This window comes from Stenotrophomonas sp. BR163 (genome assembly GCF_047520985.2).
In the GTDB taxonomy this organism is placed as follows: Bacteria; Pseudomonadota; Gammaproteobacteria; order Xanthomonadales; family Xanthomonadaceae; genus Stenotrophomonas; species Stenotrophomonas sepilia.
In genome coordinates this window covers 24231-77742 of sequence record NZ_JAXBRE020000019.1, presented here as the reverse complement: position 1 = coordinate 77742, position 53512 = coordinate 24231, and the positions used below count along the sequence as shown (strand labels likewise).

At 67.0% G+C, this 53512-nt stretch carries 42 protein-coding genes, 1 other RNA gene and 1 pseudogene; 26 read left to right on the top strand and 18 right to left on the bottom strand.

Features of this window, described 5'->3' with window-relative positions:
• Window positions 1-147: 147 nt before the first annotated feature.
• Entirely contained in the window at window positions 148-1110 is a 963-nt protein-coding gene (gene thiL / locus ACM0PY_RS15490; protein WP_180885345.1) for a thiamine-phosphate kinase, read from the top strand.
• A 192-nt stretch (window positions 1111-1302) separates the two neighbouring features.
• On the opposite strand, the gene ACM0PY_RS15485 is transcribed toward thiL, so the two are convergent.
• From ACM0PY_RS15485 to ACM0PY_RS15470, 4 genes are all read right to left on the bottom strand, one after another.
• Window positions 1303-1674: a DUF805 domain-containing protein gene (locus tag ACM0PY_RS15485; protein WP_180885343.1), complete on the bottom strand. Its 372-nt coding sequence runs from the start codon at window positions 1672-1674 to the stop codon at window positions 1303-1305.
• A gap of 128 nt (window positions 1675-1802) precedes the next feature.
• Complete coding sequence (locus ACM0PY_RS15480) at window positions 1803-2213, bottom strand: hypothetical protein (protein WP_134972013.1); 411 nt, start codon at window positions 2211-2213, stop codon at window positions 1803-1805.
• Between the two features lie 482 nt (window positions 2214-2695).
• Window positions 2696-4651 (bottom strand): autotransporter outer membrane beta-barrel domain-containing protein, encoded by a 1956-nt coding sequence (locus ACM0PY_RS15475; RefSeq protein ID WP_495493274.1) that lies wholly within the window; start codon window positions 4649-4651, stop codon window positions 2696-2698.
• 856 nt (window positions 4652-5507) lie between these two features.
• Complete coding sequence (locus tag ACM0PY_RS15470) at window positions 5508-7892, bottom strand: autotransporter outer membrane beta-barrel domain-containing protein (RefSeq protein WP_495493273.1); 2385 nt, start codon at window positions 7890-7892, stop codon at window positions 5508-5510.
• A gap of 350 nt (window positions 7893-8242) precedes the next feature.
• Between ACM0PY_RS15470 and ACM0PY_RS15465 the strand changes: the two genes are divergently transcribed.
• Together ACM0PY_RS15465 and ACM0PY_RS15460 are read left to right on the top strand one after the other, a co-directional pair.
• Entirely contained in the window at window positions 8243-11479 is a 3237-nt protein-coding gene (locus ACM0PY_RS15465) for an autotransporter family protein (protein ID WP_414609455.1), read from the top strand.
• Window positions 11480-11673: 194 nt separating this feature from the next.
• Complete coding sequence (locus ACM0PY_RS15460; RefSeq protein WP_180885335.1) at window positions 11674-13695, top strand: acyltransferase family protein; 2022 nt, start codon at window positions 11674-11676, stop codon at window positions 13693-13695.
• A 227-nt stretch (window positions 13696-13922) separates the two neighbouring features.
• On the opposite strand, the gene ACM0PY_RS15455 is transcribed toward ACM0PY_RS15460, so the two are convergent.
• The 4 genes from ACM0PY_RS15455 to ACM0PY_RS15440 form a co-directional block, all read right to left on the bottom strand.
• On the bottom strand, window positions 13923-15308 hold the full coding sequence (locus ACM0PY_RS15455; protein ID WP_180885333.1) for an FAD-binding oxidoreductase: 1386 nt from the start codon (window positions 15306-15308) through the stop codon (window positions 13923-13925).
• Window positions 15305-15886: a metal-dependent hydrolase gene (locus tag ACM0PY_RS15450; protein ID WP_180885331.1), complete on the bottom strand. Its 582-nt coding sequence runs from the start codon at window positions 15884-15886 to the stop codon at window positions 15305-15307. The genes ACM0PY_RS15455 and ACM0PY_RS15450 overlap by 4 nt, the downstream gene beginning before the upstream one ends.
• A gap of 85 nt (window positions 15887-15971) precedes the next feature.
• Window positions 15972-16340 carry a YraN family protein gene (locus tag ACM0PY_RS15445; RefSeq protein ID WP_180885329.1) on the bottom strand — a complete coding sequence of 123 codons (369 nt, stop codon included), beginning with the start codon at window positions 16338-16340 and terminating at the stop codon, window positions 15972-15974.
• A complete protein-coding gene (locus tag ACM0PY_RS15440; protein ID WP_180885327.1) occupies window positions 16330-18051 on the bottom strand; it encodes a penicillin-binding protein activator in 1722 nt (573 codons plus the stop codon). Before ACM0PY_RS15440 ends, ACM0PY_RS15445 begins: the two co-directional genes overlap by 11 nt.
• 81 nt (window positions 18052-18132) lie before the next feature.
• Here ACM0PY_RS15440 and rsmI point away from each other — a divergent pair, with 81 nt between their 5' ends.
• The 4 genes from rsmI to rnpB all read left to right on the top strand — a co-directional run bounded on the left by rsmI (window position 18133) and on the right by rnpB (window position 21345).
• Window positions 18133-18951: a 16S rRNA (cytidine(1402)-2'-O)-methyltransferase gene (gene rsmI, locus ACM0PY_RS15435; protein WP_414609456.1), complete on the top strand. Its 819-nt coding sequence runs from the start codon at window positions 18133-18135 to the stop codon at window positions 18949-18951.
• A 393-nt stretch (window positions 18952-19344) separates the two neighbouring features.
• Entirely contained in the window at window positions 19345-19980 is a 636-nt protein-coding gene (locus tag ACM0PY_RS15430; protein ID WP_180885325.1) for a DUF6058 family natural product biosynthesis protein, read from the top strand.
• Window positions 19981-20097: 117 nt separating this feature from the next.
• Window positions 20098-20913: a PDZ domain-containing protein gene (locus tag ACM0PY_RS15425; RefSeq protein ID WP_180885324.1), complete on the top strand. Its 816-nt coding sequence runs from the start codon at window positions 20098-20100 to the stop codon at window positions 20911-20913.
• A gap of 80 nt (window positions 20914-20993) precedes the next feature.
• An RNA gene (gene rnpB / locus ACM0PY_RS15420) (RNase P RNA component class A) lies at window positions 20994-21345 on the top strand.
• Between the two features lie 88 nt (window positions 21346-21433).
• Here rnpB and ACM0PY_RS15415 read toward each other — a convergent pair.
• Window positions 21434-21913 (bottom strand): DM13 domain-containing protein, encoded by a 480-nt coding sequence (locus ACM0PY_RS15415; RefSeq protein WP_134972848.1) that lies wholly within the window; start codon window positions 21911-21913, stop codon window positions 21434-21436.
• 354 nt (window positions 21914-22267) lie between these two features.
• Window positions 22268-23056 (bottom strand): NRDE family protein, encoded by a 789-nt coding sequence (locus tag ACM0PY_RS15410; RefSeq protein ID WP_180885320.1) that lies wholly within the window; start codon window positions 23054-23056, stop codon window positions 22268-22270.
• 324 nt (window positions 23057-23380) lie between these two features.
• Between ACM0PY_RS15410 and mraZ the strand changes: the two genes are divergently transcribed.
• From mraZ to lpxC, 15 genes and pseudogenes are all read left to right on the top strand, one after another.
• A complete protein-coding gene (gene mraZ, locus ACM0PY_RS15405) occupies window positions 23381-23827 on the top strand; it encodes a division/cell wall cluster transcriptional repressor MraZ (RefSeq protein WP_004143635.1) in 447 nt (148 codons plus the stop codon).
• 14 nt (window positions 23828-23841) lie between these two features.
• On the top strand, window positions 23842-24810 hold the full coding sequence (gene rsmH, locus ACM0PY_RS15400; protein ID WP_049468237.1) for a 16S rRNA (cytosine(1402)-N(4))-methyltransferase RsmH: 969 nt from the start codon (window positions 23842-23844) through the stop codon (window positions 24808-24810).
• On the top strand, window positions 24807-25070 hold the full coding sequence (gene ftsL, locus ACM0PY_RS15395; RefSeq protein WP_005415286.1) for a cell division protein FtsL: 264 nt from the start codon (window positions 24807-24809) through the stop codon (window positions 25068-25070). Before rsmH ends, ftsL begins: the two co-directional genes overlap by 4 nt.
• Complete coding sequence (locus ACM0PY_RS15390) at window positions 25067-26911, top strand: peptidoglycan D,D-transpeptidase FtsI family protein (RefSeq protein ID WP_069139504.1); 1845 nt, start codon at window positions 25067-25069, stop codon at window positions 26909-26911. Before ftsL ends, ACM0PY_RS15390 begins: the two co-directional genes overlap by 4 nt.
• A complete protein-coding gene (locus ACM0PY_RS15385) occupies window positions 26908-28416 on the top strand; it encodes a UDP-N-acetylmuramoyl-L-alanyl-D-glutamate--2,6-diaminopimelate ligase (RefSeq protein ID WP_180885318.1) in 1509 nt (502 codons plus the stop codon). Before ACM0PY_RS15390 ends, ACM0PY_RS15385 begins: the two co-directional genes overlap by 4 nt.
• On the top strand, window positions 28413-29807 hold the full coding sequence (locus ACM0PY_RS15380; RefSeq protein ID WP_180885316.1) for a UDP-N-acetylmuramoyl-tripeptide--D-alanyl-D-alanine ligase: 1395 nt from the start codon (window positions 28413-28415) through the stop codon (window positions 29805-29807). The genes ACM0PY_RS15385 and ACM0PY_RS15380 overlap by 4 nt, the downstream gene beginning before the upstream one ends.
• A complete protein-coding gene (gene mraY / locus ACM0PY_RS15375) occupies window positions 29797-30882 on the top strand; it encodes a phospho-N-acetylmuramoyl-pentapeptide-transferase (RefSeq protein WP_061478394.1) in 1086 nt (361 codons plus the stop codon). The genes ACM0PY_RS15380 and mraY overlap by 11 nt, the downstream gene beginning before the upstream one ends.
• 1 nt (window position 30883) lies before the next feature.
• Window positions 30884-32203 (top strand): putative lipid II flippase FtsW, encoded by a 1320-nt coding sequence (ftsW, locus tag ACM0PY_RS15370; protein ID WP_188218676.1) that lies wholly within the window; start codon window positions 30884-30886, stop codon window positions 32201-32203.
• Window positions 32200-33288, top strand: coding sequence for an undecaprenyldiphospho-muramoylpentapeptide beta-N-acetylglucosaminyltransferase (gene murG, locus ACM0PY_RS15365; protein ID WP_005415293.1), 1089 nt, complete (start codon window positions 32200-32202; stop codon window positions 33286-33288). Before ftsW ends, murG begins: the two co-directional genes overlap by 4 nt.
• Window positions 33289-33328: 40 nt before the next feature.
• Window positions 33329-34765, top strand: coding sequence for a UDP-N-acetylmuramate--L-alanine ligase (gene murC, locus ACM0PY_RS15360; protein ID WP_061478391.1), 1437 nt, complete (start codon window positions 33329-33331; stop codon window positions 34763-34765).
• Window positions 34762-35724: a D-alanine--D-alanine ligase gene (locus tag ACM0PY_RS15355; protein ID WP_134971288.1), complete on the top strand. Its 963-nt coding sequence runs from the start codon at window positions 34762-34764 to the stop codon at window positions 35722-35724. The genes murC and ACM0PY_RS15355 overlap by 4 nt, the downstream gene beginning before the upstream one ends.
• Window positions 35721-36398, top strand: a pseudogene (locus tag ACM0PY_RS15350) (cell division protein FtsQ/DivIB); the annotation flags it as partial. The gene ACM0PY_RS15355 and the pseudogene ACM0PY_RS15350, both read left to right, overlap by 4 nt.
• 68 nt (window positions 36399-36466) lie before the next feature.
• Window positions 36467-37702, top strand: a complete 1236-nt coding sequence (gene ftsA / locus ACM0PY_RS15345) for a cell division protein FtsA (protein WP_005408083.1) — start codon at window positions 36467-36469, stop codon at window positions 37700-37702.
• A gap of 169 nt (window positions 37703-37871) precedes the next feature.
• On the top strand, window positions 37872-39107 hold the full coding sequence (gene ftsZ / locus ACM0PY_RS15340; RefSeq protein ID WP_088497852.1) for a cell division protein FtsZ: 1236 nt from the start codon (window positions 37872-37874) through the stop codon (window positions 39105-39107).
• 205 nt (window positions 39108-39312) lie between these two features.
• Entirely contained in the window at window positions 39313-40224 is a 912-nt protein-coding gene (gene lpxC / locus ACM0PY_RS15335; RefSeq protein WP_008267619.1) for a UDP-3-O-acyl-N-acetylglucosamine deacetylase, read from the top strand.
• A 281-nt stretch (window positions 40225-40505) separates the two neighbouring features.
• Here lpxC and ACM0PY_RS15330 read toward each other — a convergent pair whose 3' ends face one another.
• Window positions 40506-40955, bottom strand: a complete 450-nt coding sequence (locus tag ACM0PY_RS15330; RefSeq protein ID WP_049413132.1) for a DciA family protein — start codon at window positions 40953-40955, stop codon at window positions 40506-40508.
• Window positions 40956-40967: 12 nt separating this feature from the next.
• Here ACM0PY_RS15330 and ACM0PY_RS15325 point away from each other — a divergent pair, with 12 nt between their 5' ends.
• The 3 genes from ACM0PY_RS15325 (at window position 40968) to ACM0PY_RS15315 (ending at window position 46059) form a co-directional block, all read left to right on the top strand.
• On the top strand, window positions 40968-41924 hold the full coding sequence (locus tag ACM0PY_RS15325) for a M23 family metallopeptidase (protein ID WP_235646838.1): 957 nt from the start codon (window positions 40968-40970) through the stop codon (window positions 41922-41924).
• A gap of 347 nt (window positions 41925-42271) precedes the next feature.
• Window positions 42272-45004 carry a preprotein translocase subunit SecA gene (gene secA / locus ACM0PY_RS15320; protein WP_072167854.1) on the top strand — a complete coding sequence of 911 codons (2733 nt, stop codon included), beginning with the start codon at window positions 42272-42274 and terminating at the stop codon, window positions 45002-45004.
• A gap of 101 nt (window positions 45005-45105) precedes the next feature.
• Window positions 45106-46059 (top strand): Nudix family hydrolase, encoded by a 954-nt coding sequence (locus ACM0PY_RS15315; RefSeq protein ID WP_134971294.1) that lies wholly within the window; start codon window positions 45106-45108, stop codon window positions 46057-46059.
• 102 nt (window positions 46060-46161) lie between these two features.
• On the opposite strand, the gene ACM0PY_RS15310 is transcribed toward ACM0PY_RS15315, so the two are convergent.
• The 3 genes from ACM0PY_RS15310 to ACM0PY_RS15300 all read right to left on the bottom strand — a co-directional run bounded on the left by ACM0PY_RS15310 (window position 46162) and on the right by ACM0PY_RS15300 (window position 49232).
• A complete protein-coding gene (locus ACM0PY_RS15310; protein ID WP_180885311.1) occupies window positions 46162-46746 on the bottom strand; it encodes a DUF4124 domain-containing protein in 585 nt (194 codons plus the stop codon).
• Between the two features lie 40 nt (window positions 46747-46786).
• The gene (gene metF, locus ACM0PY_RS15305) at window positions 46787-47614 is read right to left on the bottom strand and encodes a methylenetetrahydrofolate reductase [NAD(P)H] (protein ID WP_180885310.1); all 828 of its coding nucleotides are present in this window, start codon (window positions 47612-47614) and stop codon (window positions 46787-46789) included.
• A gap of 109 nt (window positions 47615-47723) precedes the next feature.
• The gene (locus ACM0PY_RS15300; protein ID WP_180885308.1) at window positions 47724-49232 is read right to left on the bottom strand and encodes an amidohydrolase family protein; all 1509 of its coding nucleotides are present in this window, start codon (window positions 49230-49232) and stop codon (window positions 47724-47726) included.
• Window positions 49233-49368: 136 nt separating this feature from the next.
• Here ACM0PY_RS15300 and ACM0PY_RS15295 point away from each other — a divergent pair, with 136 nt between their 5' ends.
• The gene (locus ACM0PY_RS15295) at window positions 49369-49926 is read left to right on the top strand and encodes a DUF3228 family protein (RefSeq protein WP_053498826.1); all 558 of its coding nucleotides are present in this window, start codon (window positions 49369-49371) and stop codon (window positions 49924-49926) included.
• Window positions 49927-50001: 75 nt separating this feature from the next.
• Here ACM0PY_RS15295 and ACM0PY_RS15290 read toward each other — a convergent pair whose 3' ends face one another.
• From ACM0PY_RS15290 to ACM0PY_RS15275, 4 genes are all read right to left on the bottom strand, one after another.
• A complete protein-coding gene (locus ACM0PY_RS15290) occupies window positions 50002-50487 on the bottom strand; it encodes a hypothetical protein (protein WP_005415307.1) in 486 nt (161 codons plus the stop codon).
• Window positions 50487-50960, bottom strand: a complete 474-nt coding sequence (gene ybaK, locus ACM0PY_RS15285; protein WP_180885307.1) for a Cys-tRNA(Pro) deacylase — start codon at window positions 50958-50960, stop codon at window positions 50487-50489. The genes ACM0PY_RS15290 and ybaK overlap by 1 nt, the downstream gene beginning before the upstream one ends.
• 110 nt (window positions 50961-51070) lie before the next feature.
• Window positions 51071-52411 carry a peptidoglycan-binding protein gene (locus ACM0PY_RS15280; RefSeq protein ID WP_414609341.1) on the bottom strand — a complete coding sequence of 447 codons (1341 nt, stop codon included), beginning with the start codon at window positions 52409-52411 and terminating at the stop codon, window positions 51071-51073.
• Between the two features lie 49 nt (window positions 52412-52460).
• Window positions 52461-53216 carry a lysozyme inhibitor LprI family protein gene (locus tag ACM0PY_RS15275; RefSeq protein WP_235646836.1) on the bottom strand — a complete coding sequence of 252 codons (756 nt, stop codon included), beginning with the start codon at window positions 53214-53216 and terminating at the stop codon, window positions 52461-52463.
• Window positions 53217-53512 lie beyond the last annotated feature (296 nt).

Sequence of the window (53512 nt, the reverse complement as noted above, 5' to 3'; positions counted from 1 at the left end):
GCGGCGTCATCGCCGATGCCGAGCAGGATGTCGTCGCGCTCGAGGGTGCGGGCGCGGATGCGGTCGATGAGGGCGAATTCGGCCAGGGACATGGGGCACTACCGCCCACCGCGCCCTGCGCGGCACGTACAACAGCGGGAACGCCCCATGTCCCTGGCCGAATTCGCCCTCATCGACCGCATCCGCGCCCGCACCCTCGAGCGCGACGACATCCTGCTCGGCATCGGCGATGACGCCGCGCTGCTGCAGCCGCGTGCCAATGAACAACTGGTGGTTACCGCCGACACGCTCAACAGCGGCGTGCACTTCCCGGTGGAAACCCCGGCCTTCGACATCGGCTGGAAGACCCTGGCGGTCAACCTGTCGGACCTGGCCGCGATGGGCGCGCGCCCGGCGTGGTGCACGCTGGCGTTGTCGCTGCCGCAAGCGTCGGAAGACTGGATCGAGGCTTTTGCCGATGGCTTCTTCGCTCTGGCCGACCAGCACGACATCGCGCTGATCGGTGGCGACACCACGCGCGGCCCGCTGTCGCTGTCGGTCACCGCGATGGGCCAGGTCGGCCGCGGCCAGGCGCTGCGCCGCGACCGCGCGCAGGTGGGTGATGATATCTGGGTGAGCGGCACGCTGGGCGATGCCGCCGGTGCGCTGCGGCTGTGGCAGCAGGGTGCACTGAGCGTGGCCACGGCTACCCTGCTGGCTGACTACGAATACCTGCGCCTGCGCCTGCTGCGGCCGACGCCGCGCGTGACCCTGGGCCTGCGCCTGCGGGCCTTCGCGCACGCGGCGGTGGATGTGTCCGACGGCCTGCTGGCCGACCTCGGTCATATCGCCACGCGCAGCAACCTGGCCGCGCACGTGGATGCCGATTTGCTGCCGATCTCGCACGCACTGCGGGAACTGCTCGGCCGCGACGGTGCACGCGATTGCGCACTGCGCGGTGGCGACGACTACGAACTGTGCTTCACCGCCGCCGCCGACCAGCGCGACGCGCTGCACTACCTGGCCGAATCGCTGGACATGCCGCTCACCCGCATCGGCCGTATTGCCGAAGGGCAGGGCGTACACGTGGACGGCGAAGCCGCCGACGGCGGGTACCAGCACTTCGCGTAGCAGCAGCGGTACTGCCCTGCTGGGTCAACCTTCGGGGTGGGGTCAGATCCCTTTGCGCCGCAAAGGGATCTGACCCCAAGTGAAGCACATCGATGTTGCTCTGGTAGGTGCCAACCTGGGTTGGCACGGATGTGTCAGCAGCCGGTGGCAACACCGTGCCGACCAAGGTCGACACCTACCAACGCGGGCTGGTTACACGTGCGGTACCGGCGTACCGAAGCGGTTGCCACCCGGCGTGCCGGGCAGCAGCAGAAACACCAGCAGCACCAGGCTGACGAACGGCACGAACCCCAGCAACAACCACCAGCCCGAACGATCGGTATCGTGCAGGCGGCGGATGGTGGCGGCAATGCACGGCAAGGCGAACACCAGCCACATCACCACGCTCAGTCCAGTCGATGCCATGGCCAGGCCCCGCGAACCGCTGTAGCCGGCATAGAAGCTCAGCAGATACAGCGGGATCGAAACGATCATGATGAACAACTGGAACCACCAGAATTCGCTGCGGCTTGCGCGGCCAGTGAACTGCGCATAGCGGGTGAGCGGAACCATCATCTTGTGCATCGAAACACTCCCTGAAAAGAAGTGCGCACTATTGGTGCTCCTGTGATGATGAGCCATCGGAATCGTTGCAATTGCGCGCAGCGTGCAACTGAACTGAGCGCTCCTCCGCAGTTCAGGACGCGCGCTGCTTACGCTGCCCGCAACTGCACATCCACATACTCGGCCAGCCCACGACACGCCAGCAGCAGGCCCTCGCGCGCGCCATCACCCATCTGCTGATCGATATCACCGTCCACGCGTACGCGTTCGGTGGCGTGCAGCAGTTCCAGCAGGAAACTCAGCCCCGCATTGGCGCGGTCGATGCGCGCCAGGGCCAGACGTTGCCCGGGCGTGCGGTTGTTGCTGGGCCATGGTTGGCCATCGGCGGCATCGCCCTGGCGGATGCGCTGCAGGCAGGCCTGCAGGGTAATGGCCCCGGCACTGTTGCCGGTCTGCAGCGCAACGAAGGTATCTTCCAGCGTGCGGGCCAGGTCATCGGGCAGGCGCGTGGCGGCCTCGCCCAGGGTGGCGAACAGGTGCGGGTAGGGGGAAGCGGTCATGGCGGCGTCCTTGTGCAAGCGGCAAGGGACCACCCTGCTTAACAGCGAGGGTGGCGGACGGTGCGTGGTTGCAATACCGGTGGCTAACGTCGTCAAACGCCGGCGGGCGCGAGGCCCCCACGCACCGCCCGCCATGTAAGCGCGGACAGAATGCCTGCCGACGCCACCCAACAAGGAAAGGGCGACGCCGGCAGGCAAGCGTAAACGACATTAACCAAACGGGATTGCAAGCCCGTGCCACCCGTTGTTGGTGGCGCTACATGATTTGCATGAAGCGCCAATGCTGCCAATGAGAATTGTTGGAAAGTTCGAAAACGTTGCAATCGTGCGGCGCACGCCACAGCGTGGCAATCGCGACATTCCTGTAGAGCCGAGCCTACGCTCGGCTCACCGCGTTCTGAGCGAAGAGCAGCCGAGCATGGCTCGGCTCTACAGAGCGCAGAGCGGCGCCGGAATCATCCGGCGCCGCGCGTGTTTCTACATCACCACTTGTACGACATGCTCAGGTTGGCAGTGGCTTCGCGGTATCCGTGGTCGCCGCGCATCACGCCGAAGCCACCCCACGCACTCAGCCCGGAACGGAAGTCCACGCGCGCACCGGCATTGAGCTCATAGCGGTTGCGCGGCACGCCGGCCTTCAGCGCTTCATCGTCGAACGCCATGCCGTTGCTCGCACCATCGCGGTACCAGTTGGCCACCACATACGGGCTGACCGAGGCACCCGCTGCCGAGCGAGATTCGCCCTGCAGACGCAGGCCCACGCGGCCGGACAGGCCGCTGTCGCCCAGGCTGCGCACCACCGTGCCGTTCGCTTCCTGGTGGCGATCGGTGTTGGCATCGGTATAGACCAGCTGCAGTTCCGGTTGCAGGCTCAGCGCGGTGCTGCCGATCTGGCCGATGCCGAATCGATAGCCCGCTTCCAGCGACGACTGCCAGATGTCCGAGTCGTAGCGTTCCTCGGCCAGGCCTTCGCCCTGCACGCGGTTACGGAACTGGCCGCGCTGCACGCTGGCATCCACATACAGTGCATCGTTGCTCCAGTTGCCGTATACGCCCAGCGCACCGCCGTCGACCTTGCCGCGTGCACTGTAGCCGGTCAGCTGCGAACGCGAGGTGGCATCGGACTTGGCCAGCGTGCCCATCAGGCCTACGCGGCCCTGCCCGTTGTCGAACACGCCGACGTCCGCACCCAACTGCAGGCGCGAGCGGTCCACGCGCAGGTCCAGCTGGTCTTCCACCGCCGACAGCTTGCTCTGCGTGGCATCGACACGGGCCCAGCCACGCACGCCATCAACGGCGGAGGTGGTGCCGCCCTGGCGGTCGCGCCAGCCATGGCGCAGCAGCTGGTCCATCGCGAACTGGTTGGCCAGGTACGCGCCGGCTTCCGGGCGCAGTACGGGCGTCGGGTCGACTGGGTCAATGGGATCGACCGGATCGACCGGCTTGCATTCCGGCAGCGTCGGGTCGGTCACACACGGATCCGGCGCACCGGCAAGCTCCGAGCGCAGGTACCAGCCGCCATTGGTGGCATCCTTGAACAGGAAGTACTCGTACTGCCCACCCACCGCGCGGCCCTGCAGGTCGAACTGTGCATTGGACGCACCGCCCACGCGGATCAGCTCGATGCCCTTGTCGGTCTTCGCACCGGCACCGCCAGCGTTAAGCACGCGCACGTTGGCCTGACCGTTCGAGTCGCCCTTGATGATCAGCTTGTCGGTGGCCGAGTTGTCGTCACCCAGCTGGGTGTTGAACAGCAGGGTGCCGCCGGCGCCATCGAAGGTATCCACGGTCAGCGTGTTGAAGGTGCTGCCATTGCCCAGCGCCACGGTGCCGGTGTTGCCCAAGGCGAGATGGCCGACATTGCTGTCGCCGGTCATCAGCCAGGTGCTGTCGCTGTCGATGCTGGCGGAGGTGACGTTGATGAAGCGGCCGTCGATCTGTGCCTTGTTGCGCAGGAAGACGTCGAGGGTGCCGTCGACAGTGGCTGCGTCGAAGCTGACATTGCCGGCAAGCCGCGCATCATCCACGTTGAAAGCTACGTGGCTGGCACCTGGCGTAGGAGTGCCGGAGCGGGAATCGACCTGCAGCAGATTGCCGTTGCCGCCATGCAGCTGAGCGCCATTACTGACGTTGATGACGAAGTCTGCAGGCTGTGCGGTGGCTACCCGAATCGCGGCACCACGCCGGGACGAGATCGTGGACCCATCGACGTCGAGCTGGGGCATGTCGGGCGTGTACAGCGATCCATGCATCAGCACGCCCACATTGTCCGCATCGATGTGCGATCCGTTGACGATGCTGACCTTACCATTCTCCATGCGCACGCCCAGGCCGCTGGAGATATCGTTTCCTGCGGCCGTGTCTTCCACGCGGATGTAGGTGGAATCGATGATGGCCCATGCACCGGGTTGAGCTGCTTCGTCAGGCGTGGTACCCATCGAAAGTCCGATGCTGAGGGTGGCGGTTGGTGACAGTCCTTCGGTGCTGGTCACTAGAATGCGGCTGCGAGACAGATGGGCGTATGAGTTGCCGCCCACGTGAATACCACCGCCACGCAACGTGCTGGTTCCGAAACTCAGGGTTGAGTCTCCATTCAACCTGATCGCATACTGATGGTCACCGGTGCGGTTGATGGTGGATTCAAACGCGGCGAGATACGAGCTATCTGACCTGATGGCATTGGCTTCCGCACCCTGAAAAGTAAGCCATGCGTCGTTGCGAATCGTCCATTCTTCAACCGGGGCACCGGCTTCGATCGTGGCCTCTGTGCCGTCTAGAACACCGGCAAATGCATTGGATACAGGCAGCAGGGCCAGCGTTGCCAGGAGGCAACGTGCCAGCAGTTGTATCGGTAGAGGCGACAGTTGGGAACGGTCTTGCATGATCATCTCCATGAACCAGAATGCGTTCAGCTCGGCAACGATCGCAGCCCTGAACATTGGTTTGCCTAGGGAGGCAGTGGGTAGTCAATGGCCGGTGAAGAAAAGGCAATTCCGGGGCATTGACGTCAGCGCATGCCGCTACGGGGCCTAGTTTCTCTACCGGATTGCCCAGCGGCCATGCAACTAGTTGTAAAGAGCACTAGCCCGCACTGGCCTCGGTCTTGGGGTTCAGACAACTCGTCTTCGCTGCTGTGTGATTGATGGCGCTCAGTCATTGGAAGCTTGTGACCAACCCCTGTCACTCGCGTAGCACAGCATCACTGCGACTTGGTCGAGAATCAGCCGAGCATGGCTCGGCTCTACAGAACGCAGAACGGCGCCGGAATCATCCGGCGCCGTGCGTGTTTCTACATTACCAGCGGTACGACATGCTCAGGTTGGCAGTGGCCTCGCGGTACCCATGGTCACCACGCATCACGCCGAAGCCACCCCACGCACTCAGCCCGGAACGGAAGTCCACGCGCGCACCGGCATTGAGCTCATAGCGGTTGCGCGGCACGCCGGCCTTCAGCGCTTCATCGTCGAACGCCATGCCGTTGCTGGCGCCATCGCGGTACCAATTGGTCACCACATATGGGCTGACCGAGGCACCCGCTGCCGAGCGAGATTCGCCCTGCAGACGCAGGCCCACGCGGCCGGACAGGCCGCTGTCGCCCAGGCTGCGCACCACCGTGCCGTTCGCTTCCTGGTGGCGATCGGTGTTGGCATCGGTATAGACCAGCTGCAGTTCCGGTTGCAGGCTCAGCGCGGTGCTGCCGATCTGGCCGATGCCGAATCGATAGCCCGCTTCCAGCGACGACTGCCAGATGTCCGAGTCGTAGCGTTCCTCGGCCAGGCCTTCGCCCTGCACGCGGTTACGGAACTGGCCGCGCTGCACGCTGGCATCCACATACAGTGCATCGTTGCTCCAGTTGCCGTATACGCCCAGCGCACCGCCGTCGACCTTGCCGCGTGCACTGTAGCCGGTCAGCTGCGAACGCGAGGTGGCATCGGACTTGGCCAGCGTGCCCATCAGGCCTACGCGGCCCTGCCCGTTGTCGAACACGCCGACGTCCGCACCCAACTGCAGGCGCGAGCGGTCCACGCGCAGGTCCAGCTGGTCTTCCACCGCCGACAGCTTGCTCTGCGTGGCATCGACACGGGCCCAGCCACGCACGCCATCAACGGCGGAGGTGGTGCCGCCCTGGCGGTCGCGCCAGCCATGGCGCAGCAGCTGGTCCATCGCGAACTGGTTGGCCAGGTACGCGCCGGCTTCCGGGCGCAGTACGGGCGTCGGGTCGACTGGGTCAATGGGATCGACCGGATCGACCGGCTTGCATTCCGGCAACGTGGGATCCGCCACGCACGGATCTGGCACACCGGCAAGCTCCGAGCGCAGGTACCAGCCGCCGTTGGTTGCATCCTTGAACAGGAAATACTCGTACTGGCCACCCACCGCGCGGCCCTGCAGGTCGAACTGTGCATTGGACGCACCGCCCACGCGGATCAGCTCGATGCCCTTGTCGGTCTTCGCACCGGCACCGCCAGCGTTAAGCACGCGCACGTTGGCCTGACCGTTCGAGTCGCCCTTGATGATCAGCTTGTCGGTGGCCGAGTTGTCGTCACCCAGCTGGGTGTTGAACAGCAGGGTGCCGCCGGCGCCATCGAAGGTATCCACGGTCAGCGTGTTGAAGGTGCTGCCATTGCCCAGTGCCACGGTGCCGGTGCTGCCCAGCGCCAGATGGCCGACATTGCTGTCGCCGGTCATCAGCCAGGTGCTGTCGCTGTCGATGCTGGCCGAGGTGACGTTGAGGAAGCGGCCGTCGATCTGTGCCTTGTTGCGCAGGGAGACGTTCAGTGCCCCGAGCGTGGTGGCGGTATCGAAGTTGACGTTGCCGATCAACCGCGCGTCATCCACGGTAAAGTTGACCGTGCCTTGGCCCGGACCCACAGCAGGTTGGTCGGTGCGGAACAACAGCAGGTTGCCATCACCAGAAATCAGCTGCGCGCCGTTGGCCACGGTGATATCGAACTGAGTACTCGGAAGCAGCGCGAACGGAGCTACGCGTATGGCTGCTCCGCTATCGGACTTCAGCACCGAGTTGTCGACCCGGAACGAAAGAACGCCGGTGGAACCGGGCAGATCGCTTCGACCTGTAAGGTAGGCCGCCGTGTTGCCACCCTCGATGCGGGATCCGTTCTGGATGGTCATGTCGCCGAAGAACATGCGCACGCCATGACCATTGTTCAGTTCAGAGGCGCCAGCGGACAGCTCGGCGCGGACGAAGCTGGAATCGATGACGGCCGACGGGTTGAAGCTGCTGCTGAAAGGGGCGTGGGTCAGATCGACGCCGATGAAGCTTGAACTGTTGATCCTGCTGCCCACGATGTGCGCGGAGGAGTTGTCGTAGACGTGGACCGTACCATCGCGGACGATCGAGCCGGTCATGTTCAGTGTCGAGTTCCCGTGCAGTGTTACATGCGCGCGGCTGCCAGCTGTCGCTGACGCGATGGTTGCTTTGCTCAGGAAAACGCTGGAGTCGGTGCTGGTGATCGAATCGGTCTGCGCACCGGTGACAGTCAGCTTCGAGCCATTTTCCAGGGTCCAGGCTTCCACCGCATCGCCTGCAACAACCTCGGCAGTCTGCCCATCCAGATCGCCGGCCAATGCGGCACTGGCAGACATTGCGGAAAGTGCCAGCAGCAGGCCACGTGCGAGTGGCCGAAGCGACGGGGCGTGGGCAGGTTGAAGGTTCATGATGTGGTCCTTTGCATGGAGAGGTGAGCGGGACACTGCATGACAGCCGGAAACCCCTGTTCAGCGAGGTGACGTATACGCCTTCGACTTGTGAAGGTTTTGTGAGGTGATCCGGAGGATGCGAACAAGCGTGTCGGGAACGGCTGCCAGTGTCCGATCGCGCCGGCGTCGATCCCATGCAATTTGTTGCAAAGGCGGCTTGCCATATCAGCCCGGGATAGGGGGCGTTAAGGCGGCTGTGCCGACATCGCGGTCAGGTGCGACATTCTGACGCAATCGCCATTGCAAGCTTTTCGATGGAAGTGGAGGGGGCATGACGGGAGGCTGTGCGCCCGTCTGGAGATACCCCCATGCCTATCGCGCTCCCTCTTCGCCATCCCTTGGCCGCTGCCCTGGCTGCTGCACTTGTCCTCGCTCCCCCGGCCCGTGCCCAGCAGGTCGTGGCCGACGGTGATCTGCAAGAACCTCCGGCGGGCGAATACCACACCACCGAGCCGGTGCTGCCCGGTGACCCCGCAGGTTACGTGTTCTACGCGCTTAACGGCGGCCGCATTGAAACCACGGGTGGGATTGTGTTGCGCTCAGCAGGTGCGGGCGCGGCTGCTGTCCGGCTGGAGGGCAGCGGCACCACCATCGATCTGACGAAAGATACGGAGATCGCGACGTCGGGCGACGGTGCTGCCGGCATGTCGGTGCAGGATCGCGCACAACTGCGTGCCGAAAACGTGCGCATCGATACGCAAGGCGTGAACAGTCATGGCATCGAAGTGGACGCCGCCTCGGCAGGCGTGAGTGTGGGCCAGATCACCACCCGTGGTCAGGGGGCGCATGGATTGGTCGCCAGTGCAGGTGGCTTCATCAACTTCCTGGGAGGAAGCGTGGTTGCCGAAGGATCCAATGCCTATGCAGTCCTGGCGAGTGGGGCGGGCAGCACAGTGCATCTGGAGACGGCAAACCTGATCAGCCGCGCTGCCGGCACCTATGTCGCCTTGGCCAATACGGGCGCATCCCTGCGTCTGCAGGACGCACAAGTTACCCATGAGGGCGCGACCGGGTTTGGCGTCGCCATCCACACGGGAAGTACTGGTGATTTGCGCAATGTGCACATAAGGATGCAGGGAATGGGAACCGGGCTGGCCGGTGGTGGTGACGTCGTGATGCTGGGCGGTTCCGTTGTTGCAGATGCAGCAGGGAGCATGGCGATCGTTGCCCGCGGTGGGAGCATGCAGCTGGAATCAGTGGACGTTCGCGGCGACTCCGGCATCAGCGCAAATGGCGGTGCACGTTTGGAGCTGGTTGACAGTCGCGTGCGTTCGGTGAACGAGGCGCTACAGATCTCAGGAATGGGAACGACTGCATATATCCGGGAATCCGAACTGCTGGGTGATGGAGGAGCGGCCACGATTGCTGTCCACGACTCGGCGGTACTGGAACTCCTGCGCAGTGTTGTCCGCAGCGAAGGTGACAATCGCGTTGGCATGGACAATCGTGGCGGTGCGGTGACGCTGGAGGATGTGCAGGTCCATACCACCGGCGTTTCCAGCCATGCGCTGTACGCGGAAGCCAGTGGTCTTGTGCGCCCTCGCATTGATGCCAATGAAACGTTGCTCAGCACGACCGGCGACAGCGCCATTGGCGCCGTTGCACGGAAGGGTGGCAGCATCCATCTGGCGGACAGTGCCGTGTTGACCACCGGAGATGGCGCCCACGGCGTGCTGTCCGGGGCTGTTGGCGAGATGGCCCTGACCAATACCCATGTACGCACCGAAGGCGAGGGCGCATGGGCGGCAGTGATCAACGACAACGGTCGGATGCGCATCGACGGCGGCTCGCTGGTGAGTGCGCGGCACGGCGGCGTGTGGCTGCGCAGCAGCCGCGACCCGGGCCTGACGTTGTCCAACGGTGCCTTGGTGTCGGGTAGCAACGGCATCGGGTTGGCGTTGGACGCCGCTGTGGCCGGGCGCTTCGATCTGGTGCTGGACGGTCGCTCGCAGCTGGTGGGTGACATCGTCATCACCCCCGAAGATGAAGACGCCGGGCTGGTGCCGCAATCCGAAGTGCATGTGCGCCTGGCCGACGGTTCGCTGTGGCAGGGTTCATCCGATCTGGTGCAGACGCTGGCGATCGAGGGTGGCAGCCAGTGGACGCTCACCGGCGATGCCACGGTTGGTGGACTGCAGGTGCTTGGCAGCGGGCTGGCGTTGTCTGATGGCACCGGTCGCTTCAACACGCTCACCGTGGACGGCGACCTGCACAGCGAGAACGCCATCTTCCTGTTCCAGGGCGCGCTGGCAGGCGATGACAGCGCGATCGACCGCCTGCATGTGCGCGGCGACAGCTCGGGCGATGCAAGCATCCTGGTGAAGAACATGGGCGGTGTGGGGGCGCCCACGGTGGATGGCATCCGGTTGATCGAGATCGACGGTGCTTCCCTGGCGAGCTACACGCTGGCCGGGCGTGCGGTCGGTGGGTCGTACGAGTACTTCCTGTTCAAGGGTGGTGTGGCCGATCCTTCCGATGGCAACTGGTACCTGCGTTCGCAGTGGTTTGATGCCTGCAAGGACAATCCGGCCGGGCCAGGATGCGTGGTCGATCCGGGCCCGGATCCGATCGATCCGACCGACCCTGTGGACCCGGTGGATCCAGTCGATCCGATCCTGCCGCCGCCGGTACTGCGCCCGGAGGCCGGTGCCTACCTGGCCAACCAGTCTGCAGCGATCAACCTGTTTGCACACCGCATGCATGAGCGCAGCGGCACCCGTTCGCGGGGCACTGAGCGCCAGGCCTGGGCACGGGTGGGCCGGCAGCAGGCCGATTTCAGCGCGGTCGGCAGTCAGCTGTCGGTGGACGGCACCACCTCGGTGCTGCAGATCGGCAGCGATCTGCTGCAGCGGGGCAATGCCGCGTTCGGCGTCATGCTCGGCAGCGGCCGCGCCGACAATCGTGCCGTCTCGCGGCTGACCGGCTACAGCGCCACCGGCCGGGTGCGTGGCAACGCAGTGGGTGTGTACGGCACCTGGCTGCAGGATACCGGAGGCGCGCAAGGTGCCTACGTGGACGCAGCGCTGCAGTACGGCCGCTTCGACAATCGGGTGCAGGGCATCAGCCTGGAACCGGAGCGCTACGACTCACGCATGGCCAGTGCGTCGCTGGAGACCGGCTACACCTTCACCGTGTGGCAGGGCCCCACCAGCGCGCTGTACGTGCAGCCGCAGCTGCAACTGAGCCATGTCGACTTCCGCGCTGATCGGCACGTGGAGCGCAATGGCACGGTGGTCGACCGTGCCGATGCCGGTGGCCTGAGCGGGCGCGTGGGCGTGCGCGTGTTCGGTCACGGCACTGCCGCCGGCAACACGGTGCAGCCGTACCTGGGCGTCAACTGGCTGCGTGGCAGCGGTACCAGCACGTTGCAGTTCAACGGCGACACGCTGGGCGCAGACGTGCCGCGCAACCGCTACGAGGTGCAGGCCGGTGCCGAGCTGAAGCTGGGCCAGCGCTGGGGCGCGTGGGGCGGCGTGAGCGTGCAGCGTGGTGATTATGGCTACCGCAATGTGGGTGGCCAGCTGGGCCTGCGCATGGCCTGGTAAGCGGGCGTGCAGCGGGGTCGGATCCCATTGCCACGGCAATGGACTCTGACCCCTGGCTGCTGCCGTAGAGCCGAGCCTATGCTCGGCTCATCGCGATCTGAACGAAGAGCAGCCGAGCATGGCTCGGCTCTACAATCGCGTCACTCCGGGACCGGACCTGAACGATGTCCATGTCTGTCGCGATCGTCCATTGAATGACTGCGCAAACGGTGGCGATGCTGCCGGATCGCTCGCTGCCGGTCACCCGCATGTCTGCTCCCGAACGTTCCCACAACGCTGCCATCGACGGCCTGCGTGCATTGGCGGTGCTGGCCGTCATCCTGTTCCACACCAATGCGGCATGGTTGCCCGGTGGCTTCACCGGCGTGGACCTGTTCTTCGTGGTGTCCGGCTTCGTGATCAGCCAGTCGTTGGCCTCGCGCACTCATGCGTCGCTGGGCGCGCTGTTACTCGATTTCTACCGGCGTCGCGTGCTGCGCCTGCTTCCCGCGCTGCTGGTGATGTTGATGGCCACCTTCGTGCTGTCGGCGCTGTTCATTCCCCGCGCGTGGCGCAATGAACAGTTCGACCAGACCGGCTGGGCCGCGCTGGTCGGCTTCAGCAACATCGTGCTGGCTGGCCAGCAGGACGATTACTTCTCACCCGGCGCGGAACTGAACCCGTTCCTGCACACGTGGACGCTGGGGGTGGAGGAGCAGTTCTACCTGGTCTTCCCGCTGCTGTTCTTCGTCTGGCTGCGCGGGCGTGAGCGCTGGCCGTGGTCGCGTTGGCTGTTGCCGGGGCTCACCGTGCTGTCGCTGGCGTGGGCGGGCTGGCAGGCGCAGACGGCACCAGCGGCAGCGTTCTATCTGCTGCCGGCGCGGTTCTGGGAGCTGGCTGCGGGCGCGCTGCTGTACCAGTGGATGCGTACTCGTACGCCGGGCCAGAACGGTGGTGCGGTTGCAGCGGCCGGCCTGACGCTGCTGGCCGCAGGCGTGGTGATCGCCCCGCAGCTGGCGATGCCGGTGCCGGGTGTGCTGGCCACCGTGGCCGGTACCCTGCTGCTGTTGGCAAGCGTGTCGGCGCCGGGGACATCGCGCCTCGCCCGCGCGCTGGGCTGCGCACCGCTGGCCTACCTGGGCCGGTTGTCCTATTCGCTGTACCTGTGGCATTGGCCGCTGCTGGTGCTGCTGCGCTGGACCTACGGCCTGCACGGTGCCGCGCTGTGGCTGTACCCGGTGTTGCTGCTGGCGGTATCAGCTGCGTCGTATCACTTCATCGAGCGTCCGCTGCGCAGTGCGGCGCCGCTGCTGCGCCTGGCACCGGCCAAGGTGCTGGCGATGGCGTTGCCGGTGGTGGCGCTGTGTGGTGCGGGTGCCTGGGCCACCGTGGAGTACCACGAGCAGGTCTCGCTGAGCGTTACCCGTGACGGCTATGCATGGCAGGCGCGTCGCTACCCCGCGTGGCGCCCATTGGAGCCGGTGAGTGCGCCGGCGCTTGAAGGACGGCGCCTGTTCGTGGCCGGCGACTCGCATGCAGCGGCGTATCGCACCATGACCAGCATGGTCGCGCGGCAGACCGGCATGGAGGTGCGCCAGCAGGATCGCGGCGGCTGCAGCTTCGTCAATCTGCTGCGGGCCAGTCCAGCCGATTGCCGGGACTTCATTGAGCACACGCTGTCGACCATCGAACGCGAGGCGCGCCCGGGTGACATCGTGCTGCTGGCGGCCTTGCGCATGCCGGAGCTGCGCGGATTCGACTGGCGGCGGCAGGATGCACAGGAAATCTATCGTCAACTGCTGGCCGAGCGCACGCCCGCGCATGCACAAGCTGCACGCGATGAAGCCGATCGAGTGCTGGGGCGTTTGCAGAAGCTGGGTGTGCACGTGGTTGTGGATGCGCCGCTGCCGTTGTTCAAGGCCGGTGCGTACCGCTGTTCGGACTGGTTCAACCGCCGCAACCCGGCCTGTGCCGGTGGCCTGAGCATGCCGCGCGCCGACCTGGAAAGGCTGCGCGCGCCGCAGATGGCGTTGCTGTCCGAACTGGCGGTGCGCTATCCATCGCTGACGGTGTGGGATCCGCTGCCGCTGCTGTGCGGGCCAACGACCTGTTCGGCGGTGAAAGACGGGGAGCCGCTGTTCTTCGACAACGATCACCTGAGCGGGCATGGCAACCGCGTGCTGTTGCCCAGCTTCCGGCAGACCCTGATCGATATTGCAGGCGACACGCCGGTGTAGAGCCGAGCCCACGCTCGGCTTGCACGCGGTGCGGGCTTCATCGCGATGTGGCCGAAGCGGGGCCGAGCATGGCTCGGCTCCACAGGAGTGTGAAGGTGAACGACACGTGGTTGTAGAGCCGAGCCCACGCTCGGCTTGCGCGCGCAGCGCGGGCTTCATCGCAATCTGGTCGAAGAGCCGCCGAGCATGGGCTCGGCTCTACAGGAGTGCGAAGGAATGTGCGCGGTCTATGCCGGCGGCAGCACCTTGCCCGGGTTGAGGATGCCGTCCGGGTCCAGCGCGGCCTTGATCGCGCGCATCGTCGCCAGCGTGGCCGGGCTGAACGCCTGCGCCATGAAATCGCGCTTGGCCAACCCAATGCCATGCTCGCCGGACAGCGTGCCGCCCAGTGACAGCGTCAGTTCGAAGATCTTCGGCAGTGCGGCATGCGCGCGTGCGTTTTCGTCGGCGTCGTCCGGGTGGTAAAGAATGTTGACGTGCAGGTTGCCGTTGCCGGCATGACCGAAGGTGACGATGGTCAGCGTGTAGTCGCGTGCCAATGCCTGCACGCCAGCCACCAGCTCTGGAATGCGCGACACCGGCACCACCACGTCTTCATTGATCTTGCCGGGCGCGACGGTGCGCAGTGCCGGCGACAGTGCCTTGCGCGCGGCCCACAGCTGGTCGCGCGCGCGGCCCTCCATCGCCACGTCCAGCTCGATCATGCCGTCGCCTTCGGCGGCACTGGCCAGTGCCTGCAGCAGATAAGGCAGGGTGTCGTGGTCACCATCGGCCTCGACCAGCAGCATCGCGCCTGCCTCCGGCACATCGGCACCATTCATCCGCAGCAGCTCCAGGCTGCGCGCGTCCATGAATTCCAGGCGGGTGGGTACCACCGGCTGCGACATCAACCGCGATACGGCGGCCGCAGCAGCATCGGCATCGCGGTACAACACGCGCAGCCCGGCCTGGCTGACCGGCAGCGGGGTCAGTTTCAGCGTGGCTTCCACGATCAATGCCAGCGTACCTTCGCTGCCCACCAGCAGATGGGTCAGATCGTAGCCAGTGGCGTCTTTGGTGTAGGCGCCACCGCAGCGGATCACCTCGCCGGTGCCGGTCACCGCCACCAGGCCCAGCACGTTGTCGCGGCTGGTGCCGTACTTCACCGCGCGCGGGCCACCGGCGTTGCAGGCCAGGTTGCCCCCCACGCTGCAGATCTCCGCGCTGGATGGGTCCGGCGCCCAGAACAGGCCATGTGGCGCCAGCGCCTGCTGCAGCGTGCCGTTCAACACGCCCGGCTGCACGACCGCGCAGCGATCACCGGCGCGGATCTCCACGATGCGGTCCATGCGGGTGAACGAGAGTACGATGCTGCCCGGCTGCGGGACCGCGGCACCGGTGGTACCGGTGCCGGCACCGCGCGCGACCAGCGCCACGCCATGCGCGCGGCATGCACGCACCAGCGCCTGCACCTGCTCGATGTCCGCCGGAAACGCCACTGCAGCCGGCCGCTGATGGCGCCATGAGTTGTCCTGCGCATTCGCCTCCAGCGCGCCGTCATCCATGCGCCAGCCCTCCGTGCCCAGCAGGGTGGACAGTTCGGCAACCAGGGCAGCAGGCAGGGCAGGACTCATGACGGATCTCGTGGGGCAGCAGGAGCGGGTTGGATCAGTTTCCAGGCGACAACGGCGCCGGCCAGTGGCAGCCACACCAAGCGCAGTTCGGAGAGCAGGGTAGCCACGCCGCGTGCGCTGAAGAACTGTGGCGCGAACGGTGACACGCGGATGGGGCGCCACGGCGCGAAGAAGCGCTGTTCGCTCCACGGCCAGGCCAGCGCGACGCCCAGACCACCGGAGGTCATCGCATCGAGCAGCGGATGGCTGGCGGCGCAGGCGAAGACGAATACAGCGGCTTGTACGGTAGATGCCAACCTTGGTTGGCACACATCCGCCGACCAAGGTCGGCGACTGCCCAAGAACGCCAACGCCGCGGCCAATGCTGCCAGCACGCCGGCGAACAGCAGTGAGTGGCTGGCGCCGCGATGGCCGAAGGCATCGGCATAGGGAATGTGCAGGGCAAAGGCCAGTACATCGGCATCGGGCAGCATGGCGGCGATCACGCCGGCGGCCAGCAGGCGCGGCGGGATGCGGCCACGATCAGCGGCGCACCACAGCGCCAGCGGCACAGCGGCATGGGTGATGATCGACGGCATCAGTCACGCACCATGGTCGTACCGGCCGCGGGCCGGCTGCAGGTCCGACGGGTAGTGCCGGCCGCTGGCCGGCAAAGAGTAGCCATCAGCAGTCATCCAATCGGAACGCATCCCGCAGCCAATGCAGCTGCGGCGGTTCGCCGGTGGCTTCGACCACATCGAAACGGCAGGGCGCATTGGCCAGCGCCGGGTGGTCCTGCAGGTACAGCTGCGCGGCGTGGGCCAGGCGCCGGCATTTGCGCGCATCCACCGAGGCGGCGCCGCCACCGAAATCGGATCGCGCGCGGTAGCGCACTTCGACGAACACCACGGTGCCGGCATCGTCCATCACCAGGTCCAGTTCACCGCCGCGATATCGGACGTTGCGCGCACGCGGCCGCAGTCCGGCCTGTTGCAGGTGCTGCTCGGCGGCGGCTTCCACCGCCGAGCCACGTTGGCTGCGCTCAGCGACCACCGATGATCGGCATCGGCCGGCCGCCGTTGAAGGTCGACCAGGCCGGCTGGCGCAGGATGTTGCCGTTGCTGTCCAGGAACAGGGTGCCGGTGGCGCCGTCCAGGCCGCCTTCGTTAGACAGCTTGTCCAGGTAGGCGGTGATCTTCCAGGCGTCGGCACCGAAGGCGAACAGGCGGCCGGCCGCACCGCGTGCGCTCGGCAGGGTGCTGGCCACCTGGCTGGCCGACGGCAGGCCGGACACACTGCGCACGTTCCAGGCTTCGTTCGGATAGACGATGCCGTCCAGCGCCACGTCTTCTTCCACCTTGCCGCTGCCAACGGTCAGCTGCGACGTGCCAACGCGGGTCGCGCCGCCTGCACCGGCCAGCGCCAGCTGCGGCGCCAGCAGGCGCGCCTGCGGCGCACGCACGGCGAGGAACACGGCATCGACCTGGCCGGCGTTGCGCACCTGCGCGCCGACATCGCCGACGGCATCGGTGACGCCGATCGTGGCCACCACCTGGCCACCGCGCTGCGCGAAGCGCTGGGCAAAGGCGGCGGCGGCACGGCGGCCGGTGTCGTCAGCGCTGTTGATCACCAGCGCCTTGCCGCGCTCGCGGCCACGCAGGTACTCGGCGGCGACGATGCCGTCGTCTTCCGGTGCCAGCGAGAAGCCGGCACTGCCGGCCGGCGGTGCGTCCTTGCCGCGGTTCAGGGCCAGCACCGGCACCTGCAGCTGCTGCCGGCCGTACACGGCGTCCACTTCGTCGCGGCCCAGCGGACCGACCACGAAGTCGGCGCCGGAGGCGACGGCCTTGTCATAGGCGGCCAGGGCACCGGCCGGGGTGCCGGCGGTGTCGAAGAAGTTGATGTCCGGGCGGCGCCGGCTTTCACCGTAGTAGGCGCTCAACAGGCCATCGCGCACCGGCTGTGCGGCGGTGGCCAGGCGGCCGCTGAGCGGCAGCAGCACGGCCAGCTTGGCCGGCGGGCGGTAACCGTCGCTCATCGCCGGCGGGCGCTTGCTGGTGTCGAACTGGGCCGCGCCATCGCGGTCGAACGGGCGCGGCAGCGGCAGGCCGCGCGCGATCAGTGCACGGCCGGCGAAGTTGTAGAGCGGGTCGTTGGCCGGCAGGGCGGCGGCACGGCTGCGCAGGGTGGCGTCGTCGAGGGTGCCGAGCAGGCCGGCAATGGCGGCCTGGTTCTCGCTGCGCGCGCTGCCGGTCAGGCTGGAATGGGCGCGGGCCCGTTCGGTGGCGGCACCGAAGGCATCGCCGGTGCCCTGCAGGGCACTGGCACGGGCCAGGTACCAGCGTGTGCGCAGGGCCGGCAGCACGTTGTCGCCGTGGTCCTTCAGCAGGGCCAGCGCCTGCGCCGGCTGCTTGTCGGCCAGGGCGAGCTCGGCACTGGTCAGCTGGTAGCGCTGCAGGCTGGCGCCGGACAGCTGGCGTGCGGTGAGCTGGCCGAGCAGGCTGCGCGCGCGGGCACTGTCGCCTGCGAGGTGCCAGGCCCAGGCCGCATCGGCCAGTGCGTTGCTGCGGGCGCCGCCGCGCAGGGTGGAGGCCAGGCCTTCCAGCTGCAGCGCGGCATCGCGCGGCTTGCCCTGTTCGATCAGCGCCAGCGCCTGGCTCTGGGCCGGCGAATCGGGCGTGCTGGTCAGGCTGGTGGTGGCACAACCGGCCAGCAGCATCAGCGACAACGACAGGGCGGAGATCCGTGCGGCGGGCTTGTTCATGATCGGGTCCATGCGATGGGGGCAGCGGCCTTGGCCGGGTACACGCTACGATTCTACCCTTGCCCCGTGAGTACCGCTGAAATGAGTGTGCCAACCCTGTACGTCGTCGCCACGCCGATCGGCAACCTGGCCGATCTGAGCCCGCGCGCGCAGGAGGTGCTGCGTTCGGTGGCGGCCATCTGTGCCGAGGACACCCGCCGCAGCGGCCAGCTGCTGTCCCATTTCGGCATCCAGCAACCGCTGGTGGCCCTGCACGAACACAATGAAGAGGCCCTGGCGCAGCGCCTGGTTTCGCGATTGCAGGCCGGCGAGTCGCTGGCGCTGGTCAGCGATGCCGGTACCCCGCTGGTCAGTGACCCCGGTTTCCGCCTGGTGCGTGCCGCGCGCGCGGCGGGTATCAAGGTCAGCCCGGTGCCCGGTGCCTGCGCCGCCATCGCCGCGCTGAGCGTGGCCGGCCTGCCCAGCGACCGTTTCAGCTTCGAGGGTTTCCTGCCGGCCAGGGCCAGCGGCCGCCGCGACCGCCTGCAGGCGCTGGCCGGCGAAGTGCGCACGATGGTGTTCTACGAATCCTCGCACCGTATCGCCGAGTCGCTGGCCGACATGGCGGCGATCTTCGGCGGCGAGCGCCCGGCGGTGCTGGCCCGCGAGCTGACCAAGCTGTTCGAGACCGTGCTTGATGGCGACCTGGCGGGGCTGCTGGCCCAAGTCGAGGCCGACGACAACCAGCGCAAGGGCGAGTTCGTGGTGATGGTGCAGGGTGCCGGTGACGACGAGGAAGCGCAGCTGGCGCATGGTCGCCGCGTCTACGCGAAGCTGAGCGAGCACCTGCCGCCGTCGACCGCCGCCAAGCTGGCCGCGGAACTGACCGGTGCGCCGCGCAAGGCGCTGTACGGCAGTTGATCGCTCGCTCCGGGCCATGTCGGGGCAGCGCGCGGCGCGAAATGCGAAACGGTTCGGATCCGCCGGAGGGACGCCAACCTCTGCGGCGTGAACGTGCTCACGTGCGCGGCTGAGGGACGAATCCGGGGACAGGCGATGTCGTGATGAGCAGCAATGACCGACCCACTGATGATCGTACGAAGCCTGCAGCCTTGGGTATTGCGGGACGTCCTGCAGAGCGGCATTGAGATCAGTCGAGCCCGTGCGGATACTCCCGATGCGGAAGGGTGTCCGTAGTGTGACCCCATTTCCGAGGCGTCTGAGGCGTGAGGACCGGTGCTCGGGATGTCTGTCCTGGACGAAGACGCCCCTGCACACGCCTCTTCATCCCCCACTTGGGAGTAATTGTTCGAGATGGCATTGACAGCCTACCTTCAAGCTCATTTCCTGCCAAAGGATGCGTTCGCCGCATTCTGCAATGTGTCAGAAGAAAGACTCAGTCGCCTGATTGCAGTGGGCGCGGTGCCGCAGCCCACCTACACCTGCGAGGGTGGCGCCATCCGATCTGCAGTGTTCGGCTCCATTCCCATCAGCGAAGACCTTGTGGAGGAGTACTTCCGTACCGATTGCGCACGCTGGATACGCATTGCCGATCATGCACCACCGGGCAGTGAGCGGGCGGCTGTGGTCGACGTTCTGCTGCAGGAGCTCGAGGGCTACATGACAGCCGTGCTTGGGGATGCCAACGCTGCGCACGACAAGGCGCAACTGCTGCTCCCGCACTTCTTCAACGGGACCTTCGGTCTGTGTATCGCAGATCCGTCCACCGGCGCCGGCATCGCAAGAAAGGAGCTGCTCCAGGAACAACTGGTCGCACTCGCCAGTGACACCCACACTCCTCTCGACGCGCGTGTCGACAGGCAGGCGCTGCTGGCACTGATCGACGATTATGCGCGTGCGTCGATGCCGTTCTCGCCGGCCGAGTATGACCGTAGCAGCAGAAAGCGATGGGTCGACGATCTTCGCCGGGAGCTGGACGAAAAGTCCTGAAAAGCGTGCAGGCTGCATGGGTCATTCACAGCCTGGGACGCTGGAATGCGAATGAGCGGCGGAATTCTGGGGGTGAAGGAATGAAGCTCTCAAATTTACTTGAGGGAGGGAAGACAGATGCTGGAAAAGGGACTGTTCCTGCTGTTCGCTCTGGCCGACGTGCCAGCTCCTGCAGCTGAAGGGCCGCCACCTGCGGCCATTACCGAAGCCGATCTGGGCCCGGACTATGTTGGCTACCTGCTGTTCGATCCGGGGTTGGTCGAATTCAATCGGCTGCAGTCGGTCCGCGATTACAGCAATTACCTGACCTATCGCGCGGCACGTGACGCGTTGGAGAACTACGAGGGATGTCTGCAGGTGGGGGCCGGCAACCACGCACAGATCGAGGCGGCCTACCAGCAATTGGTGAACAGCCAGCAGCGGTACGTCAGCGCGGCGCAATGGCGCGACCTGCGGCAGGCCCTGCGTGCGGGGCGCGAGCCGGTACCCGAGCGCGCGTCGTGGCAATGCGCCGCATTCGTGGACAACGCGCCGTATTTCGATGCGGGGTTGGACGATGCACTGCTGGGCGCCACCGAATTGGCGCGCGAACAGGCCGGGGAAGGGGATTCGCGTAGCGATGCGCTGCGCCCGGTCCTCGGCGTTCAGATGGGGGGTGCGACCGTGATCGAATCCGAGCCTGACGAGGGTCCGGCCCATCGCGCCGGCCTGCGCAAGGGGGATGAGGTGCTGGCCGTGGCGGGTACCCGAGTGAAGACCGTCTTCGGTATCGGCCAAGCGTTGAAAGCCCACGCGCCGGGCGATCGCGTGGACGTGCGCGTCCGCCGCATTGAATGGGACGGTTCGCGACCGCAGGTGCGGGAATTGATCGTCGGGGTGGTGCTGGAGTCGCGGGCGGCGGTGATGGCGAGGGCGAAGGCGAAGGGCCGCTAGAGCCACACCACGCGTGGATGAACCGGACGCCGCGATCGGCACGGCAGGAAAGGCGTGCGTACGCTAGAATGCGCGCTGGCGGAGTCGGCCAGACAGTCGCGTCATCCCTTCGGGGGTGCCGAGGAAAGTCCGGGCTCCATAGGGCAAGGTGCCAGGTAACGCCTGGGCGGCGCAAGCCGACGGAAAGTGCAACAGAAAGATACCGCCTACGTCTTCTTCGGAAGGCCGGTAAGGGTGAAATGGTGCGGTAAGAGCGCACCGCGAGTCTGGCAACAGACCGGCACGGCAAACCCCACCTGGAGCAAGACCAAATAGGGATCCTTTGGCGCGGCCCGCGTTGGATCCGGGTAGGTTGCTTGAGCGTTGCGGTGACGTAACGCCTAGAGGAATGACTGTCCACGACAGAACCCGGCTTATCGGCCGGCTCCGCCTCTTTCTTCTTCCACGCATGGCGTGGATCTACCGTGATTCCGGGGTCGGATCCCTTTCCAGAGGAAAGGGATCCGACCCCATGCCCTGATCAGCCCGGCATGCGGTACTGCCCGGCGGAAATGAACTGCGAGAAGCGTTCGCACCACACCACGACGGTGGTGTAGTCGTTCACATCCACGTTCGCGGGCACCTCCACCAGGAAGCGGTTGAAGGTCTTTACCTCGCCGATGCGCTGGGCCTGCGCCTTGATCTTCAGGAAGTCGGCCTTGTTGTCGACGAAATCGCGAACCAGGTACACCTTGTAATCCGGGCCCGGTCCCATCTTCCCGTCGAAGGCGACCTGGGTGGCACTGACGCTGACCTTGCCTTCGGCCCAGTGCACCGCGTCGCTGCCTTTCAGGTCGCGGCGGAAAGTGGTGCGGTAGGTGGCGTCCTTCATCGCGGCCTGTACCTGGGCGGCCGGCGGGTCATCGGGGGCGATCAGGATCGGCAGGAAGTAGACGCCCAGGCCGAAGCCCAGGCCGAGGGTGAGCAGGTGGGTGGCGAGCAGGATGAGGATGCGGCGCATGGGGCCTCCTTGTGGTTGCGGTCGATCGCGCGGCGTGGTGCCGGGCGCGACCACCCTGGGAGGTCAGGGCCGACATTTATAGACACAGTGCCGAATGCGAAAAGGACACAGTGGGTGGGCTGGAATGCCGGAACCCCTGTGGTACGGGCACATTGCGGTCGCGGCTGAAAGCTGAATGACGTTTCAAGCCCGCTGCGATGGCGACCGCCGTCACGTGGATCGCGACAGCAAGCTGCGGGTAGTGCCGGCCGCTGGCCGGCAGCTTCATGGCGAATCCGAGCATCCAAAGGCTGCCGGCCAGCGGCCGGCACTACCCCCACCAGGAGCATCTGGCCAAGGGCGGTCATGACCAGGTCAGAAAATGACGTGGCTTTGTCCGCTCGGTACACCCTGCGGGCCGAAGCGGCGTTCGTGGATCTCGCCGTGGCCGTCGGCGTCGATCAGCAGCACGGTGCTGGCGCGGGTGCCGTAGTCGTCGCCGCGGATGAAGGCCGGGCTCAACCAGCGCTCGCGTTCCAGGCCGATGCCGGTGTCGGGCAGGTCGCTGTCGGCGGGGCGGTGTTCATCGGCCAAGGCATTCCAGAGCGGGGTCAGGTCCGGGGTCAGATCCCTTTCGCGTTGCGAAAGGGATCTGACCCCGTCTGCTTCCAGCCATGCCGACAGCGCGGCCATCAGCCGTCGGGTCTTCGGCCAGGGCGCGTCCAGCGTGCCGTTGGACATGCCGTGGACGCCCGGGCCAAGCGTCTGCCGTTCGGCGGGATGGTTGCCCAGGTACTCCAGGCTGTCGCCATCGGCCAGCAACAGATTGAATGGGGCGTAGGCACCCGCCACGGTTGCCAACCGCTCGATATGCACGGCGGCCGGGTCGCGGCCGCGCAGGAAGTCGGCCATCAGCGCGCCCCGCGACGGTCCGGTCTGGGCCGCCAGCGGGTCGCGGACGTTGGTGACCACCGCCATCCGGCCCGAGGCGCCGACTCCGGCCCAGCCACCGCCGGAGCGCAGGTCGCGTCCCCCGATGACGGAGGTCTCATCCTGCCAGGGGGCCAGCGCCGCGGTGGGGCGGGCGTGGAACTCATCACGGTTGCCGGTCATCACCAGCCGCCAGCGCGGGTGGTGCATCCAGCCAAGAGCAAGCAGGCACATGGCCTCATTGTGCACCGTTTGCGCAGTCTGGCGCCGTTTCCGGCCCGGCTCGGATGAATGCGCGGCCGATGTTTCACGCCCCGTCCACGCCCCTGAACTTCCGTTCAATCTCAAAAATTGAGACGGATCAGCAACTTGTGGATAAGCCTTGAACAATTCTCTAAAGGTTGTTGCAAGCCATTGATGCGGCTGGCGATTTCCCTGCCGAAAAGTTGTTGACAACCCTCGGCCCGCTGCTAAGGTGGGCATCAGAGGGAAATCCGGGTGTTTTGTGGGTTTTCGTGGTTCAATGTTTCACCGGGCGAAGGACAAGGTGCAGGCGTCGTGTTCCAGGGCGAGACGGCCATCACAGTTGACGACAAGGGGCGCATGGCGGTTCCCACCGCTTACCGCGACCTCGTCGCGCGCGCCAGCAACAACCGTCTCGTGCTGACCTACAACCCGTTCGAAGCCGGCTGCCTGTGGCTGTACGCAGAGTCGGAATGGGAACGGGTCCGCGACGATGTGATGTCCAAGCCCAACACCCAGCGCGTCGTGCGCCTGTTGCAGCAGAAGCTGGTCGGCTCGGCCGCCCATCTGGAGCTGGACGGCAACGGTCGCATCAGCATCCCCGCCAGCCACCGCGGTGCGGTGGGCATTGAGAAGAAGGCGGTATTGCTCGGCATGGGCGACAAGTTCGAATTGTGGAGCGAGCAGGCGCATCGGGCCCTGATCCAGCAGACGTTGTCTGACGAGGATCTGGGTGATGGGTTGCTCGACCTGAAGTTGTGAGCCGGGGTGCCCGGATGCGCCCAGAAGCGCAGGCCGGTCACCTTCCGGTGTCGCAGTCGCCGGCGGTGCACCTGCCGGTCCTGTACACCCAGGTCCTTGAAGGCCTGAGGGTGATCGAAAACGGACGTTATCTGGATGGCACGTTCGGTCGTGGCGGTCATGCACGTGGCGTGCTCACCCAGCTCGGTCCCGAGGGGCGCCTGCTGGTCATGGACAAGGATCCGGAAGCCATCGCCGTTGCCGAGCGCGATTTCGCGCCGGACCCGCGCGTGTCCATCTTCCGTGGCAGCTTCGCCCAGCTGCTGCAGTGGGATGCGACGGCCGAAGGCCTGGACGGCGTGCTGTTCGACCTGGGCGTGTCGTCGCCGCAGCTGGATGTGGCCGAACGTGGCTTCAGCTTCGGCAAGGACGGCCCGCTGGACATGCGCATGGACCCGGACAGCGGTGAAAGCGCTGCGCAGTGGATCAACCGCGTGGAAGAGCGCGAGATCGCCGATGTGCTGTGGACCTACGGCGAAGAGCGCCAGAGCCGGCGCATCGCTCGCGCCATCGTGGCCCGCCGCGAGAAGCAGCCGTTCTCCCGCACCGCAGAACTGGCCGAGCTTATCGCCTCGGTGATGCCGCGTGGCAAGGACAAGATCCACCCGGCCACGCGCAGCTTCCAGGCCATCCGCATCCACATCAACCGCGAGCTGGCAGACCTGGAAGCGGGGCTCGATGCGGCGGTGGAACGGCTCAAGCCCGGTGGCCGTCTGGCGGTGATCAGCTTCCACTCGCTGGAAGACCGCATCGTCAAGCAGTACATGAACCGCCTGGCCAAGGCGCCGCCGGCCAACCGCCGCCTGCCCGAGGCCGTTGCGTTCGTGCCGACGCTGGACCTGATCGGCGGGGCCATCAAGGCCACCGACGAAGAGCTGGCCGCCAACCCGCGCGCCCGCAGCGCCGTGCTGCGCGTGGCCCAGAAGCGGGAGGCCGACGCATGAGCCGGCTGCTGCTGATCATCCTGTTGGCCTGCACCGTGGCCTCGGCGATCGGCGTCGTGTTCGTGCGTCACCGTCATCGGCAGACGTTCATCGAGCTGTCGCGCGCCGAGCGCAAGCGCGATGACATCAACCTGGAATTCGGCCGCCTGCAGCTGGAGCAGGCCACGCTGGCCGAAGCCAACCGTGTCGATCGCATCGCCCGCGAAAAGCTCGGCATGAAGTTCCCCGAGGCCGCCGACATCGTGGTGGTGCGCCCATGAGCAAGGCCGGTCGCAACCGTCCACGCAATGCCTTCAACCTGCGCCAGCGCCTGCGCTGGGTCGCGCTGGCGCTCGGCCTGTGCTCGGTGTCGCTGGTCGGCCGCGCGGCCTACGTACAGATCATCAACAGCGACTTCTACCAGCGCCAGGGTGAGGCCCGCTACCTGCGCGAGCTGCCGATCAAGACTTCGCGCGGCATGATCACCGACCGCAACGGCGAGCCGCTAGCGGTGTCCACGCCGGTTGCCTCGATCTGGGTCAACCCGCAGGACCTGCTGCGTTCGCCCGAACGCATCCCCGAGCTGGCCCAGGCGGTCGGCATGTCGGTGGATGAGCTGAGCAGCCGCCTGTCGCAGAAGTCGGACAAGGAATTCATGTACCTGCGTCGCCGGATCAATCCGGACGAGGCAGAGAAGGTGGTCGCGCTGAAGATTCCGGGCGTGGCCGCGCAGCGCGAGTTCCGCCGCTTCTACCCGCAGGGTGAGGCGATGGCGCACGTGCTGGGCTTCACCAACATCGATGATCGCGGCCAGGAAGGCCTGGAACTGGCCTTCGACGAATGGCTGCGCGGCAAGCCCGGTGCGAAGCGGGTGATCCGCAACCGCAAGGGCGAGACCGTCGAAAGCGATCTGCTGCGTGCCGCTGAGCCGGGCAAGGACCTGACCCTCAGCATCGACCGCCGCATCCAGTACCTGGCCTTCAAGGAACTGCGCAACGCGCTTGTGGCCAACAAGGCGGCCGGCGGTTCAATGGTGATCATGGACGTGACCACCGGCGAGATCCTGGCCATGGTCAACCTGCCGACCTACAACCCGAATTCGTTGACCGGCGCGATCCCTGATACGCGCCGCAACCGCGCGGTGACCGACCTGGTCGAGCCGGGTTCGACGATGAAGCCGCTGACCATCGCCACCGCGCTGCAGGCCGGTGTGGTGACCAAGGACACCATCATCGACACCAACCCGGGCTACATGACGCTGGGTCGCTTCACCATCCGCGACGTGCCACGCAACAACGGCGTGCTGAACGTGACCGGCGTGATCACCCGCAGTTCGAACGTGGGTGCAGCCAAGGTTGCGGCGAAGATGCCGGACCAGACCTTCTACGACGGCGTGCGCCGCTTCGGCTATGGCTCGGCGCCGCACAGCGGGTTCCCGGGTGAATCGGCCGGTGTGGTAATGCGTCCGGCGCGCTGGTCGGGGACCACCAAGACCACCATGTCCTACGGCTACGGCCTGTCGGTCACGCCGCTGCAGATTGCCACCGCCTACTCGGCGCTGGCCAACGGCGGGCGCCTGATCGCGCCGACCTTCGTCAAGGGCCAGCGCAACGAAGGCCAGCAGATCATCGACGAGAACGTCGCCAGGCAGGTGGTGGCGATGATGGAGACGGTGGTCACCCAGGGCGGCGCCAAGCAGGCGGCGGTGCTGGGCTACCGCGTGGCCGGCAAGACCGGCACCGCGCGCAAGGCCGGTCCGGGTGGTTACGAGCGCGGCCATTACAACGCGCTGTTTGCCGGCGTGGTGCCGGCCACCAACCCGCGCTTCGCCACCGTCATCGTCATCAACGATCCGCAGGCCGGCAAGTTCTACGGCGGCCTGGTGTCGGCGCCGGTCTATCACAACGTGATGGAAGGCACCCTGCGCCTGATGGACGTGCCGCTGGACGACCTGCAGTCGTGGCTGGCCGCACAGCAGTCGGGCAAGGTCGGCCATTCGGCCTCGATCCTGCCCGCACCGCCGGCCGAGACCGCGCTGCCGGTCGATGCCGCCGCTGAATTCGATGCTGCGCTGCCGAGCGCGCAAGCCCAGACGCCGCCCGCTACGGGAGGCACGCAATGAGTCCTTCGATGTTGCTTTCGCAGTTGCTTCCGGACGTGGCCCTGGCGGGCCATGATCCCGTTCTGACCGGCCTGGTGCTGGACAGCCGCGCCGTGCGCCCCGGCAATGCCTTCGTCGCCATCGCCGGTTTCGGCGCGCATGGGCTGGGTTTTGTCGAGCAGGCCCGTGCGGCCGGTGCCAGCGCCATCCTGTTCGAGCCACCGGCACCGGCCGAGCTGCCGGCGCCGGCCGATGCGATCGCCGTGCCGGGCCTGCGGGCGCGCATGGGGGCGATGGCCGACCAGTTCCACGGCGCGCCGTCGCGGGCGATGGCGATGGTCGGCGTGACCGGTACCAACGGCAAGACCTCCACCGTGCAGCTGCTGGCCCAGGCCTGGCACCTGCTCGGAACGCCCAGTGGCAGTATCGGCACGTTGGGCGCCGGACTTTATGGTGCGGTCGAGCCGACCGGATTCACCACGCCGCTGGTACTGCAGATGCATGCGCTGCTGGCACAGCTGCGCGACGCCGGTGCGCGCGCGGTGGCGATGGAAGTCAGCTCGCACGCGCTGGACCAGGGCCGCGTGGATGCCGTGCACTACGACGTGGCGGTGTTCACCAACCTCACCCGCGACCATCTGGACTACCACGGTGACATGGCCAGCTACGGCGCGGCCAAGGCGCGGCTGTTCCATCGCCCGGGCCTGAAGGCGGCGGTGGTCAACCTGGACGACGCCTTCGGTCGCCAGCTGTTCGCTGGCCTGCCTGCCGGCGTGCAACCGATCGGCCTGAGCTCGCGCGATGCCGCTGACGCCAGCGTGCGCGCTGAAGCGCTGCAGCTGGATGGGCGCGGTATTGCCTTCGAGCTGGTCATCGACGGCCAGCGCGCCGCGGTGCAGTCGCCGCTGCTGGGCCGCTTCAACGTGGACAACCTGCTGGCCGTGGCCGGCACCCTGCAGGCGCAGGGCCAGCCGCTGCCGCGCATCGCCGAGGTGCTGTCGGCGCTGCAGCCGATCCGTGGCCGCATGAACCGCCTCGGCGGCGAAGACGGCCTGCCGACCGTGGTGGTCGACTACGCACATACCCCGGACGCGCTGGAGCAGGCGCTGGACAGCCTGCACGGCCATCTGCAGGGCACGCTGTTCTGCGTGTTCGGCTGCGGTGGCGAGCGCGATACCGGCAAGCGTCCGCAGATGGCGGCGATTGCCGAGCGCCTGGCCAACCAGGTCATTGTCACCGACGACAACCCGCGTGGCGAGAATGGCGACGTGATCGTGGCCGACATCCTGGCCGGCTTCCAGCACGCCGATGCCGTGACCGTGCAGCGCAACCGCGCGCGTGCGATCGGCCTGGCGGTGAAGCGTGCCGGTGCCGGCGACATCATCCTGATTGCCGGCAAGGGCCATGAGCCGTACCAGGAAGTGAATGGCGTGCGTCATGACTTCGACGACACCGAAGTGGCTGCGGCTGCACTGGCGGCCAAGGCCGGTGTTCTGCAGGCACAGGCCGGGGAGGGCGCCGCATGAAGCGCACCCTGCTTTCGCTGATCGCACACTGGGCCGGTGGCGAGATCCACGGCGACGACGTGGCCATCGATGCAGTCAGCAATGACACCCGCAACCTGGGCCCGGGCAGCCTGTATGTGGCGCTGCGCGGTGAGCGTTTCGACGGGCATGACTTCGCTGCCGACGCGCAGGCGCGCGGTGCCAGTGCGCTGCTGGTCGAGCGGCTGCTGCCGATCGAGCTGCCGCAGGTACTGGTGGCCGACAGCGAGCTGGCACTGGCGAAGATCGCCACCGGCATGCAGCGTGACCGTGGCACCGAGGTGTTCGCGATCACCGGCAGCAATGGCAAGACCAGCGTGAAGAGCCTGCTGCTGTCGATCCTGCAGCAGGTGGCCCAGCACGCGCACAAGGTGGTCTACGCCAACCCGGGCAACCGCAACAACGAGATCGGCCTGCCGCTGGCGGTGATCGATGCACCGGAAGATGCCGACTACGCTGTCTACGAGATGGGCGCCGGCAAGCCGGGCGATATCGCCTACCTGACCGATATCGCCCGCCCGCGCTATGCGCTGGTCAACAACATTGCCCCGGCACACCTGGAACGCATGGGCAGCCTGCTCGGCGTGGCGGTGACCAAGGGCGCGATCTATGCCGCGCTGCCGGCCGATGGCGTGGCAGTGATCAACGCCGACGATGCCTACGGCCGCTGGTTCGAGCAGCACTTCATCAGCACCCCGGCGCGTTGCCGCGTGCTGCGCTACGGCCTCGAACACTCGGCGGACGTGACCGCGCGCGACATCCGCGCCGGTGCACAGGGCAGCCAGTTCACCCTGGTCGCACCGACCGGCGAAGCCCGCGTGGTGCTGGGCCTGCCGGGTCGCCACAACGTCAGCAATGCGCTGGCCGCCGCCAGCCTGGCGCTGGCGGCCGGTGTCGATCTGGCGCTGATTGCGGCCGGGCTGGCCGAGGCGCAGCCGGTACCGGGACGCCAGATCGCCCATCAGCTGCGCAACGGCGCGGTGCTGGTGGACGACAGCTACAACGCCAATCCCGGCTCGCTCGCTGCGGCCATCGATGCCCTGGCCACTGCCCCGGAAGAGGGCTGGCTGGTGCTGGGTGACATGCGCGAGCTGGGCCCGGATGCCGAAGCGCTGCATGCGCAGGCCGGCATCCGCGCACGCGCCGCCGGCCTCAAGCGCCTGTATGCGCTGGGCCCGCTCAGTGCCGCCGCCGCCACCGCCTTCGGCGACGGCGGCCGTCATTTCGCCACCCATGACGCGCTGTCGCAGGCGCTGAAGGACGAGCTGCACGCCGGCGTGCGCTGCCTGGTCAAGGGTTCCCGTGGCAGCGCCATGGACACGATTGTCAAAGCGCTGCTGGCGCAAGGAGAGGAATCCCCGCATGTTGTATGAACTGGCTCGATGGTTGCAGCAGTTGGAGAGCCTGTTCGGGCTGTTCAACTACCAGACGTTCCGCGCCATCCTTGCCGCGCTGACGGCCCTGTTCCTGTCGCTGTGGTTCGGCCCGGCGATGATCCGCAAGCTCGCCCAGTTCAAGGGCGGCCAGCCGATCCGCCAGGACGGTCCGCAAACCCATTTCTCCAAGGCCGGCACGCCGACCATGGGCGGTTCGCTGATCCTGCTCACCATCACCCTGTCGGTGCTGATGTGGGCGGACCTGCGCAACCGCTACGTGTGGCTGGTGCTGGCGGTGATGCTGTGCTTCGGCGCCATCGGCTGGTATGACGACTGGATCAAGATCGTCCGCCGTGACCCGAACGGCCTGAAGTCGCGCTGGAAGTATCTGCTGCAGTCGATCTTCGGCCTTGCCGCGGGCCTGTTCCTGTTCTACACGGCCGACGTGCCGGCAGCGCTGACCTTCTACATCCCGATGTTCAAGTCGGTCGCGCTGCCGCTGGCCGGCATCGGCTTCGTGGCCATCGCCTACTTCTGGATCGTCGGCTTCTCCAACGCGGTGAACCTGACCGACGGCCTGGACGGTCTGGCAATCATGCCGACCGTGCTGGTGGCCTGCGCGCTGGGCGTGTTCGCCTATGCCTCGGGCAACGTGGTGTTCGCCAACTACCTGCAGATCCCGCAGATCCCGGGCGCGGGCGAGCTGGTCATCATCTGCGCGGCCATCGCCGGTGCCGGCCTGGGCTTCCTGTGGTTCAACACCTATCCGGCCATGGTCTTCATGGGCGACATCGGCGCGCTGGCGCTGGGTGCGGTGCTGGGCACGATCGCGGTGATCACCCGCCAGGAACTGGTGCTGGTGATCATGGGCGGCGTGTTCGTCATCGAAACGCTGTCGGTGATGATCCAGGTCGCCTCGTTCAAGCTGACCGGCAAGCGCGTGTTCCGCATGGCGCCAATCCACCACCATTTCGAACTGAAGGGCTGGCCGGAGCCGCGCGTGATCGTGCGCTTCTGGATCATCTCCGTCGTGCTCGTGCTGATCGGCCTGGCCACGTTGAAGGTGCGCTGAGATGAACGACCTGTCCCGCCAGGCAACACGCCTTGAAGCCATCGAAGGCAGCTACGACAAGTGGCTGCTGGGCGCGATCATCGCGCTCACCGGCGTGGGCGTGGTGATGGTGGCGTCCAGCTCGATCGCCTTGATGAGCAGCCCGTTCTACTACCTCAACCGCCACCTGATCTTCCTGGCGGTGGGTATCGTGCTGGCGGTCATCGCCGCCCGCACCGAGCTGAAATCCATCGAGCAGTACAACCAGATGCTGCTGCTGGGCTGCTTCGTGCTGCTGCTGGCGGTGTTCGCGCCGGGCCTGGGCAGCACGGTCAACGGCGCACGCCGCTGGATCAACCTGGGCATCTCCAAGTTCCAGACGGTCGAGGCGGTGAAGGTGCTGTACATCGTCTGGCTGTCCAGCTACCTGGTGCGCTTCCGCGACGAGGTCAATGCGACCTGGCCGGCGATGCTCAAGCCGCTGGGCGTGGCCGGTGCGCTGGTGGTGCTGCTGCTGCTGCAGCCGGACTTCGGTTCTTCGACCCTGCTGCTGGCGATCACCGCCGGCATGCTGGTGCTGGGCGGGGTGAACATGCCGCGCATGTCGATGCCGGTGGTCATCGGCCTGGTCGGCATGAGCGCGCTGGCGATCATCGAGCCGTACCGCATGCGCCGCATCACCTCGTTCCTGGACCCGTGGGCCGACCAGCAGGGCGACGGCTACCAGCTGTCCAACGCGCTGATGGCGGTGGGCCGTGGCGAGTGGACCGGCGTCGGCCTGGGCAATTCGGTGCAGAAGCTGTACTACCTGCCGGAAGCGCATACCGACTTCATCTTCTCGGTCACCGCCGAGGAATTCGGTTTCCTCGGTACCTGCGTGATCGTGGCCCTGTACGCGCTGCTGGTCGGCCGTACCTTCTGGCTGGGCATGCGCTGCGTGGAAATGAAGCGCCACTTCTCCGGCTACATCGCCTTCGGCATCGGCCTGTGGATCAGCATGCAGACCTTCGTTTCGATCGGCGTGAACCTGGGCATCCTGCCGACCAAGGGCCTGACTCTGCCGCTGATCTCCTCCGGCGGCTCGTCGGTGCTGATGACCTGCGTGGCGATGGGCCTGCTGCTGCGCGTGTCCTACGAGCTCAAGCGCGCCGAGCGTCGCCAGGCCGTGCGCATCGGTGGCGCCGAAGAAACCGCTGCCGAGTCGATGGAACCCGCCGCCACGCCGGCGGCCGCCAGCGTGCCGGTGAGCGCCGAGCCGACGGCTGCCGCTGCGGCGAACGCCGCGCGCGGCACCAGCCGCCTGCAGTCGCGCATCGAACCGACCTTCGGGAGGCTGTCATGAGTGCAGCCAACGAGAAGGTGCGCCCGGTGATGATCCTGGCCGGTGGTACCGGCGGTCACATCTTCCCCGGCCTGGCCGTGGCCCGCGTGCTGCGCGAGCGTGGCGTGCCGGTCACCTGGATGGGCGCCGAAGGCGCGATGGAAACCCGCCTGGTGCCGCAGCACGACATCGCCATCGACACGCTGGCGATCACCGGCCTGCGCGGCAAGGGCAAGCTGGCGCTGCTGGCGGCGCCATGGCGGCTGATGCGTGCGCTGCGCGCGGCCGGCATGATCATCCGCAAACGCCAGCCGCGTGCGGTGGTGGCCTTCGGTGGCTTCGCCTCCGGCCCGGGTGGCATGGCCACGCGCCTGCATGGCCTGCCGCTGATCGTGCATGAGCAGAACCGTGCGCCCGGCCTGACCAACCGCATCCTGTCGCGTTATGCGCGCCGGCTGCTGACCGGTTTCCCGGGCACTTTCGCCCAGCGCGAGGAATTCGTCGGCAACCCGGTGCGTGCGGAGATCGCCGCCATCGCTCCGCCGGAACAGCGCTTCGCCGACCGCAACGGCCCGCTGCGCGTGCTGGTGGTGGGTGGCAGCCAGGGTGCGCGCGCACTCAATGCCGGCGTGCCGCAGGCGATCGCCGCGCTGGGTGCCGGCGTGCCGGTGCAGGTGCGCCACCAGAGTGGCGAGAAGATGCATGCCGAGGCGGTCGAGGCGTATGCCAAGGCCGGCGTGCAGGCGGAAATCACCCCGTTCATCGCCGACATGGCCGAGGCCTTCGCCTGGGCCGATCTGGTCGTGTGCCGCTCCGGTGCGTCGACCCTGGCCGAGCTGTGCGCGGCCGGCGTCGGCAGCGTGCTGGTGCCATTCCCCGCTGCCGTCGACGATCACCAGACCCGCAATGCGGAGTACCTGGTCGAGCGCGGCGCGGCGGTGTTGCTGAAGCAGGACGGAACGCTGGCCGACGGCATTGCCGCACTGCTGCGCGATCTGTCCGAAAATCCCGCCCGCCGCATGCAGATGGCGCAAGCCGCGCGTGCCCTGGCCAAGGTCGATGCCGCCGAGCGCATCGCCGATATCATTCTCGAGGAAGCTGTATGAAGAAGGCATGCCACCGCGCCTGCCCTGCGCGAGGCCGCGCATGATCCGTCGCCTGCACGACACCAACGACCTGGTGCGCGCGTTCCCGCGCGTGCATTTCGTCGGCATCGGCGGCACCGGCATGAGCGGTATCGCCGAAGTGATGCTGACGCTGGGCTACGAAGTGTCCGGCTCGGACAACGCCGACAACGTGGCAACCCGCCGCTTGGCCAGCCTGGGAGCGCGCATCATGCGCGGCCACTCGGCAGCCAACGTGCTGGGCACCGACTGCGTGGTGGTCTCCAGTGCCATCCGCGAAGACAACCCGGAACTGATGGAAGCGCGCAGCCAGCGCATTCCGATCATGCCGCGCGCGGCGATGCTGGCCGAGCTGATGCGCTTCCGCCGCGGCATCGCCGTGGCCGGTACCCATGGCAAGACCACCACCACCAGCCTGACTGCGGCGGTGCTGAGCGAAGGTGGCCTGGACCCGACGTTCGTGATCGGTGGCCAGCTGCTGGCTGCCGGTGCCAACGCCAAGCTGGGCGGTGGGCAGTGGCTGGTGGCCGAGGCCGACGAAAGCGATGGCAGCTTCCTGCGCCTGAACCCGCTGATGTCGATCATCACGAACATTGACGCCGACCACCTGGAAAACTACGGCAACGACTTTGCCCGCGTGCAGGCGGCGTTCGCCGAATTCCTGCAGCGCCTGCCGTTCTACGGCCTGGCGGTGCTGTGCATCGACGATCCGGAAGTGGCCGCGCTGGCCGCCAGGACCCCGCGCCACGTGATGAGCTACGGCATGAGCCCGCAGGCCGACGTGCGCGCCGAGAACGTGGTGCAGGAAGGATCGCGCATGCGCTTCACCCTGCGCCTGCCGCAGGGCACCAGCCAGGAAGTGGTGCTGGCGCTGCCGGGCAGGCACAACGTACTCAACGCGCTGGCCGCCGCCGCGGTGGGCTGGCAGCTCGGCGTGGCACCGGACGCCATCGCGCGCGCGCTGGAAGGCTTCGCAGGTGTCGGTCGCCGCTTCAATGATCTCGGCGAAGTGACCACCGCCAGCGGTGCCAAGGTGCGCATCATCGACGACTACGGCCATCACCCGAGCGAGCTGGAGGCGGTATTCGCCGCCGCCCGCGGCGGCTGGGCTGACAAGCGCCTGGTGGTGGCCTTCCAGCCGCACCGCTACAGCCGCACCCGTGACCAGTTCGACAAGTTCGCCGCGGTGCTGTCCAGCGTCGACGCGCTGGTGCTGAGCGAGGTCTATCCGGCCGGTGAGGAACCCATTGCCGGTGCCGACTCGCATGCGCTGGCCCGCGCCATCCGCGCGCGCGGCCGCAGCGAGCCGGTGGTGGTGGGCAAGGCCGCCGAGCTGGCCAGCGTGCTGCCGGACGTGCTGCAGGACGGTGACCTGCTGCTGATGATGGGTGCCGGCGACATCGGTGCCGTGGCCACCCATATCGCGGTGGAAGGCTTCCAGGCGGAGGGCCAGGCGTGAGCGCGCTGACTTTCCCGCCGCTGCGCGTGACCGACCCGGCCGTGTTCGGCCGCGTCGCCGTGCTGCTCGGCGGCAGTTCCAGCGAACGCGAGGTGTCGCTGGACTCGGGCCGCAACGTGCTCGAAGCCCTGCAGTCGCGCGGCGTCGATGCGTTCGCCGTCGATGGCATTCCGGCGCTGGCCAGCGCGCTCGCCGCCGGTGGCATCGACCGCGTGTTCAACATCCTGCATGGCCACAACGGTGGCGGTGAGGACGGCATCGTGCAGGGCCTGATGGACGCCTTCGGCGTGCCGTACACCGGCTCGGACGTGCTGGGTTCGGCGCTGAGCATGGACAAGATCCGCACCAAGCAGGTGTGGCTGTCGCTGGGCCTGCCGACCCCGCAGTACCGCAAGGTCGACGCGTCGAACGTGCATGCGCTGGCCGCCGAGCTGGGCCTGCCGGTGGTGGTGAAGCCGGCCAACGAAGGCTCCAGCGTGGGCATCAGCCGGGTCACCGACGAGGTCGGCCTGGACGAGGCCGTGGCCCTGGCCGCGCGCTACGACGGCCAGTTGCTGATGGAACAGATGGTGGTGGGCGATGAGCTGACCGTGGCCATCCTTGGCGACGTTGCCCTGCCGTCGATCCGCATCGTGCCCAAGGGCCAGTGGTATGACTACAACGCCAAGTACATCGCCGAGGACACCCAGTACCTGTGCCCGGGCCTGGACGGTGGCGACGAAGACGAGATCCGCCGCATCGCGCTGGCCGCATTCCGCGCCGCTGGCTGCCGTGGCTGGGGCCGCGTGGACGTGATGCGTGACCGGGCCAGCGGCCGTTTCTTCCTGCTGGAAGTGAACACCGCGCCGGGCATGACCAGCCATTCGCTGGTGCCCAAGGCGGCCCGCCAGGCCGGCATCGGTTTCGAGGAACTGGTGTGGCGCGTGCTGGAACAGACCCTGGAGGCCGCGCACGCATGAACGCGCTGCTGCGCATCTTCGTCTGGCTGTTGGCGCTGTCGGTGGTTGCACTGCCGGTGGTGGCCGTGGTCAATGGCTGGGTCGGCGCCGAGCGCTGGCCGCTGGCGAAGCTGCGCGTGCATGGTGAGTTCAAGCGGGTGCCTGCCGAACAGCTGCAGCAGGTGCTGCTGCCATACGCGCGCGCCGGCTTCTTTGCGGTCAAGCTGCAGGATGCGCAGGACGCGCTGGAAAAGCTGCCGTGGGTGGAAAGCGCGCAGGTACGCAAACAGTGGCCGGATGTGCTGGAAGTGACCCTGGTCGAGCACAAGCCGTTCGCACGCTGGGGCAACGACCGCCTGGTCTCCGAGCAGGGCAAGCTGTTCCCCACGCCGAAGAAACTGTCAGACCTGGAACTGCCGGAGCTGGATGGCCCGGACAGCCAGACCCAGGAAGTGATGAAGCTGTACAGCGACTCGCGTGCCTTGTTCGCACCGGCCGGCGTCGACGTGCGCCGGGTGACGATGGATGCGCGCGGCAGCTGGTCGCTGGTGCTGAGCAACGGCACCGAAGTGGTGGTCGGCCGTGACGACGCGCGCTCTCGCATGCAGCGCTTCGTCAAGGTGCTGCCGCAGCTCAACCGCCAGGACGCGCCGATCGAGCGCGCAGATCTCCGTTACACCAATGGTTTCACGCTGAGCTGGGGTACCCCGGCCACGCCGGCGAAAACGCCGGCGACCCCGGCCAGAAGCACGCAGGAAAGGACATGAATCGCAAGGGTGACAAATCGCTGATCGTTGGCCTGGACATCGGCACCTCCAAGGTGGTGGCGCTGGTGGGCGAGTATTCGCCGGGCAACCCGATCGAAGTGATCGGCATCGGCTCGCACGAATCGCGCGGGTTGAAACGTGGCGTGGTGGTGGACATCGAATCGACCGTGCAGTCGATCCAGCGTGCGGTGGAAGAAGCCGAGCTGATGGCCGGCTGCGAGATCCGTTCGGTGTACGCCTCGATCTCCGGCAACCACGTGCAGTGCAAGAACTCGCCGGGCATCGTGCCGATCCGCGACGGCGAAGTGACCTGGGGCGACCTGGATCGCGTGCTCGACGCAGCCAAGGCGGTGGCGATCCCGGCCGATCAGAAGATCCTGCACGCGATTCCGCGCGAGTACGTGCTGGACGATTCGCAGGAAGGCATCCGCAACCCGGTCGGCATGACCGGCGTGCGCCTGGAAGTGCATGCGCACCTGGTGGTGTGCGCGCAGTCGGCGGCGGCCAACATCAGCAAGTGCGTGCAGCGCTGCGGCCTGCAGGTGGACGACCTGGTGCTGTCCTCGCTGGCCTCCAGCGTGGCGGTGCTGACCGCCGACGAGCGCGAGCTGGGCGTGGTGCTGGTCGACATGGGCGCCGGTACCACCGACATCGCGGTGTTCGTCCAGGGCGCAATTTGCCACACCGCCTCGCTGCCGATCGCCGGCGACCACGTGACCAACGATATCGCGCACATGCTGCGCACGCCGACCCCGGAAGCCGAGCAGATCAAGGTGCGCTATGCCTGCGCCCTGGCCCAGCTGGCCACGGCCGAGGAGAGCATCCAGGTGCCGTCGGTCGGCGACCGCCCGCCGCGCCGCATGCCGCGCCATTCGCTGGCGCAGGCCGTGCAGGGTCGCTACGAGGAGATCTTCGAGATGGTGCAGGCCGAACTGCGCCGCTCCGGCTTCGAGGAACTGGTGCGCGCCGGCATGGTGCTGACCGGTGGCGCTTCGAAGATGGAGGGCGTGGTCGAACTGGCCGAGGAAATGCTGCAGATGCCGGTGCGCGTGGGCATCCCGCAGCACGTCACCGGCCTGGGCGAAGTGGTCGGCAACCCGGTGCACGCCACCGGCGTGGGCCTGCTGCTGATGGGCAGCCAGATCGAGCACCCGCGGCGGCCGTCGCTGCCGACCGGGCGCGCTGGAAGCATGTTCAAGAAGCTCAAGACCTGGTTCCGCGGCGAGTTCTGACGCGGAACCCGTAACTCCGGGCCCGGCCCGGCGCAACACCCGCAGTACCCGCATCACAACGCAACAACGCACTACACAACCCACACAGCCGCAACGGCAACATGACACGCGAAGGCAGGAGGCCCGACCGTCCATGCCACCGACAAGCGGATACAACGAGGACACGGACATGGCGCATTTTGAACTGATCGAAAAGATGGCACCCAATGCGGTGATCAAGGTGGTTGGCGTGGGCGGCGGCGGCGGCAATGCCGTGGCGCACATGGTCAACTCGGCGGTGGACGGCGTGGAGTTCATCACCGCCAACACCGACTCGCAGGCCATCAAGAATTGTGGTGCCAAGCTGCAGCTGCAGCTGGGTACCAACGTGACCAAGGGCCTGGGCGCAGGCGCGAACCCGGAAGTCGGCCGCCAGGCCGCGCTGGAAGACCGCGAGCGCATCATGGACGCGCTGCAGGGCGCGGACATGGTGTTCATCACCGCCGGCATGGGCGGCGGCACCGGCACCGGCGCTGCGCCGGTGGTGGCGCAGCTGGCCAAGGAAATGGGCATCCTGACCGTGGCCGTGGTCACCAAGCCGTTCCCGTTCGAAGGCCGTCGCCGCATGCAGGTGGCGCTGAAGGGCATCGAGGAACTGAGCCAGCACTGCGACTCGCTGATCACGATCCCGAACGAGAAGCTGATCACCGTGCTGGGTCGCAACGCGACCATGATCCAGGCCTTCCGCGCCGCCAACGACGTGCTGCAGGGCGCCGTGCAGGGCATCGCCGACCTGATCGTGCGTCCGGGCCTGATCAACGTCGACTTCGCCGACGTGCGCACCGTCATGTCCGAAATGGGCCTGGCGATGATGGGTACCGGCACCGCACGGGGCGATGACCGCGCCCAGGCCGCTGCCGAATCGGCGATCCAGAACCCGCTGCTGGACGATGTGAACCTGGCCGGTGCCAACGGCATCCTGGTCAACATCACCGCCGGCGCGGACTTCACCATGGCCGAGTTCGACGAGATCGGCCGTACCATCGACGGCTTCGCTTCGGAAGACGCCACCGTCGTGGTCGGTACCGTGCTGGACCCGGACATGCAGGACGAAGTGCGCGTGACCGTGGTGGCCACTGGCCTGAACCGCGTCTCGGCCAGCAAGACCCAGCGTCCGGGCGAGCGTGCACCGATCAAGCTGGTCCGCAACGCCACCACCGGCCAGCCGGAGTTCGGCGAGTTCGACAACGGCGGCGACGCCGTGTCCAAGGCCGTCGGCGGCATGGGCCTGGGCCTGCGTCGCGCCAGCAGCGATACCGCAGCGGCTTCGGCCCCGTCGGCGCCGTCCTCTTCGGCCCCGGCCGCGGCAGAACTGCCGAACGATTACCTGGACATCCCGGCGTTCCTGCGCCGCCAGGCGGACTAAGCGGGCCGGCCCGGGGTTGTCCTCCCCGGGTTGCGCCACCATGTCCTGAAAACGCGGGCGCCGGGCCAGGATGGGCCCGGCCGCCCTGCTTCACGCGCTTTCCCAGCGGCGTGCCGGTGTGTCCTGCCGGTGGCTGTCACTGGCGTTTCAGCCAGGGTAGGGGAGTGCGCGTGTTAATCTAATGCGTCACTTCCGGTCCATCCCCATGATCCAGCAACGCACCCTCAAGAACACGATCCGCGCCACCGGCGTTGGCCTGCATAGTGGTGACAAGGTCTACATGACCCTGCGCCCGGCACCGGTCAACCATGGCATCGTGTTCCGCCGCGTGGACCTGGACCCGGTGGTGGAAGTGCCGGCCAAGGCCGAACTGGTCACCGAAGTGACCCTGTGCACCGGCCTGACCTGCAACGACGCCAAGATCCAGACCGTCGAACACCTGATGTCGGCGCTGGCCGGCCTGGGTGTGGACAACATCATCGTCGAGCTGTCCTCGGCCGAGCTGCCGATCATGGACGGTTCGGCCGGCCCGTTCGTGTTCCTGCTGCAGTCGGCAGGCATCGTGGAACAGGATGCGCCCAAGCGCTTCATCCGCGTGCTGAAGACCGTGGAAGTGACCGAGGGCGACAAGGTGGCCCGCTTCACCCCGTACGAGGGTTACAAGCTGGGCTTCACCATCCAGTTCGACCACCCGATGATTCCGGCCAAGCAGTCGCGCCAGGAAATCGAGTTCTCGACGCTGGCCTACACCAAGGAAATCTCCCGCGCGCGCACCTTTGGTTTCATGCGCGACCTGGAGTACATGCGCGAGCGCAACCTGGGCCTGGGCGGTTCGATGGACAACGCCATCGTGCTGGACGAGTTCCGCGTGCTCAACGAAGACGGCTTGCGCTACGCCGACGAATTCGTGCGCCACAAGATCCTGGACGCCATCGGCGACCTCTATCTGGCCGGTGGCCAGGTGCTGGGTGCGTACGAAGGCTTCAAGTCCGGCCACGCGCTCAACAACAAGCTGGTGCGGGCCCTGATGGCCGACGCCAGCGCCTGGGAATGGGTCAGCTTCGACTCGCCGGCCACCCCGGATCCGGTGGAATACGCCACCCCGGCGTACGCCTGATTCCATAGGTTGTTGAATTTAAAGATAAAAACGCCGCCTTCCTGGGCGGCGTTCTTGTTTCCGGCGTCGGCGACGCATTCAGCGTGCTTGAAAGACGTCAAGGCTGGTTCAAGGTCACGGTTTTGTGAACCTGTTGAATCAGAAGCCTGAATTTAACGCAGTTTTAACAACAATCTAACGACAGGCCCCCGGATGGCCGCTAGGATGCGACCCGGCCCCCGAAATGTTTCACGCCGTGGTGACACGCGCGACGGGGAGCGGAGCCGGATGCTCCGTTGCCATCAGGACCGTTTCTTCGGCTTCGAGGGAACGTCCTGCAGGCAAGCCAAGGCGTCGCGTAGCCCTTTGTGCGTGGCGGCTGAAACTGCGTGGGGTCCATTCCGGTTGTCGAGCGCTGGGGAGCGCGTGGGAGTGGGAGACGCAGTCTTGATGGTCACCCTGGTGGCCTTCAGCCCGATGGAACGGGCCGCGTCGAGCAGCTGGGCTTCGGCAAGCCGCAACTTGGCATGCCAGACCGGGGACTCGACGAGAAAAACGAGGTGTTCCCCGTCCACATTGGCCAGCCGGCAACGGCTGCGCAGAGGTGGCGGCAACTGGGGGCGCAACTGACGGTCCAGCGCGTCGAGCCACAAGGCACGCCGCAGCGGGTTCCCGCTTTTGTCCGCCATTACCGCATCCAGCGCCGGTTTCGGTGCCGACGCGGGGCGAACGCTGGATTTCGGCTCAGACATGAAAACTCACTGATGGCATTCAAGAAGATCGTAATCAAAACGCGTGAAGGACAGGCCAAGTCGTCGCCGATCGCGCGTTTGCGGTTCTATTTCGAGGACCGCCCCCGTGCCCTGCTGGGCAGCGTGCTCGGGGTAGGCTGCATTATCGGCCTTGCTGGCGGCATTGGCGCCAGCGCGCTGAATGATTCCCGGCTGCAGGCCAAGGTCGAGCGCCAGGATGCGGAACTGGCCAAGGTCAAGCGCGATGCGCAGACCCAGGTCAATGCGCTGGCGGCCCGCCTCGGCGAGCTGCAGGCCCAGGCGACCCGCCTCAACGCCCTCGGCGAACGGCTGACCCAGATGGGCAAGCTGGAGGACGGCGAGTTCGACTTCAACGAGACCCCCGGCCTCGGTGACGGTGACGCAGGCGGCCCGACCAGCGACATCCCGGTCAAGGACGTCAATGCCGACTTACAGGTGCTGGAGCAGCGCTTCGCTGCTTCAGGCCGCCAGTTGTCGGTGATGGAATCGCTGATGTTCGACCACCAGCTGCAGCAGAACGCCGTGCCCTCGCGCATGCCGATCCGCAACAGCTACGTGACCTCCGGCTTCGGCACCCGTGCCGACCCGTTCGGCCGTGGCGCCGCCACCCACAAGGGTATGGACTTCCACGCAAAGGTCGGTGACCCGGTGATGGCCGTGGCCGAGGGCGTGGTCAGCTTCGCCGGCGTGAAGGGCGGCTACGGCAATGTCGTCGATGTCGACCATGGCAATGGCTATGTCACCCGCTACGCGCACAATTCGCGCCTGGTGGTGAAGGCCGGCGACCTGGTCCGTGCCGGCCAGGAAGTGGCCAAGGCCGGTTCCACCGGCCGTTCGACCGGTGCCCACGTGCACTTCGAGGTGTGGGAGAACGGCAACGTGGTCAACCCGCGCAAGTTCCTCGGCAACGGCGGCAACACGCCGGTCGGCCGCGTCAGCCGCGGCTGACGCCACAGACCGGCGTGTTGCCGCGGCTGACGCCACATTGGGGTGCCGGCTGCCGTCGGCACTACCGCCCCCGGAGTACGGGGGCAGCGCCGTAGGCGCGGGGGTGTGGAGGCGAGGTGAGCGGGGCCCGCGGTTCGCGCAGCGAAGCGTGGGAGCGCCAGCGCGTATGCGCTGACGCGTACCTGGCCAGCGGCCGGCACTACCCCTCGGGGTTGAAACCCCTCGCGCCCGTCCCAAGCTACAATGGGTGTTGCCATCGACAGGGCGCCAGGCGCCCTGTTTCGTTTGCGGCGGACGGATCCCCAGGGGGAGGCCGGGCGTCGTGTCCATCCAACCCGGTTCCTTCAATGATCAACAGCCTGCTTACCCGCGTATTTGGCAGTCGTAACGAACGACAGCTGCGCCAGCTCAACCGCATCGTCGCCAAGATCAATGCGCTGGAGCCGGAGATCGAGAAGCTGTCCGACGAGCAGCTTCAGGCCAAGACGCCGGAGTTCAAGCAGCGCATCGCTGGCGGTGAAGCCCTGGACAAGGTGCTGCCGGAAGCGTTCGCGGTCTGCCGCGAAGCCGGTCGCCGCGTGCTGGGCATGCGCCACTACGACGTGCAGCTGATCGGCGGCATGGTGCTTCACCTGGGCAAGATCGCAGAAATGCGCACCGGTGAAGGCAAGACCCTGGTGGCGACCCTGCCGGTGTACCTCAACGCGCTGGAAGGCAAGGGCGTGCACGTGGTCACCGTGAACGACTACCTGGCCCGCCGCGACGCCGCGCAGATGGGCAAGCTGTACAACTGGCTGGGCCTGAGCGTGGGCGTGGTGTACCCGGGCATGCCGCACAGCGACAAGCGCGAAGCCTACGCCGCGGACATCACCTACGGCACCAACAACGAATTCGGCTTCGACTACCTGCGCGACAACATGGCGCTGTCCAAGGCCGACCGCTACCAGCGCGGCCTGCACTACGCCATCGTCGACGAAGTCGACTCCATCCTGATCGACGAAGCGCGCACCCCGCTGATCATCTCCGGTCCGGCCGATGATTCCCCGGAGCTGTACATCCGCGTCAACCGTGTCGTGCCGCACCTGGTCAAGCAGGAAGCGGAAGACGGCGAAGGCGATTTCTGGGTCGACGAGAAGGGCAAGCAGGTGCACCTGTCCGAAGCGGGCATGGAGCACGCCGAGCAGCTGCTGGTCGAGGCCGGCATCCTCGATGGCGAAACCGAAGGCCTGTACGCGGCGCAGAACCTGACCGTGGTGCACCACCTCAACGCCGCCCTGCGCGCGCACGCGATCTACCAGCGCGACGTGGACTACATCGTGCGCGATGGCGAAGTGGTCATCGTCGACGAGTTCACCGGCCGTACCCTGGCCGGCCGCCGCTGGTCCGATGGCCTGCACCAGGCGGTGGAAGCGAAGGAAGGCGTGCCGGTGCAGCGCGAGAACCAGACGCTGGCGAGCATCACCTTCCAGAACCTGTTCCGCATGTACAAGAAGCTGTCCGGCATGACCGGTACGGCCGATACCGAAGCGTTCGAGTTCCAGAGCATCTATGGCCTGGAAGTGGTGGTGATCCCGACCAACCGCCCGACCATCCGCAAGGACAGTCCGGACCAGGTGTTCCTCAACCGCAAGGGCAAGTTCAATGCGGTGCTGGCCGACATCGAAGAGTGCGCCAAGCGCGGCCAGCCGGTGCTGGTGGGTACCACCTCGATCGAAACCTCGGAAATGCTGTCCGAGCACCTGAGCAAGGCCGGCGTGAAGCACGAAGTGCTCAACGCCAAGCAGCATGACCGCGAAGCCACCATCGTCGCCAACGCCGGCCGTCCGGGCGCGGTGACCATCGCCACCAACATGGCCGGCCGTGGTACCGACATCGTGCTGGGCGGTTCGCTGGAAGCCGAGATCCACGCCCTGGGCGAGGACGCGACCGACGAGCAGAAGGCGGCGGTCAAGGCCGAATGGCAGAAGCGCCACGAGGCAGTAAAGGCGGCCGGCGGCCTGCACATCGTCGGCACCGAGCGCCACGAATCGCGTCGTATCGACAACCAGCTGCGTGGCCGTTCGGGCCGCCAGGGTGACCCGGGTTCGTCCCGCTTCTACCTGTCGCTGGAAGACAACCTGATGCGCATCTTCGCCTCCGACTGGGTGCAGAAGGCCATGCGCATGATGGGCATGAAGGAAGACGACGTCATCGAGGACCGCCTGGTCAGCCGCCAGATCGAAAAGGCGCAGCGCAAGGTCGAAGCCCACAACTTCGACATCCGCAAGAACCTGCTGGACTTCGACGACGTCAACAACGATCAGCGCAAGGTGATCTACGCCCAGCGCGATGAGCTGCTGGACGCCGAATCGGTGAAGGACAACGTCGACGGCATCCGTGACGACGTGATCTTCGACATCGTTGCGCGCTTCGTGCCGCCGAACTCGATCGACGAGCAGTGGGACCTGCGAGGCCTGGAAGCGACCCTGGAGTCGGACTTCGGCCTGCAGATGTCGCTGACCGACCTGGTCAAGCAGCATGAGGAACTGGATGCCGAGGCCATCGCCAGCAAGGTCCAGGAGCGCGTCAACCAGCACTTCGCCGAGAAGGAAGCCAGCCTGGGCGAAGAGACCATGCGCGCGCTGGAGAAGCACGTGATGCTGACCGTGCTGGACCAGAGCTGGAAGGAGCACCTGGCGCGCATGGATTACCTGCGCCAGGGCATCTACCTGCGTGGTTACGCGCAGAAGCAGCCCAAGCAGGAATACAAGAAGGAAGCCTTCGAGCTGTTCTCGGACATGCTGGAGAACGTCAAGCGCGAAGTGGTGACCCTGCTGGCCCGCGTGCGTATCCGCAGCGACGAGGAAGTGCAGGCCCTGGAGGCCGCCGAGCGCCAGCAGGCGCAGGCTCGCCTGAGCCAGTCGCAGTTCCAGCACCAGGATGCGGGCGGCTACAGTGCCGACGAGGAAGCCGCGCAGGTGCAGGCCGCCCAGCAGGGTGTGGCCACGCTGCAGCGCGACGAGCCGAAGATCGGCCGCAATGATCCGTGCCCGTGCGGCAGTGGCAAGAAGTACAAGCACTGCCACGGCCAGCTGAGCTGATCCCGAAGAGCCCCGCGAAAGCGGGGCTTTTCGTTTGTTGCGGGGGAGCTGCACCGGATCCGTGATTGCGCCGGCCGGCCTGTTCTGGGCATGCTTCCTCCATGCCTTCCCCCACCCGATCGATCCACGTCGTGGCCGCCGTCATCACCGACGCCCGTGGCCGCGTGCTGCTCAACCGCCGTACCGAGAACCGCGACATGGCCGGCCTGTGGGAGTTCCCCGGCGGCAAGCGCGAATCCGGCGAGACCTCCGAACAGGCGCTGGCGCGTGAACTGCGCGAAGAGCTGGGCATCGAGGCCGATGTCGGGCCCTGGCTGATGGATGTGCCGCAGCGCTATCCGGACAAGCACCTGACCCTGGAGGTGCGCCATGTGCGCAGCTGGAAAGGCACCCCGCGTGGCCGCGAAGGCCAGGCGATCACCTGGGTGGCGCAGGACAAGCTGGGCCGCTATTCGATGCCGCCGGCCGACCTGCCGGTGGTGGCCGCACTGCGCCAACCGGACCGCTACCTGATCACGCCGGCGCCGGCTGACGATGCCAGCGGCGTGCAGCACTGGCATGACTGCCTGCAGCGCGCGGTCGCGGCGGGCCAGCAGCGCATCCAGCTGCGCCTGCCACCGGAACACCCGCAACGGCAAGCGATGATCGAACAGGCCGTGCGCGCGCATCGTCGCGGCGTGCAGTGGCTGCTCAATCGCGACGTGGCGCTGGCACGTGCACTGGGCGTGGGGGTGCACCTGGGCAGCGAGCAGCTGCAGGACCTGCAGGAACGGCCCTTGCCGGAAGGGCAGCTTGTCGCCGCGTCCTGCCACGACCTGGAGCAGCTGCAGGCGGCGCAGCGGCTGGGCTGCGACTTCGCGGTGCTCGGCCCGGTGCAGGCCACGGCCAGCCATCCCGATGCGGTGCCGCTGGGCTGGGAAGCCTTCGCCGCGCTGCGCGCGCAGGTGTCGCTGCCGATCTACGCGTTGGGTGGGATGGCCGCCGGCCATATCGCCGAAGCCCGTCGCCATGGTGGGCAGGGTATCGCTGCGATTGGTGGGCTGTGGCCGGCGTGAGCCGGCATGCGGGGTCCGATCCCTGCACAGCAGGCCTCTGACCCCATCGCGGCAATCCGGGGTCGGAGCCCTTTCCGCTGGAAAGGGGTCCGACCCGTCCGGTTACAACGTGATCCAGAAACACCCATACTGCCGCCGCAACCCCAGCACCGTCGAAGCGCGCGACACGCTGCCGGGCAGCGTCTGTTCCAGGCGCAGGCCGACCGGATGCCGCACGGTCGGCGGCTCCGGGTCGGATCCCTGCGCCGCAGGGCCCTGATCCTCATCCTGCGATTGCGGCAGCGCCTGCGAGGGATACACCGGTACCACGTCTACCAGCGGCCGCCGCGCCAGCGATTCCAGTTGACCGAGGATGCGCTGCGCACCGGCATCGGAGACTGCGCCCCACAGGTACAGCGACGACAACCGGTTCACATCGTTGCTGAGGATGCCGACGCGCAGTGCGTCCACCAGCTCGCTCAGGCGACGTGGGCAGCGCGCCCCCAGGGTGTCGCGCGAAAGGGTGCTGCCGATGGGCGCGGGCGGTGGCAATCGCGATCGGGCGCCGACACTGTCGCAGGGGCGGTCGGTGTACACGCTCTGCCCCCGCGCATCAGTGCAGCGGTTCAAGCGTGGGGACTGCGCATGGACCACGCTCGACGCCGAGCACAATGACAGCAGCAACAGCAGGAAGGAAAGCCGGTTCATCGACGCAGGGTAGCGCCGATCGTGGTGGCATGGCGTGCTTTCAGCCGTGCAGCAGCTTCAGCACCGACGTGGTCGGCCTGGCCAGGTTCAGGGTGTAGAAGTGCAGGCCCGGCGCGCCGCCCTCGAGCAGGCGCTGGCACAGCCTGGCCACCACTTCGGTACCGAACGCCCGCACCGATTCGGCGTCATCGCCATAGGCCTGCATCTTGCGGCTGATCCAGCGCGGGATTTCCGCACCGCACTGCTCGGAGAAACGGCGCAGCTGGCTGAAGTTGGCGATCGGCATGATGCCTGGCGTGATGGGTACCTGCACGCCGAGCCGGCGCACGGCATCGACGAAGTGGAAGTACGCATCCGGGTTGTAGAAATACTGGGTGATCGCCGCGTCGGCGCCGGCATCGATCTTGGCCTTGAAGTGCTTGAGGTCGGCCAGTGCATCGGAGGCCTGCGGATGGGTCTCAGGGTAGGCGCCCACTTCGATGCGGAACGCATCGCCATGTTCGGCGCGGATGAACTCGATCAGCTCGGCGGCGTAGCGCATGTCGCCGGGAAACCCCATGCCGGAGGGCAGGTCGCCGCGCAGCGCGACCAGGCGACGGCAACCGATGGCGCGGTACAGCTTGAGCAGTTCGCGGATCTCCTGGCGGGTGCCGCCGACGCAGGACAGATGCGGCGCCGCCTCGAAGCCATGGTGCTGGTTGAGATGGCGCACGGTCTCGGAGGTATAGCTCAGGGTCGAGCCACCAGCGCCGAAGGTACAGGACACGTACTCGGGGCTGTAGTCCTTCAGCCTGGCCGCGGCACGATCCAGCTGGCTGCGCTGTTCGTCGGTCTTGGGCGGATAGAACTCGAAGCTGATGGCAGTCATGGCGTGGTCGGCGGCGGCAGGTGCGGGTCAGTATATCGCTTCATCAAGATGGATGTGCGCGAATATGTGGAAGCGTGGCCGCTGCCGGGCGCTCGCGCGGGACAGGCTGCTACAGCTCAGCGCTGACCGGGCTGGTGATGAAGCCCCACAGCAGGCGCGCCATCACCGCCGGCGAGCGTGCCTGTGCACGGGCGTACGCCCACAGTGCGTCCAGGCGCGGGCGGTCGTACAAGTGCCCGGCCAGCAGCACGGCGTGGATGCGGCGCGTGTTGCCGGTGTCCAGCAGCGGATCGCCATCGAGCAACACCAGGTCGGCGGCCCGGCCGACCTCGACGCTGCCATGCGATGCCTGCAGCTGCAGATGACGCGCGGCCTGCAGCGTGGCCGCACGCAGCACGTCGGCCTGGCTCAGCCCCGCCTGCCGCAGCCACTGCAGTTCGTCGTGGTAACGCAGTCCACCCAGTCCGGTATCGGTGCCGACCAGTACGGTCACGCCAGCCCGATGGGCGGCGCCGGTGAGCGCCAGGCCATGGGTGAAGTAGGCCTTCAGCGCCTGTTCGCCGCGCGCGCCGGGATAGCGCGCCACGGTGGCCTTCAGATCGTCGCGCCATGCCCAGCGCGAGAGCGGATCCAGGTAGGCCAGGCGCGGGTCGTCGACGAACGCCGGATCGCGCGCGCGTGCATCCTCTTCGCGGGTGACATGGGTCGGTACGAACGCCGCACCGCTGGCCTGCATCAGGTCGAACGCCTGGGCGCAGAGGGCGGGCTGGTAGTCACCCACCATGGCTTCGGCGAGCGCGGTCGGGTTCCCGTCATCGAGCGAGCCTTCGCGCCAGGCGGCGGTACTGTCCACGCAATGGCGCACGAACAGATGGCCGTGCTCGAAGCTGCGCTGGCCCGCGTGCAATGCGGCTTCCAGCGGGACCGCCCTGGGCAGGTGTCCGACCAGGGGCAGATGCAGCTGCCGCGCTTCGCTGGCCAGCCGCTGGTAGGTCTCGGCGCGAAGGCGGTTGTAGACCTTGAACGCATCGACGCCGCGTGCGCGGTACGCGTGTGCACGTTCGCCCGCTGCATCCGGCGTCAGCGCCGGGTCTTCAAAATAGAAGCTGGCGATCTGTACGAAGCGCGGTGCAACCTGCTGCCCGGCAATGGCCTGTGCGGTCCAGCGGCGCTTGTCGGCCACGCAGGCGATCAGCGGATCGGTGGCCTGTGGGCAGTCCATCATGTCGCGGGTACCGGTGATGCCGTTGGCCAGCATCAACGGAAACTGCAGTTGCGGTGACAGCTGCAGTGCATGGGTGTGCATGTCCCAGAAACCGGGCAGCAGCCAGCGTCCGCCCGCATCGAGAACCGGCAACGTGGTCTCCGGCGGGTCTTCACCGATGGCGGTGATGGTGCCGTTGCGCACGGTCACCGTGGTGGGTTCGCTGGCCTGGCCGCGGGCGATGTCCACCACGCGTGCGTTGACGATCACGTGACTGTTGCCGGGGTGGGGCAGCGGTGGTGCAGACAGCGGCCAGAGCAGGGCGGCGGTGAACAACAGGGGGGGGACCAGCAGGAGCACGGCCAGCACGCGCGGCCAGCGGCGACGACGGGCGGAGCGGGGTAGTGCATCCATGAACCGGCAATCCTTGCATGGGGTCGCCTGCAGGGTGCGCCAACACGGGTGCCGATGCCAGTGACCATCGGCATCCCGCCCTCCATGCCGCGTGGGCAGGTACCCTGTGCAGCAGATTCCCTGATCACGCCGCGCCATGTCCATCGTTCTCACCGATTTCGCCCGTCCCCGCCTGTTCCCGCGCGTACCGCGTGGCAACACGATCCAGGACTGCACTGCCGAACAGTTCGAAGCGCACCTCAACGCGCACGCGCCGATGAAGGTACTGGACGGCTATGCGCCGTTCTGCAAACTGTTCGTCTACGAGAACTGGACCAGCACGCGCTGCCTGACCGTGCCGATCACCGAGGCCAACCGCCATCTGCTGCGCAGTGGTTACGAGGCACGCAATCGCGACGAACTGCCGGTGCTGGTGCGCTGGTTCGAGGGCGTGGAGTCGCCGCGTGCGAACTATCTGGTGGTGATCCTGTACAGCGCCGAGCAGCTGGCGAAGGAAGGCTCGCCGATCGAGGCCGACTGGGGCATCGTCGGCTGCATCTATACCGCCGAGCCGGAAGAGGTGCCGATGGCGCCGATCACGATGATGCGCAATGCGCTGGGCGTGGAAGAGGGCGGTTCCGGCGTGCCGTTGGACCGCGAGGCCTACCGGCGTTCTGTCGAGTTCTGGGAGAGCAACGCGAACTGGCGGCCGTGAGCGATATTGGTCGTCCACGCATCGCGTGAGTGTACGGACCGCAGTAGAGCCACGCCATGCTTGGCTGCCTGGCCTTCAGGCAGCTTTCCATTCCCACCACGGGTAGTGGTACTCGCGGTCGATGGCCTGCCAATGCTGGCCGCAGTGCATGCAGGCAACGTTGTGGCAATCGCCCCAACCATCCTCGGCCTCCTGCAACGCGAGCAGCTGCATCTGCCCTTGTTCAATCAGGCGGCGCGGATCGAAGAACGGGTAGCCGGGATTGAGCGCGCACAGGCAGCCTGCGTGCGCCTGCCAGTGACGCAGCCGTTTCAGGGCCGCCTCCAGATGCGCCTGGTTGCTGATCAGCATGCCGCCGAGGGTGATGCCGTGGCAGCTGCGTTCAATCAGGTCCACATGCGCGGCCAATGCGTCCAGCGACGGTGCACTGAACAGTCGTGCGACGATGCGGGCGGCGTCGGTGATGCGCGTCGCGTCGCGCGACAGCAGGTCCTGCAGCAGCACATCGGCCTGCGCGTCTTCCAGCCTGGGCGGCGGTGCCGCAGACCACGGCCAGCGCATCAGCGTGCCTTGCCGATGGCAGCGTAGTGGCCGGCGGTCAGGCGCAGCAGGTCGGCCGGCGCCAGTTCCACTTCCAGGCCACGGCGGCCGGCGCTGACGTGCAGCGTGGGCAACACCTGCGCGCTGGCATCCAGGAACGTGCGCAGGCGCTTCTTCTGCCCCAGCGGGCTGATGCCGCCGACCAGGTAGCCGGTCGCACGCTGCGCGGCGTCGGCGGCGGCCATCTCGCACTTCTTGCAGCCGGCCGCTTCGGCCAGCGCCTTCAGGTCCAGGTGGCCGGCCACCGGCACGATCGCCACCAGCAGTTCATGTGCTTCAGTGCTGGCCAGCAGGGTCTTGAAGACCTGGACCGGGTCGAGGCCGAGCTTGTCGACGGCTTCGCCGCCATACGATTCGGCGTGGGCGTCGTGCACATAGCTGCGCACGGTGTGGGCGATCTTCTCGCGCTTGAGCAGGTTGATGGCCGGGGTCATGGACGCATCCTAGCGCGGGGCAGGGGCGTTGCCTTGACCGAGACTCGCGCGTCAACGCAGAACGGGCGCCCGAAGGCGCCCGTCCCGGCTGCGATCGGCTGCATCCAGCATCAGCGCGACATCGACTGCTGCGTCTGCATCTGTTCCTGGGTCTGCCGCTGCGACAGTTCGTTGTCCAGGGCCTGGCTCTGCCGCGTGCTGTCCTGCAGATTGTGGTTCACCGCCTGCGACAGGTCGACGTAGGTGCGATGCATGGCGGGATCGCCGAGCTGGCCCTGCACCGCGAACACGCCCTGGTTGTCCGGCCGCGCCAGCACAGTATCGACCTGGCTCATGCCGGCCAACTTTGACTCGTAAGCCACCTGGCCTGCGGCGTTCTCGAGCTGGCTGCGGTCATTGAACAGCGGCGACAGGCCGCCCTGGCGCCGCTGTTCTTCCAGTGCTTCCAGCTTTTCCACGACCTGCTGGTAACGCGGGTTGTCGGCGTGGCCCGGGGAGGCCATGGTCGGTTCGGCAGCCGGTGCGCGCTGCTGCGTGGCCGCATCCAGTGCGGCCAGGGTAGTGCCGCCAGCCTTGCCGTCTACGGTGAGGTGGTGATCCCGCTGGAACTGCTTGACCGCTTCCAGGGTGCCGGGACCGAAATCGCCATCGGCCACCAGCGGCTTGCCGTCCTTGCCCAGATAGCCCAGGTCGGACAGCTTCTGCTGCATGGCCTGCACCTCATCGCCCTTGCTGCCGTTGACCAGCACGCCGTTGCCCGCAGGCGTGCCCGGTGACCCGTGCGAGGGAGCATGGGTGGGGGTGATGCCGATCTGGACCATGGCCCGGTCGAAGCGCTCATCGCGGCTGGCTACGGCGGCCTGCGACTGGATGCCGTATTTGGTGGCATCGACGAAGTTCTGCACGTCGCCGCGCGTCGGCGGATTGCCGGCCTGGACCGTGCCGCCCTGCAGCTTTTCCGCATTGCCGGCCAGATAGCTGATGAACTGCGGGCCCATGCTGCCGAACTGGTTGTCATAGTCCGCCATGGCCAGCTGCAACTCCGGGTTGGCGGCGATGGCATCGGCCGCGGCCGGATTGGTTGCACGTACCTTGGCGATGGCCTGATCGACACGCTCGATGGCGCTGTCCAGCTTGGCGTTGGTGAGCTCGTCCATCCTGGCCTGCGGAATGGCCTGCAACTTGGCGTTGAGCGCCGCCAGCTGCTGGGTGCTCAATCCGCCCTGCTGGGACAACAGTGCGATGTCACCATCGGTGAAGCCGTTGTCGCGCAGGAAGCGCCTGGCCTGCGGATTGCCGCCGACATCGAACTGCACCAGCCCGAACGAATAGGTGCTTGCGCCTTTCTGTGCGTATGAGAAGTGGTCCAGGTGGCGGGTGTTGCCGCCCAGCTCGGTGTTGAGGAACAGCGTGGACAGCTGTTCGCGCGTAAGGGTGGAATCCGTTGCCATGGTCATCGTCCTTCAATGAGAGAAAAGCGCCGGGCGTGCCCGGCGATTGTCAGCCGGCGCAGTGCTGCTGGGTGAAGCCGAGCAGCTGGCGGATAGCCTGGGTGCCGTAAGCAGCCGGCGCCGGTTCGAGGGCGAACTGGCCAACCATCTGGTTGCTGCACAGCTGTACGGTGCGCCTGCCGGCGGAGGTCTCCTGGGTGCAGTTGGCAGCGAGCAGGGCGTTGGCACCGCCGCCCATGTTCGTGGCGGCCGTGCAGCCCAGCAGGCGGCCTTCCTGGCCGTTCTCACCCAGCAGCGTGTTGAAGTTAGCCAGCTGGCTGTTGGGATCGCGCAACACCAGCAGGTCCACGCACTGCTGCTGGCCGTCAGGGGCTTCGCATGCATCCTGATCGACCAGGCCGTCACGCGTAGCGGACAGCACCTTGAGGCGATCGGCGTACACCTGACGCAGGCACTGTGCATCGGTGCACAGGTCGCGGGTGTGCTCCTGCCAGCGCTGCTGTTCGGCGTGCAGCTTGCTCTGCCCTGCTGCATCGAGCGTGGCCTGTGCGGCAGTGACCGCCTTGCCCATGTCCGCATCCAGGCCGGTCAGGGTCGGGTCCTTGCAGACCAGGGTCTGTGCCGGCGACGCTGCATCGGCGCAACCAGCGCTCGTGTCGGCAACCGTGGCGGGCGCGTCGGCGGCCTTGCCTGCGGGGCTGGCCTGTCCGCTGGCCGCAGCCGGAGCCGTAGCGCCGGCGTCGCCGGCAGGTGGGGTGCAGGCGGCCAGCAGGGCCACCCAGCACAGGGTCATCAGGGGCTTCATGGCTCGGTTCAGTCGTTCACGGTTGCGCGGCATGTCCTGTCCTTTGGTGTCTGCGTCCCGGCGCATGGCCTGCCGTTGGCAGCCCACGCGGGCGTAAAGCCTAGCAAGCAGCTTCTTAGTGCTCCGTGACAGGGTGCGCGGATCGGTTGCCGGGTGCCGCAACGCAGAACGGGCGCCCGAAGGCGCCCGTCCTGTCTGCATCCGTTGCCGGGGTCAGAGCCCTTTCATGCGGAAAGGGATCCGACCCCGCGTACGCCGGTAGTGGGGGGGGGGGGGGGGGGCCCCCCCCCCCCCCC

What these genes read in the sequence shown, in the direction of transcription:
- thiL (WP_180885345.1), top strand. Translation starts at nt 148, where the DNA reads ATGTCCCTGGCCGAATTCGCCCTCATCGACCGCATCCGCGCCCGCACC.
- ACM0PY_RS15485 (WP_180885343.1), bottom strand. Translation starts at nt 1,674, where the DNA reads ATGCACAAGATGATGGTTCCGCTCACCCGCTATGCGCAGTTCACTGGC.
- ACM0PY_RS15480 (WP_134972013.1), bottom strand. Translation starts at nt 2,213, where the DNA reads ATGACCGCTTCCCCCTACCCGCACCTGTTCGCCACCCTGGGCGAGGCC.
- ACM0PY_RS15475 (WP_495493274.1), bottom strand. Translation starts at nt 4,651, where the DNA reads ATGGGTACCACGCCTGACGAAGCAGCTCAACCCGGTGCATGGGCCATC.
- ACM0PY_RS15470 (WP_495493273.1), bottom strand. Translation starts at nt 7,892, where the DNA reads ATGAACCTTCAACCTGCCCACGCCCCGTCGCTTCGGCCACTCGCACGT.
- ACM0PY_RS15465 (WP_414609455.1), top strand. Translation starts at nt 8,243, where the DNA reads ATGCCTATCGCGCTCCCTCTTCGCCATCCCTTGGCCGCTGCCCTGGCT.
- ACM0PY_RS15460 (WP_180885335.1), top strand. Translation starts at nt 11,674, where the DNA reads ATGACTGCGCAAACGGTGGCGATGCTGCCGGATCGCTCGCTGCCGGTC.
- ACM0PY_RS15455 (WP_180885333.1), bottom strand. Translation starts at nt 15,308, where the DNA reads ATGAGTCCTGCCCTGCCTGCTGCCCTGGTTGCCGAACTGTCCACCCTG.
- ACM0PY_RS15450 (WP_180885331.1), bottom strand. Translation starts at nt 15,886, where the DNA reads ATGCCGTCGATCATCACCCATGCCGCTGTGCCGCTGGCGCTGTGGTGC.
- ACM0PY_RS15440 (WP_180885327.1), bottom strand. Translation starts at nt 18,051, where the DNA reads ATGAACAAGCCCGCCGCACGGATCTCCGCCCTGTCGTTGTCGCTGATG.
- rsmI (WP_414609456.1), top strand. Translation starts at nt 18,133, where the DNA reads ATGAGTGTGCCAACCCTGTACGTCGTCGCCACGCCGATCGGCAACCTG.
- ACM0PY_RS15430 (WP_180885325.1), top strand. Translation starts at nt 19,345, where the DNA reads ATGGCATTGACAGCCTACCTTCAAGCTCATTTCCTGCCAAAGGATGCG.
- ACM0PY_RS15425 (WP_180885324.1), top strand. Translation starts at nt 20,098, where the DNA reads ATGCTGGAAAAGGGACTGTTCCTGCTGTTCGCTCTGGCCGACGTGCCA.
- ACM0PY_RS15415 (WP_134972848.1), bottom strand. Translation starts at nt 21,913, where the DNA reads ATGCGCCGCATCCTCATCCTGCTCGCCACCCACCTGCTCACCCTCGGC.
- ACM0PY_RS15410 (WP_180885320.1), bottom strand. Translation starts at nt 23,056, where the DNA reads ATGTGCCTGCTTGCTCTTGGCTGGATGCACCACCCGCGCTGGCGGCTG.
- rsmH (WP_049468237.1), top strand. Translation starts at nt 23,842, where the DNA reads ATGCGCCCAGAAGCGCAGGCCGGTCACCTTCCGGTGTCGCAGTCGCCG.
- ftsL (WP_005415286.1), top strand. Translation starts at nt 24,807, where the DNA reads ATGAGCCGGCTGCTGCTGATCATCCTGTTGGCCTGCACCGTGGCCTCG.
- ACM0PY_RS15390 (WP_069139504.1), top strand. Translation starts at nt 25,067, where the DNA reads ATGAGCAAGGCCGGTCGCAACCGTCCACGCAATGCCTTCAACCTGCGC.
- ACM0PY_RS15385 (WP_180885318.1), top strand. Translation starts at nt 26,908, where the DNA reads ATGAGTCCTTCGATGTTGCTTTCGCAGTTGCTTCCGGACGTGGCCCTG.
- ACM0PY_RS15380 (WP_180885316.1), top strand. Translation starts at nt 28,413, where the DNA reads ATGAAGCGCACCCTGCTTTCGCTGATCGCACACTGGGCCGGTGGCGAG.
- mraY (WP_061478394.1), top strand. Translation starts at nt 29,797, where the DNA reads ATGTTGTATGAACTGGCTCGATGGTTGCAGCAGTTGGAGAGCCTGTTC.
- ftsW (WP_188218676.1), top strand. Translation starts at nt 30,884, where the DNA reads ATGAACGACCTGTCCCGCCAGGCAACACGCCTTGAAGCCATCGAAGGC.
- murG (WP_005415293.1), top strand. Translation starts at nt 32,200, where the DNA reads ATGAGTGCAGCCAACGAGAAGGTGCGCCCGGTGATGATCCTGGCCGGT.
- murC (WP_061478391.1), top strand. Translation starts at nt 33,329, where the DNA reads ATGATCCGTCGCCTGCACGACACCAACGACCTGGTGCGCGCGTTCCCG.
- ftsA (WP_005408083.1), top strand. Translation starts at nt 36,467, where the DNA reads ATGAATCGCAAGGGTGACAAATCGCTGATCGTTGGCCTGGACATCGGC.
- ftsZ (WP_088497852.1), top strand. Translation starts at nt 37,872, where the DNA reads ATGGCGCATTTTGAACTGATCGAAAAGATGGCACCCAATGCGGTGATC.
- lpxC (WP_008267619.1), top strand. Translation starts at nt 39,313, where the DNA reads ATGATCCAGCAACGCACCCTCAAGAACACGATCCGCGCCACCGGCGTT.
- ACM0PY_RS15330 (WP_049413132.1), bottom strand. Translation starts at nt 40,955, where the DNA reads ATGTCTGAGCCGAAATCCAGCGTTCGCCCCGCGTCGGCACCGAAACCG.
- ACM0PY_RS15325 (WP_235646838.1), top strand. Translation starts at nt 40,968, where the DNA reads ATGGCATTCAAGAAGATCGTAATCAAAACGCGTGAAGGACAGGCCAAG.
- secA (WP_072167854.1), top strand. Translation starts at nt 42,272, where the DNA reads ATGATCAACAGCCTGCTTACCCGCGTATTTGGCAGTCGTAACGAACGA.
- ACM0PY_RS15315 (WP_134971294.1), top strand. Translation starts at nt 45,106, where the DNA reads ATGCCTTCCCCCACCCGATCGATCCACGTCGTGGCCGCCGTCATCACC.
- ACM0PY_RS15310 (WP_180885311.1), bottom strand. Translation starts at nt 46,746, where the DNA reads ATGAACCGGCTTTCCTTCCTGCTGTTGCTGCTGTCATTGTGCTCGGCG.
- metF (WP_180885310.1), bottom strand. Translation starts at nt 47,614, where the DNA reads ATGACTGCCATCAGCTTCGAGTTCTATCCGCCCAAGACCGACGAACAG.
- ACM0PY_RS15300 (WP_180885308.1), bottom strand. Translation starts at nt 49,232, where the DNA reads ATGGATGCACTACCCCGCTCCGCCCGTCGTCGCCGCTGGCCGCGCGTG.
- ACM0PY_RS15295 (WP_053498826.1), top strand. Translation starts at nt 49,369, where the DNA reads ATGTCCATCGTTCTCACCGATTTCGCCCGTCCCCGCCTGTTCCCGCGC.
- ACM0PY_RS15290 (WP_005415307.1), bottom strand. Translation starts at nt 50,487, where the DNA reads ATGCGCTGGCCGTGGTCTGCGGCACCGCCGCCCAGGCTGGAAGACGCG.
- ybaK (WP_180885307.1), bottom strand. Translation starts at nt 50,960, where the DNA reads ATGACCCCGGCCATCAACCTGCTCAAGCGCGAGAAGATCGCCCACACC.
- ACM0PY_RS15280 (WP_414609341.1), bottom strand. Translation starts at nt 52,411, where the DNA reads ATGGCAACGGATTCCACCCTTACGCGCGAACAGCTGTCCACGCTGTTC.
- ACM0PY_RS15275 (WP_235646836.1), bottom strand. Translation starts at nt 53,216, where the DNA reads ATGAAGCCCCTGATGACCCTGTGCTGGGTGGCCCTGCTGGCCGCCTGC.